The sequence below is a fragment of the Pseudomonas sp. D(2018) genome, from assembly GCF_005502555.1.
GTDB classification, from domain to species: domain Bacteria; phylum Pseudomonadota; class Gammaproteobacteria; order Pseudomonadales; family Pseudomonadaceae; genus Metapseudomonas; species Metapseudomonas resinovorans.
Genome location: NZ_SCOK01000043.1, coordinates 1 through 48,211 on the forward strand (window position 1 = coordinate 1; position 48,211 = coordinate 48,211).

General features: G+C 64.9%; 48 protein-coding genes. 25 read left to right on the forward strand and 23 right to left on the reverse strand.

Annotated features, from left to right (window positions below):
- Nucleotides 1–740 (forward strand): SDR family NAD(P)-dependent oxidoreductase (locus FFS60_RS21965; protein WP_137823143.1); only part of this gene is annotated, 740 nt, incomplete at its 5' end.
- A 3-nt stretch (nt 741–743) separates the two neighbouring features.
- Nucleotides 744–1,361, forward strand: coding sequence for an NADPH-dependent F420 reductase (locus tag FFS60_RS21970; RefSeq protein WP_371926474.1), 618 nt, complete (start codon nt 744–746; stop codon nt 1,359–1,361).
- Nucleotides 1,362–1,534: 173 nt separating this feature from the next.
- On the opposite strand, the gene FFS60_RS21975 is transcribed toward FFS60_RS21970, so the two are convergent.
- Nucleotides 1,535–2,359, reverse strand: coding sequence for an alpha/beta fold hydrolase (locus tag FFS60_RS21975; RefSeq protein ID WP_028626459.1), 825 nt, complete (start codon nt 2,357–2,359; stop codon nt 1,535–1,537).
- A gap of 89 nt (nt 2,360–2,448) precedes the next feature.
- Entirely contained in the window at nt 2,449–3,006 is a 558-nt protein-coding gene (locus tag FFS60_RS21980; protein WP_028626458.1) for a cysteine hydrolase family protein, read from the reverse strand.
- Between the two features lie 105 nt (nt 3,007–3,111).
- Here FFS60_RS21980 and FFS60_RS21985 point away from each other — a divergent pair, with 105 nt between their 5' ends.
- On the forward strand, nt 3,112–4,086 hold the full coding sequence (locus tag FFS60_RS21985; protein ID WP_028626457.1) for a GlxA family transcriptional regulator: 975 nt from the start codon (nt 3,112–3,114) through the stop codon (nt 4,084–4,086).
- On the opposite strand, the gene FFS60_RS21990 is transcribed toward FFS60_RS21985, so the two are convergent.
- The 3 genes from FFS60_RS21990 to FFS60_RS22000 form a co-directional block, all read right to left on the reverse strand.
- Nucleotides 4,083–4,418, reverse strand: coding sequence for a hypothetical protein (locus tag FFS60_RS21990; protein WP_137823145.1), 336 nt, complete (start codon nt 4,416–4,418; stop codon nt 4,083–4,085). The genes FFS60_RS21985 and FFS60_RS21990 overlap by 4 nt on opposite strands.
- A 157-nt stretch (nt 4,419–4,575) precedes the next feature.
- Complete coding sequence (locus FFS60_RS21995; RefSeq protein ID WP_028626455.1) at nt 4,576–4,896, reverse strand: DUF2025 family protein; 321 nt, start codon at nt 4,894–4,896, stop codon at nt 4,576–4,578.
- Nucleotides 4,897–5,059: 163 nt separating this feature from the next.
- On the reverse strand, nt 5,060–6,385 hold the full coding sequence (locus FFS60_RS22000) for an MFS transporter (protein ID WP_137823146.1): 1,326 nt from the start codon (nt 6,383–6,385) through the stop codon (nt 5,060–5,062).
- 174 nt (nt 6,386–6,559) lie between these two features.
- On the opposite strand from FFS60_RS22000, the gene FFS60_RS22005 reads away from it, so the two are divergent.
- From FFS60_RS22005 to FFS60_RS22025, 5 genes are all read left to right on the forward strand, one after another.
- Nucleotides 6,560–7,474, forward strand: a complete 915-nt coding sequence (locus FFS60_RS22005) for a LysR family transcriptional regulator (RefSeq protein WP_137823147.1) — start codon at nt 6,560–6,562, stop codon at nt 7,472–7,474.
- 255 nt (nt 7,475–7,729) lie between these two features.
- On the forward strand, nt 7,730–9,817 hold the full coding sequence (locus FFS60_RS22010) for an LTA synthase family protein (RefSeq protein ID WP_137823148.1): 2,088 nt from the start codon (nt 7,730–7,732) through the stop codon (nt 9,815–9,817).
- Between the two features lie 437 nt (nt 9,818–10,254).
- Complete coding sequence (gene maiA, locus FFS60_RS22015) at nt 10,255–10,887, forward strand: maleylacetoacetate isomerase (RefSeq protein ID WP_137823149.1); 633 nt, start codon at nt 10,255–10,257, stop codon at nt 10,885–10,887.
- A 142-nt stretch (nt 10,888–11,029) separates the two neighbouring features.
- Nucleotides 11,030–12,106, forward strand: coding sequence for a 4-hydroxyphenylpyruvate dioxygenase (gene hppD, locus FFS60_RS22020; RefSeq protein WP_028626450.1), 1,077 nt, complete (start codon nt 11,030–11,032; stop codon nt 12,104–12,106).
- Between the two features lie 144 nt (nt 12,107–12,250).
- Nucleotides 12,251–12,736: an adenosine-specific kinase gene (locus tag FFS60_RS22025; protein ID WP_028626449.1), complete on the forward strand. Its 486-nt coding sequence runs from the start codon at nt 12,251–12,253 to the stop codon at nt 12,734–12,736.
- A gap of 204 nt (nt 12,737–12,940) precedes the next feature.
- On the opposite strand, the gene FFS60_RS22030 is transcribed toward FFS60_RS22025, so the two are convergent.
- Complete coding sequence (locus FFS60_RS22030; RefSeq protein ID WP_028626448.1) at nt 12,941–14,326, reverse strand: MBL fold metallo-hydrolase; 1,386 nt, start codon at nt 14,324–14,326, stop codon at nt 12,941–12,943.
- Between the two features lie 192 nt (nt 14,327–14,518).
- Here FFS60_RS22030 and FFS60_RS22035 point away from each other — a divergent pair, with 192 nt between their 5' ends.
- The 8 genes from FFS60_RS22035 (at nt 14,519) to FFS60_RS22070 (ending at nt 21,862) form a co-directional block, all read left to right on the forward strand.
- On the forward strand, nt 14,519–15,418 hold the full coding sequence (locus tag FFS60_RS22035) for a diguanylate cyclase domain-containing protein (RefSeq protein ID WP_137823150.1): 900 nt from the start codon (nt 14,519–14,521) through the stop codon (nt 15,416–15,418).
- A gap of 137 nt (nt 15,419–15,555) precedes the next feature.
- Nucleotides 15,556–16,233, forward strand: a complete 678-nt coding sequence (locus tag FFS60_RS22040) for a thermostable hemolysin (RefSeq protein ID WP_028626446.1) — start codon at nt 15,556–15,558, stop codon at nt 16,231–16,233.
- Nucleotides 16,223–17,692, forward strand: coding sequence for an AMP-binding protein (locus tag FFS60_RS22045; RefSeq protein WP_137823151.1), 1,470 nt, complete (start codon nt 16,223–16,225; stop codon nt 17,690–17,692). Before FFS60_RS22040 ends, FFS60_RS22045 begins: the two co-directional genes overlap by 11 nt.
- Entirely contained in the window at nt 17,689–18,363 is a 675-nt protein-coding gene (locus tag FFS60_RS22050) for a TenA family transcriptional regulator (protein ID WP_137823152.1), read from the forward strand. Before FFS60_RS22045 ends, FFS60_RS22050 begins: the two co-directional genes overlap by 4 nt.
- The gene (locus FFS60_RS22055; RefSeq protein WP_137823153.1) at nt 18,350–19,156 is read left to right on the forward strand and encodes an SDR family oxidoreductase; all 807 of its coding nucleotides are present in this window, start codon (nt 18,350–18,352) and stop codon (nt 19,154–19,156) included. The genes FFS60_RS22050 and FFS60_RS22055 overlap by 14 nt, the downstream gene beginning before the upstream one ends.
- On the forward strand, nt 19,156–19,797 hold the full coding sequence (locus FFS60_RS22060) for a hypothetical protein (protein ID WP_028626442.1): 642 nt from the start codon (nt 19,156–19,158) through the stop codon (nt 19,795–19,797). The genes FFS60_RS22055 and FFS60_RS22060 overlap by 1 nt, the downstream gene beginning before the upstream one ends.
- Before the next feature lie 8 nt (nt 19,798–19,805).
- Nucleotides 19,806–20,468, forward strand: a complete 663-nt coding sequence (locus FFS60_RS22065) for a response regulator transcription factor (protein ID WP_028626441.1) — start codon at nt 19,806–19,808, stop codon at nt 20,466–20,468.
- Complete coding sequence (locus FFS60_RS22070) at nt 20,465–21,862, forward strand: ATP-binding protein (protein ID WP_137823154.1); 1,398 nt, start codon at nt 20,465–20,467, stop codon at nt 21,860–21,862. Before FFS60_RS22065 ends, FFS60_RS22070 begins: the two co-directional genes overlap by 4 nt.
- A gap of 47 nt (nt 21,863–21,909) precedes the next feature.
- On the opposite strand, the gene FFS60_RS22075 is transcribed toward FFS60_RS22070, so the two are convergent.
- Complete coding sequence (locus tag FFS60_RS22075; RefSeq protein WP_137823155.1) at nt 21,910–22,824, reverse strand: response regulator; 915 nt, start codon at nt 22,822–22,824, stop codon at nt 21,910–21,912.
- A 4-nt stretch (nt 22,825–22,828) separates the two neighbouring features.
- Entirely contained in the window at nt 22,829–24,133 is a 1,305-nt protein-coding gene (locus FFS60_RS22080; protein WP_256658124.1) for an ATP-binding protein, read from the reverse strand.
- Between the two features lie 149 nt (nt 24,134–24,282).
- On the opposite strand from FFS60_RS22080, the gene FFS60_RS22085 reads away from it, so the two are divergent.
- Complete coding sequence (locus tag FFS60_RS22085) at nt 24,283–25,167, forward strand: neutral zinc metallopeptidase (protein ID WP_137823156.1); 885 nt, start codon at nt 24,283–24,285, stop codon at nt 25,165–25,167.
- Nucleotides 25,168–25,272: 105 nt separating this feature from the next.
- Here FFS60_RS22085 and FFS60_RS22090 read toward each other — a convergent pair whose 3' ends face one another.
- Entirely contained in the window at nt 25,273–26,061 is a 789-nt protein-coding gene (locus FFS60_RS22090; protein WP_028626436.1) for an IclR family transcriptional regulator, read from the reverse strand.
- Nucleotides 26,062–26,163: 102 nt separating this feature from the next.
- Here FFS60_RS22090 and hmgA point away from each other — a divergent pair, with 102 nt between their 5' ends.
- Nucleotides 26,164–27,459 (forward strand): homogentisate 1,2-dioxygenase, encoded by a 1,296-nt coding sequence (hmgA, locus tag FFS60_RS22095; protein ID WP_137823157.1) that lies wholly within the window; start codon nt 26,164–26,166, stop codon nt 27,457–27,459.
- 1 nt (nt 27,460) lies between these two features.
- A complete protein-coding gene (fahA, locus tag FFS60_RS22100; RefSeq protein ID WP_028626434.1) occupies nt 27,461–28,765 on the forward strand; it encodes a fumarylacetoacetase in 1,305 nt (434 codons plus the stop codon).
- Between the two features lie 41 nt (nt 28,766–28,806).
- Here the strand turns inward: fahA and FFS60_RS22105 are convergent, their stop codons facing one another.
- Nucleotides 28,807–29,298: a hypothetical protein gene (locus FFS60_RS22105; RefSeq protein WP_137823158.1), complete on the reverse strand. Its 492-nt coding sequence runs from the start codon at nt 29,296–29,298 to the stop codon at nt 28,807–28,809.
- A gap of 233 nt (nt 29,299–29,531) precedes the next feature.
- Here FFS60_RS22105 and FFS60_RS22110 point away from each other — a divergent pair, with 233 nt between their 5' ends.
- Together FFS60_RS22110 and FFS60_RS22115 are read left to right on the forward strand one after the other, a co-directional pair.
- Entirely contained in the window at nt 29,532–29,945 is a 414-nt protein-coding gene (locus FFS60_RS22110; protein WP_028626432.1) for an anti-virulence regulator CigR family protein, read from the forward strand.
- A 580-nt stretch (nt 29,946–30,525) separates the two neighbouring features.
- Nucleotides 30,526–31,692, forward strand: a complete 1,167-nt coding sequence (locus tag FFS60_RS22115) for an HPP family protein (protein WP_137823159.1) — start codon at nt 30,526–30,528, stop codon at nt 31,690–31,692.
- A 98-nt stretch (nt 31,693–31,790) separates the two neighbouring features.
- Here FFS60_RS22115 and FFS60_RS22120 read toward each other — a convergent pair whose 3' ends face one another.
- Nucleotides 31,791–32,651 carry a LysR family transcriptional regulator gene (locus FFS60_RS22120; RefSeq protein ID WP_028626430.1) on the reverse strand — a complete coding sequence of 287 codons (861 nt, stop codon included), beginning with the start codon at nt 32,649–32,651 and terminating at the stop codon, nt 31,791–31,793.
- Nucleotides 32,652–32,800: 149 nt separating this feature from the next.
- Nucleotides 32,801–33,031, reverse strand: a complete 231-nt coding sequence (locus tag FFS60_RS22125) for a WYL domain-containing protein (protein WP_137823160.1) — start codon at nt 33,029–33,031, stop codon at nt 32,801–32,803.
- Here FFS60_RS22125 and FFS60_RS22130 point away from each other — a divergent pair.
- Entirely contained in the window at nt 33,021–33,329 is a 309-nt protein-coding gene (locus tag FFS60_RS22130; protein ID WP_137823161.1) for a hypothetical protein, read from the forward strand. The two genes, FFS60_RS22125 and FFS60_RS22130, sit on opposite strands and share 11 nt — an antisense overlap.
- 45 nt (nt 33,330–33,374) lie before the next feature.
- Here the strand turns inward: FFS60_RS22130 and FFS60_RS22135 are convergent, their stop codons facing one another.
- From FFS60_RS22135 to FFS60_RS22155, 5 genes are all read right to left on the reverse strand, one after another.
- Nucleotides 33,375–33,818: a nuclear transport factor 2 family protein gene (locus FFS60_RS22135; RefSeq protein ID WP_137823162.1), complete on the reverse strand. Its 444-nt coding sequence runs from the start codon at nt 33,816–33,818 to the stop codon at nt 33,375–33,377.
- A gap of 122 nt (nt 33,819–33,940) precedes the next feature.
- Nucleotides 33,941–35,164: an RNA polymerase sigma factor gene (locus FFS60_RS22140; RefSeq protein ID WP_028626426.1), complete on the reverse strand. Its 1,224-nt coding sequence runs from the start codon at nt 35,162–35,164 to the stop codon at nt 33,941–33,943.
- A gap of 31 nt (nt 35,165–35,195) precedes the next feature.
- Nucleotides 35,196–35,573 (reverse strand): YciI family protein, encoded by a 378-nt coding sequence (locus FFS60_RS22145; protein ID WP_028626425.1) that lies wholly within the window; start codon nt 35,571–35,573, stop codon nt 35,196–35,198.
- A gap of 190 nt (nt 35,574–35,763) precedes the next feature.
- On the reverse strand, nt 35,764–36,291 hold the full coding sequence (locus FFS60_RS22150) for an SRPBCC family protein (protein ID WP_028626424.1): 528 nt from the start codon (nt 36,289–36,291) through the stop codon (nt 35,764–35,766).
- Nucleotides 36,292–36,353: 62 nt separating this feature from the next.
- Complete coding sequence (locus FFS60_RS22155; protein ID WP_256658125.1) at nt 36,354–37,247, reverse strand: LysR family transcriptional regulator; 894 nt, start codon at nt 37,245–37,247, stop codon at nt 36,354–36,356.
- Between the two features lie 100 nt (nt 37,248–37,347).
- Between FFS60_RS22155 and FFS60_RS22160 the strand changes: the two genes are divergently transcribed.
- Both FFS60_RS22160 and FFS60_RS22165 read left to right on the forward strand, forming a co-directional pair.
- Complete coding sequence (locus FFS60_RS22160; protein WP_137823164.1) at nt 37,348–38,046, forward strand: CTP synthase; 699 nt, start codon at nt 37,348–37,350, stop codon at nt 38,044–38,046.
- Complete coding sequence (locus FFS60_RS22165; protein WP_137823165.1) at nt 38,043–38,363, forward strand: antibiotic biosynthesis monooxygenase; 321 nt, start codon at nt 38,043–38,045, stop codon at nt 38,361–38,363. Before FFS60_RS22160 ends, FFS60_RS22165 begins: the two co-directional genes overlap by 4 nt.
- Nucleotides 38,364–38,507: 144 nt before the next feature.
- Here FFS60_RS22165 and FFS60_RS22170 read toward each other — a convergent pair whose 3' ends face one another.
- The 4 genes from FFS60_RS22170 to FFS60_RS22190 all read right to left on the reverse strand — a co-directional run bounded on the left by FFS60_RS22170 (nt 38,508) and on the right by FFS60_RS22190 (nt 42,212).
- On the reverse strand, nt 38,508–39,821 hold the full coding sequence (locus FFS60_RS22170) for an OprO/OprP family phosphate-selective porin (RefSeq protein ID WP_137823166.1): 1,314 nt from the start codon (nt 39,819–39,821) through the stop codon (nt 38,508–38,510).
- Between the two features lie 431 nt (nt 39,822–40,252).
- On the reverse strand, nt 40,253–40,486 hold the full coding sequence (locus FFS60_RS22180) for a zf-HC2 domain-containing protein (protein ID WP_028626419.1): 234 nt from the start codon (nt 40,484–40,486) through the stop codon (nt 40,253–40,255).
- Nucleotides 40,480–41,091: an RNA polymerase sigma factor gene (locus FFS60_RS22185; protein WP_137823167.1), complete on the reverse strand. Its 612-nt coding sequence runs from the start codon at nt 41,089–41,091 to the stop codon at nt 40,480–40,482. Before FFS60_RS22185 ends, FFS60_RS22180 begins: the two co-directional genes overlap by 7 nt.
- The gene (locus FFS60_RS22190) at nt 41,091–42,212 is read right to left on the reverse strand and encodes a beta-ketoacyl-ACP synthase III (RefSeq protein ID WP_028626417.1); all 1,122 of its coding nucleotides are present in this window, start codon (nt 42,210–42,212) and stop codon (nt 41,091–41,093) included. The genes FFS60_RS22185 and FFS60_RS22190 overlap by 1 nt, the downstream gene beginning before the upstream one ends.
- A 592-nt stretch (nt 42,213–42,804) precedes the next feature.
- Between FFS60_RS22190 and FFS60_RS22195 the strand changes: the two genes are divergently transcribed.
- Nucleotides 42,805–43,239, forward strand: a complete 435-nt coding sequence (locus FFS60_RS22195; protein ID WP_028626416.1) for an HIT family protein — start codon at nt 42,805–42,807, stop codon at nt 43,237–43,239.
- Nucleotides 43,240–43,326: 87 nt separating this feature from the next.
- On the opposite strand, the gene FFS60_RS22200 is transcribed toward FFS60_RS22195, so the two are convergent.
- On the reverse strand, nt 43,327–43,860 hold the full coding sequence (locus FFS60_RS22200; RefSeq protein ID WP_028626415.1) for a DUF3087 domain-containing protein: 534 nt from the start codon (nt 43,858–43,860) through the stop codon (nt 43,327–43,329).
- Entirely contained in the window at nt 43,860–47,864 is a 4,005-nt protein-coding gene (gene hrpA / locus FFS60_RS22205; protein ID WP_137823168.1) for an ATP-dependent RNA helicase HrpA, read from the reverse strand. The genes FFS60_RS22200 and hrpA overlap by 1 nt, the downstream gene beginning before the upstream one ends.
- Nucleotides 47,865–48,211 lie beyond the last annotated feature (347 nt).

Here is a 48,211-nt window from a genome sequence, read left to right on the forward strand (position 1 = left end):
CCCTCCCCCTCGCCGGCAAGACCGCCCTCGTTACCGGCGGCTCCCGCTCCATCGGCGCCGCTATCGCCAAGCGCCTGGCCGCTGACGGTGCCGCCGTCGCCATCACCTACAGCGCCTCGCCGGACAAGGCCGCGGAAGTCGTGCGTGCCATCCAGGCAACCGGCGGCCGCGCCGTTGCCATCCAGGCCGACGCCGGCAATCCGGCCGCCGTGCGCGCCGCCGTCGCCGAAACCGTGGACGCCCTCGGCAGCCTGGATATCCTGGTGAACAACGCAGGCCTTGGCTTGGGCGGCCCCATCGACGAAATCCCCTTCGAAACCTACGAGCGCATGTTGGCGGTGAATGTCACCGGCGTGTTCGTGGCCACCCAGGAAGCCGTACGCCATATGTCGGCAGGTGGGCGCATCGTGCATATCGGCTCCTCCATGACCCATTACGCGGCCTTCCCCACAGCCTCGCTCTATACCCTGACCAAAGGTGCCATCGCCGGCTTCAACCGCAGCCTGGTACGAGACCTCGGACCGCGCGGCATCACAGTGAATACCGTGCATCCCGGCCCCACCGACACCGACATGAACCCGGACGGCGGCCCGGTGAGCCAGATCGTCGGCCCCGGCATCGCCATCGGCCGTTATGGCAAACCGGAAGAGATCGCCCATGTGGTGGCCTTCCTCGCCGGACCGGACGCGTCCTTCGTCACCGGCGCCGACATCATCGCCGACGGCGGCTTCACCGCCTGATCCATCCGGAGAACACGCATGAAAAGCATTGGAATCATCGGTGCAGGCGCCATCGGCGCAGCCTTTGCCAAAGCGCTGGCCCGTCAGGGTATCGAAGCGGTAATCGCCAACAGCCGCGGTCCGGAATCCCTGGCGGAACTCGTCCGCGATCTCGGTCCGACCATCAAGGCCGGCACCCGCGAGCAGGCAGCCGCGCAGGACATCGTTATGGTGGCAGTGAACTGGTCGAAGCTGCCCGCCGCCCTGGCAGGCCTGCCAGACTTCGCCGGGCGCATCGTGATCGACGCCAACAACCCTATCGAGGCGCCGCTGTTCAAGCCGGCGGAACTGCACGGCCGGCTGTCCAGCGAGGTGTTCACCGACCTGGTACCCGGCGCCCGTGTGGTGAAGGCCTTCAACCACCTGCAGCCGCAACTGATATCGGGCAATCCGGCCAGCGAGGGCGGTCGCCGCGTGCTGTTCTATTCGGGCGACGACGCTCGGGCCAAGGTTGACGTGGGTGGGCTGATCGAGCGCCTGGGGTTCTTCGGAATCGACCTCGGTGCACTGGCCATCGGCGGCCGCCTGGTGCAGTTCCCCGGCGGCCCCCTGCCAGCCCTCAACCTGGTGCGCTTCGGCTGACAATCAGCCGACGAGGTCCACCACCACTTTGCCCTGGGCGTCACCGCTGGCCACCAGCCGGTGCGCGTCCAGGGCCCTTGTGGATTTCATCGCACAGAAGCTCGCGTAGTCAGTGGCCGGATGGAGCGAGGCCCGACATTGCAGCGCCGGGCCTCACACCTTCGCCACCCTGCCTATGACTTGATGAAAGCCAGCAGATCGGCATTGACCTGTTCCTTGTGGGTGTCGGTCAGGCCATGGGGAGCGCCGGGATAGACCAGCAACTTCGCGTCCTTGACCAGCTTGGCCGACTCCAGCCCGGAGGCCTTGATCGGTACGATCTGGTCGTCGTCGCCATGCAGGATCAGCGTCGGGATGTCGAACTTCTTCAGATCTTCGCGGAAGTCGGTCTCGGAGAAGGCCTTGATGCAGTCATAGGCGCTCTTGTGGCCAGCCATCATGCCTTGCATCCAGAAGGAGTCGATCAACCCCTGCGACACCTTGGCGCCCGGGCGGTTGAACCCGAAGAAGGGGCCACTGGCGATGTCCTTGTAGAGCTGCGAGCGATCAGCCACGGAGCCGGCCCGAATGCCGTCGAAGGCTTCGATCGGCGTGCCCAGCGGGTTGTCCTCGCTCAGCACCATTTTCGGCGGCACGGCAGCGATCAGTCCGGCCTTGGCCAAGCGCCCGGTACCGTGGCGGCCGATGTAACGGGCCACTTCACCGCCACCGGTGGAAAAGCCGAAGAGGATTGCATCGCGCAGGTCCAGCGCCTCGATCAGTTCAGCCAGATCGTCTGCGTAGGTGTCCATGTCATTGCCTTCCCAGGGTTGGCTGGAGCGGCCATGACCACGGCGGTCGTGGGCGATGACGCGGTAGCCCTGGCTGGCCAGGAAGAACATCTGCGACTCCCAGCTATCGGACGTCAGCGGCCAGCCATGGCTGAAGACAATGGGCTGACCGGAGCCCCAGTCCTTGTAGTAGAGCTGCGTACCATCTCGGGTGGTGATGCTGCCCATCTTGCGCACTCCTTCGGTGTCGGGCCCCGGCCCGGGGCCCCATTGGGTGGGAAGGTTCTCGATTGCACTCGACTGCATCAGCGGCGGGCTTACTGGCCCTGCTGCGCGAGGTATTCGTCAGTGGAAATCACAGTGGCGTAGGCGAATGCCAGTGCAGCCATGAAGGCACCATGGACCTGTTCAGCGGGGACGACCTTGCCGTTGAATTCCAGGTCCCGCGAGGCGCAGGCATCGTGGACCACCGTGACCTGATAACCATAGTCGGCCGCTGCGCGGGTGATGCCATCGACGCACATGTGGCTCATGCTGCCGACGACCGTCACCTTCTCCACGCCGTTGCTGTCGAGGATGTCCTTCAGTCCGGTTTCGCGGAAGGAGTTGACGAAGTGCTTCAGGACCACCGGCTCGCCCGGTGCATTCAGCACCTTCGGATGGATGTGCGCGCCCTCCGAGCCAGGCCGGAAGAAGGGCGCATCCGGGCTGGTGAACTCGTGACGGATGTGAACCACCAGGTCGCCTGCCTCACGGGCACCGGCGATGATCCGGGCGGCCTTGTCGGCTGCGGCGTCCGCGCCGTGGAGGGTCCAGAGGCCACCGGGGAAATAGTCTTTCTGGATGTCGACTACGATAACGGCTTGCTTGCTCATGATGTTCACCTCAGGTTGTGGGGGTGGTTGCGTGGGATCTAAGGTGAACCTTTCAGCGCCGGGCGGGGATCGGCGCAACCGACAAATTCGCAGGAAGAACTGACAATGAAGACCACGCTGGAGATCGGCCTCCTGCTCTATCCCGGTGCCCAGCTCGCAGCGGCCCACGGTCTCTCCGACCTGTTCACGGTGGCCAATCGCATGGCCGCCGAGCACACCGACGCCGACCTTCCCCTGCTGCGGGTGCGCCACTGGACGGCTGGCGATGACGGCGAGTTACGCTGCACCCTCGACAGCCACCCGGACGCCGACAGCCGAGTCGCGGTGGTGGTGGCGCTGCCTTGCATCGGTTCACTGCCCTCGACCGCAACCCTGCAGCCCTTCGCCAACTGGCTCACCCGCCAGCATGCAGAGGGCGTGACCTTGAGCTCGGTGTGCGCCGGTGCATTCGTACTGGCGCAGACGGGCCTGCTCGCCGGCCGCGCCATGACCACCCACTGGAGCCTGGCCAAGGACCTGGCCGAGCGCTATCCGGACGTGAAAGTGGATGCCGACAAACTGGTGGTGGACGACGGCGACATCATCACCGCTGGCGGCGTGATGGCCTGGACCGACCTGGGCCTGACCCTGGTGGACCGCTTGCTGGGGCCAACCATTGCCGCAGACACCGCGCGCTTCCTGGCGCTCGACCTGCCCCGCCACTCCCAGCAGTACTTCCGCCGCTTCACCCCGCGCCTCAACCATGGCGACGAGGCCGTGCTCAAGGTGCAGCACTGGCTGCAGCGCCAGGACGCACGCAACGTCAGCCTGCCCGCCATGGCCGACCAGGCTGGGCTGGGCGAGCGCACCTTCCTGCGCCGCTTCCAGCAGGCCACCGGTCTGCGACCTACCGAGTACTGCCAGCAGCTTCGTGCCGCCAAGGCCCGTGAACTGCTGGAACTGACCAACCGCTCGGTGGACCAGATCGCCTGGGAAGTCGGCTACCAGGACCCGGCGGCGTTCAGGAAGGTGTTCAACAAGATGGTCGGGCTGTCGCCCACGGATTACCGGCGGCGGTTCGGGCGCAGAAGTGCGAGCTAGGGCAGCCCCTCTCCTTCCCCATCCCTGACCTCAGTATCCCGATACACACCCAGCGCCGGATCGAAGGTGCGAATCAGAACCTGCGGCTTCTCAGTGCTGACGCGAGGCAACTGCGCGTCGCGGAACTGGTGATAGTCCGGCACCACGATGAAGGTTTGCGGCGGCAGGTCGGCGAAGGGTTGGGGCGGCGGAGAGACGTAGGGTTGCAGGGGGCGGCTGGGGTAATAAGCAGTACCAAGGTAGGGACCGACCCCGTAATAGGAATCGCCATAGCCGGTCGCCCAGGCGCCCGGCACGGCCAGGACTGATAGCAGGATTCCGAGGCGTGCCATGACGGTGCCCTCCACGGTGAATCCCCCAAGGCTTTCAGTTATAGCACCAGGCACCACACGCACTGCAGGGCCTGCGATGCCTTGCCTCGTCGCCCCGCATCGAAGGGTTCGGTCCGCCATGCACCGACCCGGACGCCTTCCAGCTCCGCTTACAGCATCAGAGCCGCAAGCGCTCGGCGCTGATTTCCGGCAAGTCGGTGCGGCGCAGGTAAATCAGCAACGCATCGCCCAGGTTGAGGCGGTCGTTGATGTTCTGTTCCAGGAGGATCTGCAGGCATTCGCGGCTGAGCGTCATCACCTGACCGGATTTCGCCACCCAGACGAACTCGCAGGCCGGCGTGATGCTGTCGTCGGGCACGTCCATGCCGAACGAGTCTTCGCTGAAACGAACGATGTACTTGCCCAGCTTGCGGTTGAAGCCGACAAAACCCTGGAGGGCGTCGGCGGCGTTGCAGATGTCGGTGGAGGTGATGCTCATGCTGTACTTCCCGGCGTTGAAGGAACTGGGGTGTGCACGCATGAAAGGCAGGGTCGCTCCCACTCTGGTCGGTGGGTAGGCGGGCATTCTGCCAGCCCTGGCCATGACCGGAGGGAGACGTGTTGTCGCACCCGGGCCCGCCTGGCGGGCCCGGGTGGAACGGTCAATGCGCCGGCTGGACGATCGCGTTGCCCGGCAGTGCCGGCAGCCGTGCCAGGTGCAAGGCCACCGCCACCGCGACGACCAGCAAGGCACCGATGAACAGGCCGACACCCTGCCAGCCGTAGTGGTGCCAGAACAGGCCGCCGAGGGTGCCGGCCAGGCTGGAACCGACGTAGTAGCTGAACAGGTACAGCGACGAGGCCTGGCCCTTGGCATTCTGGGCGCGGCGGCCTATCCAGCTGCTGGCCACCGAATGCGCACCAAAGAAACCGAAGGTGAAGATCGCCATGCCGGCCAGGATCACCCCCAACGGGCTGAACAGGGTCAGCACCAGCCCCCCCAGCATCAACAGGATGGCAGCCCAGAGCACCTTGCGCCGGCCCAGCTTGTCCGCCAGGGAACCGACCCAGGCCGAGCTGTAGATACCCGACAGGTAAACCACCGAGAGCACGCCCACCACGGCCTGGGTCATCTGGTAGGGAGACGCCAGCAGTCGGTAGCCGATGTAGTTGAACAGGGTGACGAAAGCGCCCATCAGCAGGAACCCGGTAAGGAACAGCCAGGGCAGGCCCGCATCACGGAAGTGCAGGCGATAGCCTTCCACCAGGGTGGACGGTTTGAGCGGCTGAGGACGGAAGTGCTTTGACTCCGGCAACACGCGCCAGAACACCACGCCGGCCAGCAGCGCCAGGCCGCCGAGCACGGCCAGCGCCGCGTGCCAGGAGACGAAGTCCACCAGCACGCCGCTGATCAGGCGCCCGCTCATACCGCCAATGGCGTTGCCGCTGATGTAGAGGCCCATCGAGAAACCGAGGTGATGCGGGTGGATCTCCTCGCTGAGGTAGGTCATGGCCACGGCGGCCAGGCCGCTCAGCGACAACCCGACCAGGGCGCGCATCACCAGCACGCCTTCCCAGGTCGGCATGACGGCACTGGCCAGGGTGAACAGGGCGGCGGCGATCAGCGACACCACCATCACCGGCTTGCGGCCGATGGCGTCGGACAGCGGGCCGGTCACCAGCAGGCCGAGGGCGAGCATGGCGGTGGATACCGAAAGCGCCAGGCTGCTCTGGGCAGCGGTGATGGAGAAGGCCTTGGACAGCACCGGCATCATCGGTTGCATGCAGTACAGCAGGGCAAAAGTGGCGAAACCGCCGGAGAACAGCGCCAGCGACGTGCGCATGAACTGCGGCGTGCCTTTGCGAATGTAGGTGGGAAGTTCGGGGTCGTTGGCGGCGGCATCCGGCAGCTCACTGGCTGCGTCACGCACCGCCTCGCTAAACGCGGGGTCGTCTTCGGTCTTGAGTACTGCCTGGGATTTGCTCACGGGACACCTTCGGAAGATTGCGGCGAGCAGGCACAACGAGGCCGTGCCGCCTGAATCAGGGGCTGGGAATATTCGTTGTTGGGGTTATGGGACGAAGGATATCGGGCGGTTTATATTATCTCCAATATATTATTCGACACATTTAATACGCTAAACATATCAAAAGGCCGCCCCATGGAACTGAGACATCTGCGCTACTTCATCGCCGTGGCCGAGGAACTGCACTTCGGTCGAGCCGCCGAGCAACTGGGCATCTCCCAGCCTCCGCTGAGCCAGCAGATCCAGGCCCTGGAAGAAGAAATCGGCGCACGCCTGCTGGAACGCACCAACCGCCGGGTGGAACTGACCGAAGCCGGCCGGCGCTTCCTCGACGAGGCCCGACAGGTGCTGGTGCAAGTGGACAAGGCCGTGCAACTGGCGCGCCGCGCCCATCGTGGCGAGTTGGGTGAGCTGAAGGTGGGCTTCACCTCGTCCGCCCCGTTCACCTCCAGCATTCCCCGCAGCATCCACGCCTTCCGCCAGGCCTATCCGGATGTGCACCTGGAACTTACCGAGGGCAGCAGCGCGGAAACGGTCAAGGCGCTGCTGGACGACAGCCTGCAGGTGGGGGTGATCCGTCCCCTGAACCTGCCGGACAACCTGCTGGCCGTGGAGCTGTTCAGCGAGCCGCTGGTGGCCATCCTGCGCGCCGACCACCCCCTGGCCGTCGGTAGCGAGGACGGCATCCACTTCAGTGCCCTGGCGGAGGAACCCTTCGTGTTTTTCCCGCGTACCTTCGGTACCGGCCTCTACGACCAGATGCTCGAGCTCGCCCGCAATGCCGGCTTCCTGCCCCGCGTCGCCCAGGAAGCCAGCGAAGCCATGACCATCATCGGCCTGGTATCGGCTGGACTCGGGGTATCGGTGCTGCCCGCCTCATTCCGCCGCACCCGCGTCGACGGCGTGGTCTATCGCACCCTGCTGGACCCGGGCGCGACCACCGCCGTCTGGCTGGTACGCAAACGCAGTGAACGCTCGCCCCTGGCGCTGTCGTTCATCGAACTGGTGACCCGCGAGGCCGCCGCCATTCGAGAACGCCGCGAGGGTTGAGTACAGCGCTGCGCAGCTTCGGCTCCCTGGGCGGCTACTGGAGCGACGATCGGCAATCATCGCGGCTGAACACGCCCCACAACGCGACCAATCGCCGTTCATTCGACGTTTTTTTCACATTCTGTCTGGCACAGTCCGCCGGCCTCGGCGGGCTTTATTGGAACCGATGTGCCATCAGGTGGTCTTCTTGCCTCCGGCAGCAGTTCCCTAGAGATGCCGCCCCGACTTGAAGTAGACCTATGGATGCTTGATCGCATGACCGCACAGGAACCCGTTACCACCCGGCAGTCCTCGTTCAACCTGGACCGTCCCACCGTCAAGAGCCACCTCGTCTTCACCCTGCTCAGCGCCGCCGCCCTGATGGTGATGTACAGCCTGCTGCGGGTGGCGCTGCTGGTGTACAACAGCGACCAGATCGGCGACAGCCCGGCCTCGGTCTTCGTCGAAGCCTTCTACAATGGCCTGCGCTTCGACCTGCGCGTGGTGGTGTTCGCCTGCGTTCCGTTGCTGCTTTCCCTGCTCAGCGTCCGCGCCATGGCCGCCCGGGGCCTGCACCGGATCTGGCTGACACTCTTCGCCAGCCTCACCCTGTTCCTCGGCATCAGTGAGCTGGACTTCTATCGCGAGTTCCACCAGCGCCTGAACAGCCTGGTGTTCCAGTACATGCAGGAGGACCTGGGGACTGTTGCCAGCATGATCTGGAACGGCTTCCCGGTCGGTCGCTACCTGATCGCCTGGGCCCTGGCCACTGCGGTGCTCTACCTGATGTTCCGTGGCCTGGACCTGCTGAGCCGCCCACGATCCCCTGCCCTGCACGGCCGTCCGGCCGTTCACCATCACGCCCCCTGGTTCGCCCGTGTGGCTGTCTTCCTGGTCTGCCTGGTGGTCGCGACTACTGCCGCCCGCGGCCACCTGCGCCAAGGTCCGCCGCTGCGCTGGGGCGATGCCTTCACCACCGACTCGATGTTCGCCAACCAGTTGGGCCTGAATGGCACCCTGACCCTGGTGGACGCCGCCAAGAACAGTTTCTCCTCCCACCGCGACAACGCCTGGAAGGCCACCCTGCCCGAGGATGAAGCCCTGGCGGCCGTGCGTCAGATGCTCCTGACGCCCAACGACAACCTGGTTGATGCCGACAAGGCCGCCATCCGCCGTGACTTCACACCGCCAGCAGAGGGCACCCTGCCGATCCGCAACGTGGTGGTCATCCTCATGGAGAGCTTCGCTGGCCGCTACGTCGGCGCCATGGGCAGCCCGGAGGGCATTACCCCGTACTTCGACCAACTGGCCAAGGAGGGTCTGCTGTTCGACCGTTTCTTCTCCAACGGCACCCACACCCACCAGGGGATGTTCGCCACAATGGCCTGCTTCCCCAACCTGCCCAGCTTCGAGTACCTGATGCGTACCCCCGAGGGCGCACACAAGTTCTCCGGCCTGCCGCAACTGCTCAGCGCCCGCGACTACAACGATCTGTATGTCTACAACGGCAACTTCCAGTGGGATAACCAGTCCGGCTTCTTCAGCAACCAGGGCATGACCCGCTTCGTCGGCCGCGAGGATTTCGTCAATCCGGTGTTCATGGACAAGACCTGGGGCGTTTCCGACCAGGACATGTTCGACCGGGGCGCCGCCGAACTGGCGAAGATGCCCACCGACAAGCCCTTCTATGCCCTGCTGCAGACCCTCTCCAACCACACGCCCTACGCCTTGCCGACCGAACTGCCGGTGGAAAAGGTCAGCGGGCACGGCGCCCACGACGAACACCTGACCGCCATGCGCTACTCCGACTGGGCCTTGGGCCAGTTCTTCGAGAAGGCGCGCAAGGAGCCCTACTTCAAGGACACCCTGTTCGTGGTAGTCGGCGACCATGGCTTTGGCAGTGACAAGCAACTCACCGAGATGGACCTGTTCCGCTTCAACGTGCCGCTGCTGTTGATCGGCCCCGGCGTGCAGGAAAAGTTCGGCACCCTGAATCACACCGTCGGTACGCAGATCGATGTCGTGCCCACGATCATGGGCCGCCTGGGCGGCGAGGTTCGGCACCAGTGCTGGGGCCGCGACCTGCTCAACCTGCCAGCCGACGACCCGGGCATCGGCGTGATCAAGCCGTCCGGCAGCGACCAGACCGTCGCCATCGTCAGCAGTGACCGCATCCTGGTACAGCCCAAGGACTTCCCGGCGCGCCTGTACCAGTACCAGTTGGGGGCCAACGCGAAGGCCGAACGCATCCCCGGCGACAGCGACCCGCGCCTGCAGAAGTACCTGGAAGCCTTCCTACAGACCGCCACCGGCAGCCTGCTGAACAACACCGCCGGCGTGCAGGACGCCAAGCAGCACCAGTGACTGAAAAGGCCCCGCTCAATGCGGGGCCTTCTTTTTGTGCGCTCTATCGTGGGGGCGAATTCATTGGCTATGTCTGCATTGCGTGTTGCAGGCAGCTGCATTGCCCGTAGGAGCTGGCTTGCCAGCGAATGGCCCCGTTTCGCTGGCAAGCCAGCTCCTACAAGGCTCTTGGCCCGCTGGTCAATCTCTCGCAACAGCTAACGCAGGCATCGCCTATTCATTCGCCAAGCAGACCGCAGGTCTGCCCTGCGGAATTCGTCTGGGGCTGCGTTGCATCCCTTAGCGAATAAATTCCCCCCACAGCCTTTCCTGGCGCCGCTCGCTGCTTGACAGTCCCGCCCCAAGCCCGCAAATTACGCAAAGTGTAAATTGATTACGAAAATAACAATGCTGGCTTCCGGACCTCACACCGGAGCGCCTGCCGCCGAGCGATTGCCATGGACCTCTACACCTATTACCGCTCCACCTCCTCCTACCGGGTGCGCATTGCCCTGGCGCTGAAGGGGCTGGACGCCCGGAACATTCCGGTGAACCTGATCAAGGACGGCGGCCAGCAACACACCCCCGAATACAAGTCGATCAATCCCCAGGGCCGCGTGCCCAGCCTGCGCACCGACAACGGCCAGGTACTGATCCAGTCCCCTGCCATCATCGAATACCTCGAAGAGCGCTTTCCCCAACCGGCACTCCTGCCCCAGGACCTGGAAGCACGTGCGCGCCAGCGTGCGGTAGCGGCCATCATCGGCTGCGATATCCACCCGCTGCACAACGTCGCCGTGCTCAATCGCCTGCGTGGCCTGAAGGTGGAGGAAGTGGAGGTGATTAACTGGATTCGTCACTGGATCGCAGAGGGCTTCAACGCGGTCGAAGCGCTGATTGGCGACGAAGGTTTCTGCTTCGGCGAACCGGGCCTGGCCGACGTCTACCTGCTACCGCAGGTCTACGCCGCCCGCCGCTTCGAGCTGGACCTGTCACACTATCCGAAGATCGCCCGGGTCGAATGCCTTGCCCTTGAGCATCCGGCATTCACCCAGGCGCACCCCGACCAACAAGCCGACAAACCGGCCTGAGGCCACCGCTATGAAAAGCCTCGGATTCAAAGTCACCATCGGCGACTACCTCGCCCGCAGCGTACGCGGCATTTCCTGCGCGCCACCAGCTGCCACCTCGCATTGACCCATACTTCCAATCAAATGCTTGAGGTGCCAAAAAATGGCTGACATCTTCGAAAACCCCATGGGCCTGATGGGCTTTGAATTCATCGAGTTCGCCTCGCCCACCCCGAACACCCTGGAACCCATCTTCGCCATGATGGGCTTCACCAAGGTCGCCACCCACCGCTCCAAGGACGTGCACCTGTATCGCCAGGGCGAGATCAACCTGATCCTGAACAACGAGCCCAGGAGCCTGGCCGCCTATTTCGCTGCCGAGCACGGCCCGTCCGTCTGCGGCATGGCCTTCCGCGTGAAGAACGCCCACCAGGCCTACGCCCGCGCCCTGGAACTGGGCGCCCAGCCCATCGAGATCCCCACCGGACCGATGGAACTGCGCCTGCCGGCGATCAAGGGCATCGGCGGCGCGCCGCTGTACCTGATCGACCGTTTCGGCGAAGGCTCCTCGATCTACGACATCGACTTCGAATTCATCGAGGGCGTCGACCGCCACCCGAAGGGTGCCGGCCTGAAGATCATCGACCACCTGACCCACAACGTGTACCGCGGTCGCATGGCCTACTGGGCGGACTTCTACGAGAAGCTGTTCAACTTCCGCGAGATCCGCTACTTCGACATCAAGGGCGAGTACACCGGCCTGACCTCCAAGGCCATGACAGCACCGGACGGCATGATCCGCATCCCGCTCAACGAGGAATCCTCCAAGGGCGCCGGGCAGATCGAAGAGTTCCTGATGCAGTTCAACGGTGAAGGCATCCAGCACGTCGCCTTTTTCACCGACGACCTGGTCAAGACCTGGGACGAACTCAAATCCCTGGGCATGCGCTTCATGACCGCGCCACCGGCCACCTACTACGAAATGCTCCAGGGCCGCCTGCCGAACCACGGCGAGCCGGAAGGCGAGTTGCAGTCGCGCGGCATCCTACTGGACGGCACCACCGAAGACGGCAGCAAACGCCTGTTGCTGCAGATTTTCTCGGAAACCCTGATGGGCCCGGTGTTCTTCGAGTTCATCCAGCGCAAGGGTGACGACGGGTTCGGCGAGGGCAACTTCAAGGCCCTGTTCGAATCCATCGAGCGCGACCAGATCCGCCGAGGCGTGCTGAGCACCGAATAAGCGGCTATTTCCAGCAAGAAACCCGGCATCCGCCGGGTTTTTTCATACTGAGTTGGCACCCGCTGCCTTGGCTGACTGCTGGGTGACCGCGCCGCTGCCAGTCCCCTGGCTATGCTTGTTCCATGGGGGTTGGAGGCGCACCACATGCAACTCATCAGCGTCAGTATCGACAAGCCGGAGTCGATCAATTTCGTCTTCGGCCAGACCCACTTCATCAAGTCCGTCGAAGACATCCACGAAACCCTGGTGGGCGCCGTGCCCGGAATCCGCTTCGGGCTGGCCTTCTGCGAAGCCTCGGGCAAATGCCTGGTGCGCTGCTCCGGCACCGATGAGGCCATGCTCGAACTGGCCCGCACGAACGCCCTCGCCATCGGCGCCGGGCACAGCTTCATCGTCTTCCTCGGCGACGGTTTCTATCCGGTCAATGTGCTCAACAGCCTGAAGCTGGTGCCGGAGGTCTGCCGGATCTTTTGCGCCACCGCCAACCCCACCCAGGTCATCCTCGCCGAGACCGAGCAGGGCCGCGGCGTGCTAGGCGTGGTAGACGGCTTCTCGCCGAGTGGAGTCGAAGGTGCCGACGACATCGCCTGGCGCAAGGGGCTGCTGAGGCAGATCGGCTACAAGCTCTGAGCCCGATACGATCTCCGACAGTTTGCGCTTGCGCCCGGCGAACCCGGCCATGGTCATCGGCCTGGGTAAATCGCGCGCAAAAAAAAGCTGCCATCGCCGGCAGCTTGAGTTTGCACCCTGGCACGTCCTGTGCCCTTTCTGTTCCTGCATGCAGGATGCCCGTTGGAGATGACCGGTTGGTGACCGAATCACTGCAGGTCGATGTCAGTCGCCCTCCCCCGCCAGCGCATCCAGGGACACCCGCTGGCGATACTCGGCGACGGAAACCGACCAGCCCAGTTCGTGGCTTATGCGCCGGCGCAGGCAATCAGCGGCATCAGGTTCCCCGTGGACCACGAAGGTGTGTTTCGGAATCCGGGAGAACGGCCGCAGCCAGTCGAGGATCTCGCCGGCATCAGCATGGGCGGAGAGGTTCTCCAGCATCACCACCTCTGCCCGGATGGGGATGTCTTCGCCATGGATACGCACCTCGCGGGCGCCGGAAGCGATCATTGCGCCACGGGTACCGCCCGCCTGGAAGCCGGACAGCAGGATGGTGTTGCGCGCGTTAGGTGCCAGCGCCTTGAGGTGATGCAGCACCCGCCCGCCGGTCGCCATCCCGCTGCCGGCGATGATCACCGCCGGCGTACGCAATTGCTCCAGGCGCTTGGCTTCATCCACCGTCCGCACGAAGCGCGCCACCTGGCACATGCCCTCGCACTCTGCACGACTCAGGCGGTGCTCGGTCCGGAAGCGCTGGTAGAGCGTGGTCACGTCAGTGGCCATGGGGCTGTTGAGGTAGACGGGCAGGTCCGGAATCATCCCGTCCTGCTTCAGGCGATACAGCAAGTACATCAGCAATTGCGCCCGCCCCACCGCGAAGGACGGTACGACCACTATCCCCTTGCGCAGCGCCGTTCGGTTGATGACGTCGGCCAGCACCCGCTGGGTGTCTTCCGAGGGGTGCTGGCGATTGCCGTAGGTGGACTCCACCACCAGGAAATCAGCGCCCTCGACGACTTCCGGCGCCACCATCAGTGGATCGTCCGGGCGCCCGAGGTCGCCGGAAAAAAGGACGCGACGCCCCCCCGCCTCCAGTTCCACCATCGCCGCCCCCAGGATGTGCCCGGCCGGCCGCAACTGCAGGCGGACCCCCGAAGCGATCTCGTAGGAACGGTGCCAGGCGAACGGGCGCAACTGCTTCAGGGCTTGCTCCGCATCGGCTTCGGTATAGAGCGGCTTGGCCGGATGGTGGCGGGAGTAACCTCGGCGATTGGCGTACTCGGCCTCCTCCTCCTGCAAGCGCGCGCTATCGCGCAGGAGGATTTCCACGAGTTCGCACGTGGCCTCGGTGGCATAGATGGGGCCTGCGTAACCGTCCCGCACCAACGCAGGCAGGTAGCCGCTGTGGTCCAGGTGGGCGTGGGTCAGCACCACGGCATCCAGCCGGTGCGGGCGGATCGGGAAACGCTCCCAGTTGCGCAGCCGTAGCGCCTTGTAGCCCTGGAACAGGCCGCAATCCACCAGCACCCGCTGCCCTTCATGCTCCAGCAGGTACTTGCTGCCGGTCACCGTGCCAGCACCGCCAAGAAAGCTGATATGGGTACCCATCTCGATCACCGTCTCTTGCGTCGATCCATACGAATCTCTGGAGGGAAACTCTAGCTGCCAGCGAGCAGCACGCCTTGGGCAAAGGTAGGGGATGGCGGTGTGCCACAGGCCTGATGCCGATCAAGAAAACCCGTAAATCCATCACATAGAGTCTTGGCTGTGTGCGACCTCTTGCCGCGCTGGAGTACCCAATTGAACGAGTGCGACCGGCAGCTACTGGCCAGGGCTATGGAAGGCGCCGCCAATGCCATCCTGATCACCGACTGCAATGGACGCATCGAATGGGCCAACCCGGCCTTCTGCATGCTCAGCGGTTACTCGCTCGCAGAGTTGCTGGGCAAGACTCCCGCGCTGCTCAAATCCGGGGAACAGGACCCCGATTTCTATGCCCGGCTCTGGAGCACCGTGCTGAGCGGCAAGCCCTGGCAGGGCGAGTTGCTGGAGCGCGCCAGGGACGGCAGCTTCTACCGGGTCAACCAGGTCATCACACCGCTGCTCGACGACCAGGGCCGGGTCAGCCAGTTGCTGGCCATCCAGCACAGTTTCACTCAAACCGACCAGGAACGATCGCGCGTACGCTTTGAAGCCGAACACGATCCCCTGACCCGACTTCCCAACCGACGCCTGCTTTTCGAGCGTTTGCAGCAAGCGTTGCAAGAGGCTGATCAGAATGGCGTTCCGCTTGCCCTGATGTTCATCGACCTGGACAAATTCAAACCGGTCAACGATGCCTTCGGCCACGCCTATGGCGACAAACTGCTGGTCGCCGTCGCCGGTCGCCTGCTTGGGGGCGTCCGCAGGAGCGATCTGGTAGCCCGCCTGAGTGGCGATGAGTTCGTGGTAGTACTGACGACGCCCCACCAGTCTTCGGACCTGGACGCCATGGCAAAGAACCTTGTGCGACGCATTGCCCGTCCTTATCGAATCGACGGACAGACCTGCACCATCAGCGCCAGCATCGGCCTGGCGCGTTACCCCGATCACGGCCGCAATCCGGATGAGCTCCTGGCAGCAGCGGACACAGCCATGTACCAAGTGAAGGAGCGCGGCGGGAACGGCCAGAAAATGGCAGCGTGCGGCTCATCCGGCTAGCACGGTACTGCGAGAGCGGTGGCCTCACTGAATGTTCCATCGACCCACGTCGTGTGAGTTCATGTCCGCGCCTTCAGGGTCCCTTAAGACTTCCCACAGATACTGCCCTCCATACGCCAAACGCCTGGAGGGCAACGATGAACAGCGCCGAGTGGAACTCCCTGTTCCCATTCCGTTTCGGTCACAAGTCGCAGCAACAGTCCCTGTCCCTGCTGTTGGCCGGTGATTCCGGACGCAGCCAGGTGGAGGACTTCGTCCATCGCCGATTCCTCAGCGCCCATGGCGCAGACATCCGCCAATTCATGCCGGAGCTTTTGAGCATGCGCAATTACCACGGCGCGCTCAGCGCCGTGGCCGGCATTCGCCTCGCCGAGCAGGGGCCACTGTTCCTCGAGCAGTACCTGGAAGGACCGGCGGAATCGCTCATCTCCCGCCTGGCGCCCCACCCGGTGACACGCGAGCAGGTGGTGGAGGTGGGCAACCTGGCCTCGATCAATGCCGGCAATGCGCGGCTGATCATCGTCGCCGTGACCTGGCTGCTGAACCTGCGCGGCCTGGAATGGGTGGTGTTCACCGGTGCGCCGAGCCTGATCAACAGCTTCCGCCGCCTCGGCCTGGAGCCCTTGCGCCTGGGCGAGGCCGACCCCAGCCGCCTCAACGGGCAAGAGCAGGAGCAATGGGGCACCTACTACGAGCAGAAGCCCCAGGTGTTCACCGGCAGCATCCGCCACGGCTTCGAACAGTTGCAGCGCAGCGGGATCATCACGCGCCTGGGTTTTCCTGAGGCAGAAGGAGCAGCCCACCATGCAGCCTGAGGACTTGCGGGCGATCCTGCACGGCTACGCCAACCACCTGCCGCAGCCCCTGGCCCTGCGCGGCGACACCCGGCGCTACACCTATGCTCAATTGCTGGCCGAAGTGGAACAGCGCGAAGCCCTGCTGCGCGCCGAACCCGAAGGCGTGCTCGCCCTCGGCCTGGACAACGGCCCCGAGGCATTGCTTTGGGACCTGGCCGCCCTGCTCAGCGGGCGCCCCTGCCTGATCCTGCCGCCCTTCTTCAGCCCCGCCCAGCGCGCCCACTGCCTGGAGCAATGCCAGGTCGGCCTGGCGGTGGTCGACGCCAATTTCACCAACGAACTGGAAGGAGCCGGATTCCAGGCCGACGGCACCTTCTGGCGCAAGTCCCGCAGCGGCCACGCCGCCCTGCCCGCCGGCACCGCCAAGGTCACCTACACCTCCGGTACCACCGGCCAGCCCAAGGGCGTGTGCCTGGGAGCGGACACCCTGTTGCGGGTCGCCCATGAACTGCAGACGGCCAGCCGTCCCACGGCACCGGCCCATTACCTGGCGGTACTGCCATTGGCCGTGCTGCTGGAGAACCTCGGCATCTACGCCGCCCTGCTGGCGGGCGCCTGCGTGACCCTGCTGCCGCAGCGGCAGATGGGTATCCAGGGAGCCAGTGGCGTGGACTGGCAAAAACTGTTGACCAGTGTCGTCCTCAGCGGCGCACAGAGCCTGATCCTGGTACCGCAGTTGCTGCTGGGCCTGGTCACCGCCATTGAACGTGGACTCCTCAGCGCCGTGCAGTTCCGCTTCGTAGCGGTAGGCGGCGCGCGGGTATCGAAGGACCTGCTGACCCGTGCGGCCAAGGTCGGCCTGCCGGTATTCGAAGGCTACGGCCTGTCCGAATGCGCGTCTGTGGTCTGCCTGAACCGCCCCGGCGCCAACCGGCCGGGCAGTGTCGGCCGGCCCCTGCCCCACGTACGGGTGCGCCTGGCGGACGACGGTGAAGTGGAAGTCAGCGGCTCCGCCCTGCTCGGCTACCTGGGAGAACCGCCGTTCACCGGCGACTGGTGGCCCACCGGCGACCTGGGCGAGTTGGATGCCGACGGCTATCTGCACCTCAAGGGCCGCAAGAAACATCAGTTCATCACCAGCTTCGGTCGCAACGTGAACCCGGACTGGGTGGAAGCCGAGCTCACCCAGCGCGGCGTGATCGCCCAGGCGTTCGTTCATGGCGAAGGGCTGCCCGGCAACCTCGCCCTGCTCTGGCCACTGGACCCGCAATGCGATGCGCAAACCCTCGCCGATGCCGTGGCCGGTGCCAACGCCGAGTTGCCCGACTACGCACGGATCAGGGCATGGCATCGCCTGGAAACCCCCTTCAGCGCCGCCGACGGGCTGCTCACCACCAATGGCCGACTGCGCCGCGAGGCCATACTCGCGCGCTATCGCGGCACCCTGCTTGAACTCGAGAATGAGGTTAAACCATGAGTTTCTTCGACCAACTGCAAGCCGCCACCGCCCGTGAACGCGAGGCGCTGTTCAGTGTCCCGGTGATACGCGAAGCCCTGGCCGGCCAGGTCAGCCTGGAAGGCTACCGCGCCTTTCTCGGCCAGGCCTACCACCATGTGCGCCACACCGTGCCGCTGATGATGGCCTGTGGCGCCCGCCTGCCCTCGCGCCTGGAATGGCTCCGTGGCGCCGTCTGCGAGTACATCGAGGAGGAGTACGGGCACGAGCGCTGGATTCTCAATGACATCGCGGCCTGCGGCGGTGATGCCGAAGCCGTCAGCCGCAGCCGCCCCTCGCTTGCCATCGAGCTGATGGTGGCCTTCCTCTACGACCAGATCGCCCGCGGCAATCCGGTGGGACTCTTCGGCATGGTCAACGTACTGGAAGGCACCAGCATCGCCCTGGCCACCCAGGCAGCCGACACCATCCGCGAGAGCCTCGGCCTGCCGTCGGACGCCTTCAGCTACCTGTCGTCCCACGGCGTCCTCGACCAGGAGCACATGGCGACCTACCGCCGCCTGATGGACCGCCTGGAAGACGAAGAAGACAAACAGGCCGTTATCCATGCCGCCAAGGTGGTCTACCTGCTCTACGCCGAGATGTTCCGCGGCCTGCCCCGTGCCCATGAGGTGAGTCATGCGCCTCACTGATTGCCGCGTGCTCCTCACCGGCGCCAGCGGCGGCATCGGCCTGGCCCTGGCCGAACAACTCTGCGCACGAGGCGCCCAGGTATTGGCGGTGAGCCGCCACCAGGAGCCCCTGGCGGCACTGCGCAAGCGCTTTGCGCAGCAGCTCATCTGGACCGGCGCCGACCTGCGCGAGCCGCAGGGCCGCCAGCGGGTCCTCGACGACGCACGCAGCATGGGCGGCATCAATGTCCTGGTGAACGCCGCCGGGGTGAACAGCTTCGCCATGCTGGAACAGGTGGACGACAGCCAGATCGAGGGCATGCTTGCCCTCAATGTCACCGCCACCCTGCAGTTGACCCGTGCCCTGCTGCCACTGTTGCGCCAGCAGAGCCATGCCCTGGTGGTCAACGTCGGGTCCATCTACGGCTCCATCGGCTACCCCGGATACGCCGTGTACTGCGCCAGCAAGTTCGCCCTGCGTGGATTCTCCGAGGCCCTGCGCCGGGAGCTGGCGGATACCCCGGTGAATGTCCTGTACGTCGCACCGCGCGCCACCCGTACCCGCATGAACAGCCAGGCCGCCATGGCCCTCAACGCCGAACTCAAAGTGGGGGTGGACGAGCCCGAACAGGTGGCCGGGGCGGTGATCGCCGCCATCGAAAAGGACCTCAGCGAGGTCTACCTGGGCTGGCCGGAGAAGTTCTTCGTCCGCCTCAACGGCATGCTTCCGGGTGTAGTGGACCGCGCCCTGCACAAGCAACTGCCGATCATCCGCCGCTTCAGCACCGCCCACCACAGCAAGGACCACCCATGATGAACAAGCTCTTCTGCGCCTTCGGCCTGTTCCTGACCCTCAGCATCCCGGCCTGGGCCCTGGACGCCAGCGGCAGCCAGCGCCTGGCCGACATCCAGCAGCGCTGGGCACAGATCCAGTACCAGGTGCCGGAAAAGCAGCGCGCCGCCGAATTCGAGAAGCTCGCAGCCCAGAGCAGCGCCTTCACCCACAGCACCCCGCAGGCCGCCGAAGCCTGGATCTGGCACGGCATCGTCACCAGCAGCTGGGCTGGTGCCGAAGGCGGCCTGGGCGCGCTGGGCAAGGTCAAGGATGCCCGCGCGGCGCTTGAGCGTGCCATCCAGCTCGACCCGCAGGCCCTGCAGGGCTCGGCCTACACCAGCCTTGGCGCACTGTACGACCGGGTACCCGGCTGGCCCGTCAGCTTCGGTGACGAAGACAAGGCCGACCAATTGCTGCGCAAGGCCCTGCAGATCAATCCGTCGGGCATCGACAGCCTGTATTTCTGGGGCGACCACCTGTACCGCCAGGGCCACCCGGAACAGGCCCGCGAGGTTCTGCTCAAGGCCAAGGCCGCCGCCCCGCGCCCCGGGCGCGAGCTCGCCGACCAGGGCCGCCGCCAGGAAATCGATGCTTTACTGCAGGCAATCGCCAAACACTAAGGACGTCCATGCGACTGCTACTCGTCGAAGACGACAACGCCCTGGGGGCCGGCGTGCGCGCCGGCCTGCGCCAGGAGGGCTACACCATCGACTGGCTGACTGACGGCGCCAGCGCGCTGCATGCACTGCAGACCGAAGAATTCGACCTGGCGATCCTCGACCTCGGGTTGCCAAGGCTGGACGGCGTACAGGTGCTGCAACAGTTGCGGGCCAGCGGCTCCACCCTGCCGGTGCTGGTGCTCACTGCCCGCGACGCCACCGACGACCGCATCATCGGCCTGGACGCCGGAGCCGACGACTACCTCGTCAAACCCTTCGACCTCAATGAACTCAAGGCCCGCCTGCGCGCCCTGCTGCGCCGCAGCGCCGGGCGGCCGCAGGTGCTGATCGAACACGCCGGCGTGGTGCTCGACCCTGCCAGCCAGCAGGTCAGCTACCTGGGCAGCCCAGTGCCGCTGACCCCCAAGGAATACCAGTTGCTCCACGAACTGCTCTCACAGCCGGGCAAGGTGCTCACCCGTGAACGCCTGGTACAGACGCTCTACGGCTGGGACGAGGAAGCCGAAAGCAACACCCTGGAAGTGCATATCCACCACCTGCGCAAGAAGCTCTCCAGCGACCTCATCCGCACCGTGCGGGGAATCGGCTACCTGGTGGATGCACGCCCATGACCTCGTTGCGTCGACGCACCCTCTGGCTGGTGATGGTGCTCCTGCTGCTCGGCACCTTGCTCATCGTCTACCTCAACTACCGCGACAGCAGCCACGAAGTGGAAGAAATCTACGACGCCCACCTGGCGCAGAACGCTCGTCTGCTGCTCGGCGTGATGCGCATGCCGCTGGCCAGCACCGGGCGGGACGAGCTGTATCGCGCCTTCAATGACGCCCTTAGCAGTGCCGGCCCGCACAAGGTTGGCCACCCCTACGAAAGCAAGCTGGCCTTCCAGGTGTGGGGCAAGGACGGCCGCAGCCTGGTGCGATCGCCCAGTGCTCCCCCCTTCGACCATGCACCGCAACGGACCGGTTTCCACGACATCAAGCTGGACAGCTATCAGTGGCGCGGCTTCGTGTTGCCGGACAACGAACAGGGCCTGCTGATCTGGGTAGGCGAGCGCGACGATGTACGCAAGGACCTGGTACAGCGCATCGTCCGCCATACGCTCTGGCCAAACCTGATCGGCATCCTGATCCTCGCGGCCCTGGTCTGGCTCGCCATCGGCTGGGGCCTGCAGCCATTGCAGAACATGGCGCGGGTGATCCGCAGTCGCCACGCCGAGTCCCTGGCGCCACTGCAGATTGTGCCCCTGCCCAAAGAGCTGGAGCCCATGCAGGCAGCGATCAACCGCCTGCTGGCACAGATCGAGCAGATGCTCCAGCGCGAGCGGCGCTTCATTGGCGATGCCGCCCACGAGATGCGCACCCCGCTGGCGGTGCTGCGCCTGCATGCGCAGAACGCTCTGGAGGCCAGCAGCGACGAGCAACGGGTCGAAGCCTTGCGCTTTCTTACCGTGGGCGTCGACCGTCTGACCCGGGTGGTGCACCAACTGCTCACCATGGCCCGGGTGGAGCCGGAACTGGCGCGACAGAATTGGCAGCCCCTGGACCTCGGGCACCTGGTCCGCGAGCACCTGGCCGAACTGACACCCCTCTTGCTGGACAAGGGCCTCGAGCTGGCCCTGGAGGTGGCCGAGGGCAACTTCAAAATCACCAGCGACGCCGCCGCCATCGGCATCGCCCTGCAGAACCTGGTGACCAATGCCGCCAACTTCTCCCCGGACGGCGGCGAAGTGAAAGTCAGCCTGCTACCGGAGGGTCGCGACTACCTCTTGCTGCGTGTGGAGGACCAGGGGCCGGGCATCGACGAGGCCAAGCTGGAGCGCCTGTTCGAACGCTTCTACAGCCAGGACAACCCCCACGGTGCCGGCCTTGGCCTGGCCATCGTGCAGATGATCGCCCAGCGCCTGGGCGGCAGCATCACGCTGCACAACCGGGAAGGCAGCGGCTTGTGCGCCGACCTGAGATTGCCGCGTGAGGCTCGCGGCAAAGTGCAGGGAGAAGACGTGTAGCCCGGATGAAATCCAGGGAAACCCCACCGCAGCGCCGGGTTTTCATCTCAGGCGATCACCCGCTCGCGCAATCGCGCCAGCATCCCGAGGATGCTTCCAACCCGCTGGCTCTCGCCGGCTTCCTTGGGCACGTCAGCCACACGCGGCACCAGGTTCAGGGGTTGTGCGCGCCAGAGGAAAGCCTGCTCGGCGGCGGCCTTCAGCCCCTTCTCGAACAGGCCTCGGCGGATCGGCTTGGGCAGGTAGCGGAAGATCTGCGCTTCGTTGATCAGTTTCAGCAACGCCTGGGTGTCACGGAAGGGCGTCACCACTAGGCTGAGCAGGCGCGGGTGAGCCTGGGCCAGGGATTTCAGTAGCGGCGCCATGTCCTCGCTGCCCAGCTTGAGGTCGCTGACGAGCAGGTCCACCGGTTCCAGATTCAGGGTGACCAGCGCTTCGCTCAGGCTATGGGCACGCAGCAGGCGGTGGCCGCCAGCCTCGCAGAAAGCCTGGATGCAGTGCAGGGTTTCCGGGTCGTCATCCATCAGCAGCAGGTTCAGCGGCGCCGCCAGGTCACTGGTGGCGGAAGTGACCGGCGCGGCGGCCTGGCGTTCGGCGATTTCCGCCGCCTGGCGCAGGGTGAAGGCCATTTCCTGCGGGTCCCAGGGCTTGGTCAGGTAGCGGAAGATGCCGCCGCTGTTCAACGCCTCCACCGCAGCATCCAGATCGGAATAGCCGGTGAGCAGGATGCGCAGGCACTCCGGGGCGATCTCCCGCGAGCGGGCCAGCAGCTCGGCGCCGTTCATGCCCGGCATGCGCTGGTCACTGACGATGATCTGTACCGACTCTTCCTTCAGTCGTTCCAGCGCCCGCAGCGGGTCGCTTTCGGTGATCACCTCGTACTGGCGACGAAACTGCAGCGCCAGGCTGCGCAGGATGCGCTCCTCGTCATCGACGAAGAGGATGCGGACGGGTGAAGTCATGGGCTCAGGCACTCCGTTTCAGTTCGACCGCCTGACTGCGCGGCAGGCTGATGAGAAAGCGCGTTCCGCGCCCCGGTTCCGAGGCCACGCGGATGCTGCCGCCATGGTCACGAATGATTTTGTAGCTGATGGACAGTCCCAGCCCCGTGCCCTCGCCCACCGGCTTGGTGGTGAAGAAGGGGTCGAAGATGCGCTGCCTGACTTCGGGCGGCATGCCGCGACCGCTGTCCTGCACCGAGATGCAGACGTTGTCGTCGTCAGCCCAGCTCTTCACCTGGATACGCCCGGCTCCGTCCATCGCCTGGGCGGCGTTGGTGAAGAGGTTCAACAGCACCTGGTTGATCTGCGATGGCGCGCAGGTGATGCGCGGCAGCTCACCGAGGAGCTGGTACACCTCGGCCTTGTCCTTGATGTGGTTGCGGGCAATCAACAGGGCGCTGCGGATGCAGTCGTTGAGGTCCACTTCCTCGCTCATGGCGCGATCCAGGCGGGCAAAGTCCTTGAGCCCGGCAACCAGCTCGGCAATCTGGCCAAGGCCGTAGAGCGTGTCACCGAACAGTTGGCGCAGGTCTCCGGCCAGCAGATCGGGAGCTGCCGCTTCGCGACTGGCGGCCGCGCACGCCAATGCATCGGCCAGACGCTGTTCGTCACAGGACGGATCATCCAGGCAGGCCGCCAGCGCGGCCTGGCTCTCGGCCAGCGCGAAGAGCGGCGTGGTCAGCTCTTCCATCAGCTGCACGTTGTTCTTCACATAACCCAGCGGCGTATTCAGTTCGTGGGCGACACCCGCGACCATCTGGCCGAGGGACGCCATCTTTTCCGATTGCACCAGTTGCGCCTGGGATTCCTTCAGGTCCACCAGTGCCTGGCGCAACACCCGGTTGCGCTGGGCGATACGCAATTCCATGGCTTTCAGCAGGTCCAGCACCGTGCCGAGTCCCAAGTAGCGTCCCTGCTCGTCCACCAGGATGAAATCTTCGGTAATCGGGTACTGCAATTGTGCGGTGACCTGCTTGGCCGCCAACTCCAGGCCGGAGGCCAGGGCGACGGTCAGCGGTGCCGGATTCATCACATCGACCACCGGGCGGCGCCCCCAGAGATCGCGGCCGAAACGCTGCATGAAGATGTCCTGCAGCGTATAGCGGCTGACCAGGCCGAGCGGCTGTCCCTGCCCGTCCACCACCGGCAGCGAGAGGAAAGCCTTGTGCTCATGGGTCAGCAGGCGATCGGCCACATCACTGATGCTCATGTCCGGGGCCAGCGGCTCCACGGTCTTGAGCAGGCGAGCCAGACTGCTTTCGGCTGCCATGATCGATACTCCGGGCTACTGATGGGTGCCGCGCATTCAAACAGCACCAGATTGCCATCATGTGACAGGTGTCTCAGGCGAGAAACAAATGGCGAGGTTGCCTGGAAGCGACAACACTGAGTTTCGACACCCTTGCGGAGCCTATCGCCATGCCCGAAAAAACCGCCGCCCCGATGCCCCGCAAGGGACTTCTGCTCCGCCTGCTGCGCATCCTGGCCTGGCTGTTGATTGTCGTGGCACTGCTGTGCGTGTCGCTCTATCTCGCCTTCGGCCCGGCGCGCCTGATCGACCGGCTGGCGCCGCCTCCGCCGACCTTCCCGGAAAACACCATCGAGGCGCCTTCGGCCCCGGTCGCCGCAGCGCCGGTGCCGGCTCCAGTGCAGGCCCCTGCTGACTCGCGGGAGTTGGTGACACTGATGATCGACAGCATCGAAGATATCTGGGGCGAGTTCCTTGCCCGTGGCGACTACGCCTACAAGAAGCCCAAGGTGGAGGTTTTCGAAGACAGGATCGAAGACCCCTGCACGCTGACCGGTTCCTTCAGCGGGTCGTTCTACTGCCCAAAAGGCATGCGTCTGTACATCGACCTGGCCTACCTGGACGAACTGCAGAAACGCGCCCCACAGGTGGGCGACCTCGCCCGCAGCTATGCCGTGGCCCATACGGCCGCCCACCACGTCCTCAACCTCGTGGGCGCAGTTGGCTGGTTCAAGGAGTACCACGTCGACATCGACCAGGCGAAACGCAGCGAGCGCCTGCAGGAATCGCAGGAACTGGTGGCTGATTGCCTGGTCGGTAGCTGGATCAGCTATGCCCAGCACAAGTACGCCTGGATGAAACCCCAGGACCTGCCAGCGGCCGTCAAGGCCGTGATCGAACTGAGCAAGGAGCGCACGGCCATGCCGGGCAAGCCGGGCATGCTCGACCCTCTGGCGCTGGTCGACGCCGAGACGCGCATGCGCTGGCTGCAAGTAGGCATTGAAACCGGCGACCCCAGGGAGTGCAGCCAGATGCTCACGGAATCGGCGGAGTGACCCACGGCCGCGTGATGAATGCTCACTGTGCGGGCGAACTTGCGGTTCGCTTAGCGATTGGAATCGCCCCCAAAACGCTTCGCCCACGCGCAGGTGAAGATCTGCCTATGCCGGCTGCTGCCCTCCCATCCGCCGGCTGATGGCCTCGGCCGCCTGGTGCAGACGCTCGGCGGCCGAACCCTGGGTGTCGGCGCGAAATACGCTGGCGGCGCCAACGACGGTGATGACCCCGGCCAGCTTGTTACCAGTGGCGAACAGTGGTGCCGACAAGGCATTCACGCCCGGCATCAACAGACCATGAACGGGGTGCAGGCCGGTCGCGCGGATCTGCGCCATCTGCTCCTGCAGCTCTGCAGCAGCCGGCGCCCCTGGCAACGCCAGTTCCTCGTCGCGCAGGAAGGCGGTTTCGGCTTCAGGCAAGTAGGTGTTGAACACCAGGCCGGTGGACGATCCCAGCAACGGCAGCACTGAGCCCACCTGGGTCACCAGGGTCACTGCACGCAGGGCCTGCTCCACATGGACCACGGTCGGTCCCTTGTTACCCCACACGGCAAGGAAGCAGGTTTCGTTCAGCGTGTCGCGCAAGTCCACCAGGTGCGGCATGGAGACCTTCACCACGTCCAGCCGTCCAATGGCGGCCAGGCCCACCAGCAGCGCCTCGCGGCCGAGGCCATAGTGGTTGGTGGTGGCGTCCTGCTCGGCGAAACCGCTGGCGATCAGCGCCTGCAGGTAGCGGTGCACCTTGCTCGCCGGCATGCCGACGTGCTCGGCCAACTTGGAGAGCGAGGTGGCCGGCGCCAGTTCGGCGAGGCCCTTGAGGATGTCGGTGCCCACTTCCGCGGCCTGCACCTTCTGCCGCCGCGGTGCGCCCGCGCTGTCGTTCTCGCTCGTCATGTCCTGGCCTTGGTCGGTGTGGAGGGCGCTGTTATAGCTTGACCCCTTTTGGCTTTCAAATTACGTTATGCGTAATCAAATTACAAAAACAGCGAGGTCGCCATGGTCTCCCCCACGCAGCTCACTTACCAATCCGGTTTTGATAACGAATTCAGCAGCGAAGCGCTGCCCGGCGCCCTGCCCGTCGGCCAGAACTCCCCGCAGAAAACGCCCTACGGTCTCTATGCCGAATTGCTCTCCGGCACCGCCTTCACTGTCCCGCGCAGCGAAGCCCGGCGGACCTGGATGTACCGCATCAAGCCGTCGGCCAACCATCCTCGGTACCAGCGCCTGGAGCGCCAGATCGCCGGAAACCGCCTGGGGCCGGTGACGCCCAACCGCCTGCGCTGGAACCCGCAGGACATCCCCGTCGAGCGCACTGACTTCATCGACGGCCTGCTGACCATCGCCGCGACCAGCGATGCCGAGCAGGCCTCGGGCGTCAGCGTGCACCTGTTCCGCGCCAACGCCTCGATGCAGCGCGTGTTCTTCAATGCCGATGGCGAGCTGCTGATCGTTCCCGAACAGGGCCGCCTGCGCATCGCCACCGAGCTGGGCCTGTTGGACGTGGAGCCCCTGGAGATCGCGGTGATCCCGCGCGGCATGAAGTTCCGCGTCGAGCTGCTGGATGCCAGCGCCCGTGGCTACATCTGCGAGAACCACGGTGCCGCCCTGCGCCTGCCGGACCTCGGTCCTATTGGCAGCAACGGCCTGGCCAACCCGCGCGACTTCCTCGCCCCGGTGGCGCACTACGAAGACATCGACGCGCCCGTCGCGCTGGTGCAGAAATTCCTTGGCGAACTCTGGGCCACCGAGCTGGACCACTCGCCCCTGGACGTGGTCGCCTGGCACGGCAACAACGTGCCCTACAAGTACGACCTGCGCCGCTTCAACACCATCGGCACCGTGAGCTACGACCACCCGGACCCGTCCATCTTCACCGTACTCACTTCGCCCAGCGACACCTTTGGTCAGGCCAACGTCGACTTCGTGATCTTCCCGCCGCGCTGGATGGTGGCCGAGAAGACCTTCCGTCCGCCGTGGTTCCACCGCAACCTGATGAACGAATTCATGGGCCTGATCCAGGGCGCCTACGACGCCAAGGCAGAAGGCTTCGCCCCGGGCGGCGCCTCGCTGCACAACTGCATGAGCGCCCACGGCCCGGACAACGCCACCACCACCACCGCCATCGCCGCCGATCTGAAACCGCACAAGATCGACAACACCATGGCCTTCATGTTCGAGACCAGCCGTGTGCTGCGCCCCAGCCAGTTCGCGCTGGAATGCCCGCAGCTGCAGAGCGACTACGATGCATGCTGGGCCGGCATGGCCAAGACCTTCGACAAGGGCAGGATCTGACATGACCCAGACAGACAACCGCCGTAGCTGGATCGCCTCCGCCAACGGCCACCCGGACTTCCCGCTGCAGAACCTGCCGCTGGGTATCTTCAGCCCATCCAACGCCTCCCCGCGCGGCGGCGTGGCCATCGGCGACGCCATCTTCGACCTCAAGGTGGCGAGCGATGCCGGCCTGTTCAGCGGTGAAGCCGCCGAGGCCGCCCGCTCCGCCTGCAGCGACAGCCTGAACGCCTTCTTCGCCCTCGGCGCCTCTGCCCGCCGTGCCCTGCGCGCACAACTGCAGGCGTTGCTGGCCGAAGGCAGCAGCGCCCAGGCGCGCCTGGAAGCCATGGGCCAGGCCCTGCTGCCCAGCGCTTCCACCTGCCGGCTGCACCTGCCGGCCAAGGTGGGCGACTACACCGACTTCTACGTGGGCATCCACCACGCCAACAACGTCGGCCGCCTGTTCCGCCCGGACAACCCGCTGCTGCCCAACTACAAATATGTCCCGATCGGCTACCACGGCCGCGCGTCCACCGTCTGCGTCTCGGGCACTCCGGTGCGCCGTCCCATCGGCCAGACCATGCCGCCGGGCAACGAAGTCCCGAACTTCGGCCCCAGCAAGCGCCTGGACTACGAGCTGGAACTGGGCATCTGGATCGGCCAGGGCAATGAGATGGGCGAGTCCATCGCCATCGCCGACGCCCAGCAGCACATCGCCGGCTACTGCCTGCTCAACGACTGGTCCGCACGTGACGTGCAGGCTTGGGAATACCAGCCGCTCGGCCCGTTCCTGGCGAAGAACTTCGGCACCACGGTATCGCCCTGGGTGGTCACCGCCGAAGCCCTGGAACCCTTCCGCGCCGCGCAGCCGGCCCGCCCGGAAGGCGACCCGCAGCCCCTGCCCTACCTGCTGGACGAAGCGGACCAGGCCAAGGGCGCCTTCGATATCGAGCTGGAAGTGCTGATCCTCACCAAGGCCATGCGCGAGCAGGGCCTGGCGCCTCACCGCCTGGCGCTGAGCAACACCCTGAACATGTACTGGTCAGTAGCGCAGATGGTTGCCCACCACAGCGTTGGCGGCTGCAAGCTGCAACCGGGCGACCTGTTCGGCTCGGGCACCCTGTCCGGCCCGCAGCCGGAAGCGTTCGGCAGCCTGCTGGAAAGCACCGTCGGCGGCAAACAGGCGATCAGCCTGCCGAGCGGCGAGCAGCGCACCTTCCTGGAAGACGGGGATGAAGTGATCCTGCGTGCCCGTTGCCAGCGCGAGGGTTACCCCAGCATCGGCTTCGGCGAATGCCGCGGGATATTGCTGGCGGCGAAATGAAGTGAGAGTGGGGGCAACCGAGTGGTTGCCCCCAGTCGTTTCTAACGGTGGCTCTTGCCGTCGTTCTTGCTCGACGAAACGCCCGCCTTGCCCAGGCCATCGGCGTTGTGGTCGCCGGGAGTGGTATCGGCAACTGCGCGGGCATTTGCCAGGCCGCGACTGTCTTGGTCGCGGGCAACGGCAGACGTCGAGTAACCATGGCCGTTGTCATCGTTACGCACGCTGCCATAGCGGTTGCCCTTGTCTTCGCCATTACGGGTCGCCTTACCCGCGTGATCGGCGCTCTTGCCGTAGCCGTGGCCCTTGCCGTCGTGGCTACCGGCATGACCGCCGCCAACGCCACCACCGAATCCGCCGCCATGGCCACCACCATGCCCGCCACCGTTGCCACCGCCGTTCCCGCCACCGTTGCCGCCGCCATTGCCTCGGGCATAGGCGGAGTCGACCAGGGATGCACCGCCTGGCAGGACGGTACCCGCCGCAAGGACCATCACACAGGTGGCCGCGGCCAACAGGGTTTTCTTATTGATCAATTTGGAACCTCCACAGGCGCTTCTTCACGATACACGGTGAGACTCCGGGACCATGCGCCGGTTCAACGCCGAACGACGAGTGGAGGCGCCCATCGGAGCCGGGTTTCCGGGCTTTGAACCGGTTCATGTTTCGGCCAACTCGCAGCAGCGGAATTTCTGCAATAGTTGCGGCACTCGCCCCTGCTTTCGCAGTCCATCAGCAAAGGGAACAGTCCCTCATGGAGATCACGGACATGACCAGAACCCGGACGCTCACCGCAGCACTCGCCAGCCTTGCCCTCATCGCCGGATCGCCCGCCCTGCTGGCCGAGCCCGGCAAAGGCAAGGGACATGACAAGGGCCATTCCAGTTCTCAAGGCAGCAACTGGTCCGGCGGCCCGCAGGTGGATATCGGCGGTATCCGCATCATCCTCGACGATAACCGTGACTACTGGGGTCCGGCCCAGTCTCTTCCGCCGGGCATCCAGAAGAACCTGGCACGCGGCAAACCGCTGCCGCCGGGGATCGCCAAGAAGCTCGACGGCCGACTGGTGAGCCGCCTGCCCCACTACGAAGGCTATGACTGGGTCCGCGCGGGCACCGACCTGATCCTGGTGGCCGTGGCCACCGGGATCATCTACGAAGTGCTGCAGGATGTGATGGACTGACCTCCTGCCCCCTATCGGCTGTTGCGAAGCCTACCTGGGCCGATATCGGACTTGCCTGCCAGCAATCGCCCCGCCCGGATACGCAGGATGGCTATCCCCCCATCCTGCAGCTCCAGTCATTACTTCAGGTCGCTTGTTCAACAAGCCACGCCAACCTGTCCCCGCCGCGTATCAGTACCAGCAGAATAATCAGGCCAGGCCTTCTGGCACGAACAGATAACACCGGCACCCTGGGGCACGTTGTTGCTGCGGCGACAGGCAGGCCAGTGTCATTTGATGCAATTTTTCTGATCTTAAACCCCAATAACATTCATTAGCCCGCTATCCAGCCATCGCTTAGGATTCCCGCCATCCCCGACGCCCGGCCCGGAGTGGCCTGCACAAGCAGACCTCCCGAGGAACCGTGCGCGAGAAGAAAACATTTCCATATCCAAGGATGGAACCCCCACCCCAGTGGGATTGAGGGACCCAGGGCCCGTACGAAAGGTCACCGAGCGACGCGTCAGGCGCGAAACCCGTTGGCAGTTTTCGTACAGAGCCTTGCGGTCTCTCCTTTTATCAACTGCCAAGTGTCGTACCCATGCCCCAGAACCCCCTGCGTCTCTGGCTGCAACGCCTGCTGCCGGACGCCAGCACCGCCCCGCCGCGGGAGTGGCTGCGTGCCGCCGTTGGCGGCTGCATCGCCGTGGCCCTGGCCACCCTGGCGTGCATCCATTTTTTCGACACCGACCTCGGACTGCGCCTTGCTGCGCCGTTCGCCGCCTCTTCCGTGCTGCTCTTCGCTGTGACCTCCAGCCCCGTGGCCCAGCCCTGGCCGGTAGTGGCCGGCAATGTGCTGGCGGCTGCCATCGGCCTTCTGGTCGCCCACTGGGGCCTGCCGCTGCTGACAAGCGCTGCGCTGGCCTTCGGCATGACCCTGGTGACCATGCAAGCCTTGCGTTGCCTGCATCCACCGAGCTGCGCAATCGCTGTTGGCGCTGCGCTTGGCGGACCTGCCCTCGCTGCCCAAGGCTGGCACCTGTTGCTGCCGGTACTGGTTGGGTCCCTGCTGCTGGTGGGTACAGCGTTGCTGTTCAACAACCTCTGCGGCTCCACCTACCCGCGCAAAGTCGCTCATCCTGCCAGTGGCCCGCACCTGACCGCTGACCCGCGACCAGGCGAGCGTAATGGCATAGCCGACAAAGACCTGGACCGCGCACTGGCCGAGTTCGGAAGCTTCGTCGACGTGACCCGCGACGATCTCCAGCGCCTGCTGCAACTTGCAGAGAAACACGCGCTGCGGCGCAGCATGGGCGATCTGCGGGCGGCGAGAATCATGTCCCGCGATCTGCGCTGCATCAGCCCTCATGCGCCGGTCAGCGAGGCGTGGCAGTTGCTCGACCAGCATCACCTGAAAGCCCTACCGGTACTGGATGACAAGCAGCATCTGGTGGGCATCCTGACCCTCTCCGACCTGCTCGGTCATGCCGCCAGCGCAGCCCCCCGCAACCTCGCCGAACGTTTCCGTGCCCGCCGCGAAGCGCCGGTTTCACGCCTGATGAGCCGCCCGGTGCGCTGCGTGACCGTGGACACACCGGTGGTGGAGTTGGTGTCGCTGCTGTCGGACCAGGGTCTGCATTGCTTGCCGGTGCTGGATGACAGCGGTCGTGTGGCAGGGATCGTCAGCCAGAGCGACCTGATCGCCGCGCTGTACCGCAATTGGTTGCAGGACCTGCACCAACCGCCGGCATTGCAATTGGCGAGCTGAGTCGAGTAGCCCGAATGCAATCCGGAAAGCACCGTGCGAAGCATCCCCGGATTTCATCCGGGCTACGGTTTGCTCTGGGCGGTGGCTGAAACCCGCCCTCAGATCGGGTCCCAGCGCCGGGACCAGTCGATATCCTCGGCCACCACCTCGCGCAATATGTCGATAGCCTGGCGCAACGCCGGAGAATCCTTCTCGCGGGAATAGACCAGGTAAGTGGGATTGGTGAACTCCGGCGCCCTTTCCACGCGCTCCAGTTCACCGCTTTCCAGATGCCCCTGCACCACGCGCGCCCGGAAATAGCCGGAGCCGCCGCACTGCAGGATGTAGTGCAGGGCCAACGGGCCGAGGTTAGTGGCCAGCACGGCGCTGGCCTTCTCCGGCAGCGCGGCATCATGGCGCTGGCGGAATTCCGGCCCCCAATCGTTGTAGATGTACGGCTCAGGGTTACTCGCCGAACGCACCTGGATCAGCTTTTCCTCAAGCAGCAACTCAACCTGCAAGCCCGGCCAGTAATCAGGGCGATAGACCAGAGCGGCATCGAGCAGGCCGCTCTGCAACTGCTGCTGCAGGTGGCCAGCCTCCCCCACTTCCGCACGGACTGCATGGGACGGCATGCGCTGGCGCAGACGGATCACCCAGTTGAGCACCAGCGGGCTGCACAGGCTCGTTTCGCCCCCCAGGTTGAGCACGTCGCGATAGCCCTCAGGCAAGGGCAGGTCACGCCGGGCCGCTTCCCACGTCTGCACCAGTTGGTTGGCATAGGCGACGAACACCTCGCCATCGGCGGTCAACCTCGCGCCGGCTCGATTGCGCACGAAAAGCCGGCAATCCAGTTGCTGCTCCAGGTTCTGCACCCGCGCCGTGATGGTGGTCTGGGTGACATGCAGGCGCTCGGCGGCGGCGACGAAGCTGCCGCTGCGGACGATCTCCAGGAAGGTACGCGCCAGGTCGATATCCATGGGCTTGCTCGGGTACTGTAGGGACGGCCGAGTTTAACGGCTGAAAGGCCGGGGTGGATTGCCTGCGGGGGGATTTCATTGGCGAAATCGAGCCGGCCTGGCGCTTCCCTCACCCTCGACCCCTTTCCCAAAGGGAGCGGGGAGACCGGCTACGGACCCACCCATTTCAACAACCGCTCCGCGCAAGTGCGGATCTCCTCGCGCAGCGCTTCCGGCTCGCGCACCTGGAATTCGAAGGGCAGCTTCACCAGTTGGCGGGCGAACCAGCCCATGCTGTCGGTTCGGGTGCGCAGCAAAACGCCTTCCTCTAGCGGCTCCAGCAGGCCGATGCCGCTATCCAGCTCTTCGGCGGCCCGGGCCAGGTCGCACTTGAGCAGCACCTCCACCGCCGTCGAGCGTGGCAGCTGGGAGGCCTACGAGATGGCCGACGGCGCTGACTCCACCAAGGCCGTGTTGCGCAAGAAAGGGGCCGAGGATGTTCGGGGGCAATGCGCCAACCTGGACCGCCTGTGGCGGGGGCCGGCCTTCCCGCACCTGCAGCGCTACTTGCTGAAGCTGAAGGCCGACCCGGCCATTACCTTCGCCCGCGCCATCGAGGACGGCGAGCCGGCGTTGAGCCGTGGCGGCTTCAAGGGGCATGTGACGCTGGCGGAGCTGGCTGCGCGCCTCGCGGCGTAAGCCCATCCCCCCTGCGACGGGGCATGATGCCCCGTCGCGTCCGGGTCAGGGCTGGAGGTCGAACAGCGCTTTGCCGCTTTCCATGTCGAAGGGCGCGGAGAAATGCTCGTGGACGATCTTCCAGTGCCCGCCGCGTTTGACGTAGCACTGGGTACCGCGCATCCAGCTGGTCTTCACCTCGCCGTCCTGCTCGCCGCCGCAGCGGACCAGGCAATGCAGGAAGGCGACGCTGGTGTCGGCATGGATAGTCGGATCGGCCGGTTCGAAGATTCCGTCGCCGCCGCACATCTCCGTGCAAAAACGCCAATGCTGCCCGTAGGCCTGGAGGCCCTTGAATTGCAGCTTGAGGATGGCATCGAAGGCGATCACGTCATCGGCATAGCAGGCCAGGATGGCAACCACATCCTTTGCGCGGGCCGCCTTCAGCCACTGGTTGAAGACTTCGTGCACTTCCAGTTCGGCGGTAGCCTTGAGGGTTTCGCTGCTCATGGTGCATCTCCTCGGGTTCCGGTAAGGGGTTCCGCCGAGCGCGCTGCCGGCGGACTCTCGCTTAGTCGTGGGCCGCTGCCCTGCTTCGACACCACTCCGGTCAAGGCCGACGAGCGGTGCCCTCAACGCTCCAGTTCACGCAGGCGCTTCTCGATGAAGCGTCGCTCGGGTTCCTGGCGCGCCAGCGCCAGGGCACTGCGATAGGCCGCCTGCGCGTCGGCCTTGCGCCCGAGGCGGCGACAGAGGTCAGCACGGGCGGCATGGGCCAGGTGGTAGTCATTCAGCTCGCCAGCCTCAAGCAGCGCATCCACCTCAACCAAGCCCGCTTCGGGGCCATCACGCATGGCGATGGCCACGGCTCGGTTGAGTGCCACCACGGGCGACTGCACCAGGCGCTGCAGCACGTCGTAGAGGCCCACGATCTGCCCCCAGTCGGTGCGCGCGGCATCCGCAGCCTGGGCATGTACGGCGGCGATGGCAGCCTGAAGGGCATAGACACCGACGCGCCGGCTGGCCAGGGCCTGGGTCACCAGGGCAAGTCCCTCGGCGATCTGCGCCCGATCCCACAGGCTGCGGTCCTGGTCGTCCAGCAGTATCAGCTCGCCATCCTCGGTCGCGCGGGCGGCGCGGCGCGAGTCGTGCAGCAGCATGAGCGCGAGCAGGCCCATGACTTCCGGGTCCGGCAGCAGTTCGAGAAGCAGCCGCGCCAGGCGAATGGCTTCGGCGGACAGGTCGGTACGGATCAGCGAATCGCCGGAGGACGCCGAATAGCCCTCGTTGAAGACCAGGTAGATGACCCGCAGGACGTTTTCCAGCCGCTCCGGCAACTCGGCGAGGGCCGGCACCTGATAGGGAATGCGCGCGTCGCGGATTTTCGCCTTGGCGCGGACAATGCGCTGGGCAATGGTGGACGGGCTGCTGAGGAAGGCGCGGGCGATTTCCTCGGTCTTCAGGTCGCAGACCTCGCGCAGGGTCAGCGGCACCTGGGCGTCAGCCGGCAGTGCCGGGTGACAGCAGGTGAAGATCAGCCGCAGGCGGTCGTCCTCCACATCCTCACCCTCTTCGAAGGCGCTGGCGGCCTCCTCCAGCTCATCCACCAGGTGGCGCTTCGAGGCATCGAAACGGGCGCGTCGGCGCAGGCTGTCGATGGCCTTGAAGCGCCCCGCCGACACCAGCCAGGCGCGCGGGTTGGCCGGCATGCCATCCCGGGGCCACTGCTGCACGGCGGCGATGAAGGCGTCGTGCAGGGCTTCCTCGGCCAGGTCGAAATCCCCCAGCAGGCGAATCAGGGTGGCCAGCACGCGACGCGAGTCGCTGCGGTAGATCGCCTCGACCCGCTGGCGCAGTTCAGCCTCGTCCATCAGGCCCTCCGTGTCTTCACGAGGCGGCACCCAGCGTGGGTCGCACCTCAGGCTCGCGTACCGGACGCACCTCGATGCAGCCCAGGCGTCCCGGCGGAATCCTGGAGGCAATCTGCAGGGCTTCGTTGAGGTCACGCGCCTCGATCAGATAGAAGCCGCCGAGTTGCTCCTTGGTTTCAGCGAAGGGGCCGTCGGTCATGGATACGCGCCCGCCCTGCATGCGCAGGGTGGTGGCGGTGCGCACCGACTCCAGGGCATTGGACGCCAGGTAGTGGCCGCTGGCGGTGAGCTGCTCGGTGTAGTCGATGCATTCGCCGGCGATGGCCTGGTAATCGGCATCGGTCAGGGTGGCGAGCTTGGCTTCCTCGATATAGATCAGGCACAGGTATTTCATGGTGGGTTCCTCGGGTGGCTGCAGGGTACTGACACCCATTGGTCGTTCGGCCGCGACGGGAATCGACAAGGCCGATGGAAATTTCCGTTCTTCGTCAGAATGGACCGCTACAGGTTTTCGTCGCCGAAAGAGGAAGGATAGCCGCGAGAATCCGCCCGGCCCGCCCAGGGGCCGAGCGGTTCGTAGCAGACTATTTCTCGGCGGCGGCCTTGAGGTTGATCAGGCCCTGATCGAACTTGCTGCCGACCATGTCATCCATGTCGAAGAACACCTGCATCAGCCGGTGCGTATAGGGCGAAGGCCCGTACATGGCCCAGGTGACCTGGGTGCTGCCATTCTGTGGCTGCAAGGTGAATTCGGCCGTGTTGTGGGCCTCGAAGGGCATCTGGAAGTCCAGCTTGATCTCCACCTTCGATGCCGGCTCACTCCGGGTGATCTCCATGCTACCGGTGCCCACCTCGTTATTGCCCTGCCAGGCATAGACCGCGCCCACACCCTCCTTCGGGCCGCTGTAACTGCGCTTGAGCGCCGGATCGATCTTCTCCCAGGGTGACCAGGCCTTCCACTGGTGCAGGTCGTTGATCAGGGGGAAGACCTTTTCCGGCGGCGCGGCAATGGTGGTCGTGCGTTCGATGCGGAAGCGATCCGGGCTGATCGCGGCGTACCCCAGCACGCCGACTATCGCGACAACGATGATGGCAACGATGGCTTTGAACATGGCGCCCTCCAGGGGCTTGCAGACGGGTGGGCTGGCACTTGGGCAGTACAGCTTGAACAAGGTTAGCCGCTCTGCGCGGCGGTGCCCGCTAGCGTGATATGGCGCGCCAGTTCCTCGAACAGGGTGGTAACCGAACGCAGGGCTCGGCAGTCCGGCCGGGTCAGCAGCCAGAGCGCGCTGGCGCAGCCAGACAGGTCGGTTTCCAGGACCTGCAGGCCCGGCTCGCCACGTACCAGGAATTCCGGCAGCGCCGCCACGCCGAGGCCGGCGCGCACCAGTTGCGCCACCGACAGCATGCTGTTGCAACGGTAGGCTGGCTGCACCTCGGGGTGACGCTGGCGGCGCCAGACCAGGCTGGGGTGGTTGGGCAGGAAATCGTCCGGGGCAATCCAGCTCATTCGCGCCGGGTCGCGCTCCGGCAAGCGCGCCAGGTAACTGTCCGCCGCGCAGAGTACGTAAGGCACAGGGCCCAGGCAGCGGCCCACCAGATGACCGGGCGGCGCGGTGGTCAGACGCAGGGCGACATCGGCGTCGCGGCGGCTGAGGTTGGCGAAATCGTTGGAGGTGGTCAGCTCCAGTTCCAGTGCGGGATAGGCCGGCATGAAACGGGCCAGGGCGGGCAGCAGCAGACCATGGAGCACGGCATCCGTGCAGGTCAGGCGCAGGGTGCCGCTGACAGCCTCGCGCCCCTGCTCCAGCCCCAGACGCGCGGCCTCGAGCGCCCGCTCCGCCAACTCGGCCTGCTGCGCCAGCAGTTGTGCCGCCGCATTGGGCAGGTAGCCGGCGCGGCTCTTCTCGAACAGCACGCTGCCCAATGCCTGCTCCAGGCGACGCAGGGAACGGAACACGGTGGAGACATCCACCTTGAGCTGCTCGGCGGCCCGCGCCAGGGTGCCGCCGCGAACCAGCGCCAAGACCAAAGCCAGGTCGGCGTGGTCGATGCTGTATTGCGTCACTGCAATCCCACCTTGCCAATTCGCCAATATTGATTGCTTAGACGCAACTATATAGTTCGCCTGAACGGGTGCAAGCCGTGCCCGGCATGGGAGGACAGAGATGAAGCAACTGCGCATCGGCCTGATCGGCGACAGGGACGACGGCATCACCGCACACCGCGCCATTCCACGCGCCCTGGAGCTCGCCGCGCAGGCCACAGGCCGCGCGCTGGACGGTGTCTGGCTGGCCACCGAGCGCCTCGGCGAAGCCCGCCTGGACGAGTACCACGGCCTTTGGTGCGTCCCGGGCAGCCCCTACCGCGACACCGAGGGCGTACTGCAGGCCATCGCCCATACGCGGCGCAATGCCCAGCCCTTTCTCGGTACCTGTGGTGGCTTCCAGCACGCACTGTTGGAGCATGCGCGCCATGTGCTGGGCTGGACCGACGCGGAACACGCCGAAAACTCGCCCGATGCACCGCGCGCGGTGATCAGTCCCCTGCCCTGCGCCTTGCGCGAAACCCTGGAACGGGTGCAGTTGCTGCCCGGCTCGAAACTGGCCCAAGCCTATGGCGCGCATGAAGCGTTCGAGGGCTACTTCTGTGGCTACGGCCTCAATCCCGACTTCCGCGAAGCACTCACCCAGGGGCCACTGAAGGTTGCCGCCACCGATGCCCTTGGCGCCGTGAGGGCGGTGGAGCTGGACGGCCATCCCTTCTTCGTGGCCACGCTGTTCCAACCGGAGCGCGCCGCACTGATCGGCCGCCTGCCGCCGCTGGTACGCGCCTTCGTCAACGCCTGCCAGGAGAACGCCCGATGATTGTCCGCACACCCGAGCCACCCTACTACGCAGTGATCTTCACCTCCCTGCGCAGCGAGACGGAACAGGATTACGCCGCCACTGCCGAGCGCATGCTGGAGCTGGCCCGCGACCAGCCAGGCTTCCTGGGCGTGGAATCCGCGCGGGGCAGCGATGGGCTGGGGATCACGGTGTCCTACTGGCGTAGCGAAGAGGAAATTCGCACCTGGCGGACCCAGGCGGAACACCGTGAAGCGCAGCGGCGTGGCCGCGAACAGTGGTACCGGGCGTTTCGCACGCGGGTGGCGTATGTCGAGCGGGAATACGGGAAGGATTGAGGTCGAGGGGTAGTCGGGGACGAGATATTTAGACTGGATTGGCAATTGAGTAGCGGCCAATGCCCTCCCCGACAATCTGCAAAGCTCATAAAAAAACCCCGCCAGATGGCGGGGTTCAATCAAAGGAGCAAAACCCGTGTCTTCTTAGAACACGTATTGAGCACGGAAGACCATGCCGTCGCCGTCGTCGTCGCCAACCGAGTTGGTGGCGTTGTCCACTTTGCTCGTGACGTAGTAGCCGCTGAGCTTGACGGCTTCGTTGGCGTACCAGTTCACACCCATGTTGTGCACCTTGGCTTCGACGTCGTCGATGGTGGCGAAGGCGCCGTTGTCGTCTTCAGCGCTGATGTTGTCGTAGCGGTAGAACACTTCCCAGGCGCCGATCTGCTTGTTGGACGGCTTGATCTTGTCGAACTTGCCGAGTTTGTAGTCGCGGGCTTCGCCGGTCAGGGTGTAAGCAACCTGCACGTAGTAACCGTCGGCGTCGATGTCTTCACGGTTGGCAGCCTTGGCTTCAACTTCGCGCTTGAGGTATTCGCTCTGGATGGAGAACGGACCCGCGGCGAAGGCGGCTTCCAGGCCAACGGTGCTGTCGTTGTCGTAAGCACCGACCGGGGTGTTGTTGGCACCGGCCAGAACCAGACGGTTGCCGTTGGTGCCGGCGTCCTGACCACCTTCGGTGCTCACGCCGCGGATGCCCAGACGGCTGCGGATACGACCATCGAAGGAAGTGTCTTGCAGGTCGCGGGTCGCGTAGTTCACGCCGAAGTGCAGGACTTTGCCGGCTTCGTGCATGGGGGCGAATACACCGCGCAGGTTGAACTGCTTGACGCTGTCACCGTCTTCGTCACGGTTGGTGGCGTCGTTGGCCATGAGGCCGGCGGAACCGTAGACGGAAGCACCGAAGGTGCCGGAAACCTGTACGCCCATGCCACCGTTGTGGTTGTTCACGTAGTCGGCCAGGTCATACGCAGAGGTACGTTCCTGGGCGGTGACCCACTTGGAGCTGGTGGCCTTTTCCAGGCCGAAGTCGGGGTCGAAGCGGCCCATTTTGATCACGACCGGCTGGAAGCCGATGTAGGCGATGGAGGCTTCGTCGAAGTAGCCGTCGTCGCCCTTGGCATCACCACCGGCGTTGTGGGAGAAGTCGTAGTTGATCTGGTAGGCCCAGTCGGAGAAGGCGACACCGCCCAGTTCCAGGAAGGCGCGGCGGAAGTAACCGGCGTCGGCGGTGTCGCCGTTCACGGTGTAGAAACCGTCGAAGCGGCTGTAGTCAGCCTGCAGACGACCACCCAGTTTGAAGCTGAAAGCCTTGTCGGTGGTGCCGACTTCCAGGCCGCCTTTGGTCTTGACGACGATATCGGCGCCGTCGGTAGTAACGGTACCGGCGAAAGCCTGGGCGGAAATGGCCAGGGCCATGGCGCTGGCGGCAAAACCGGCGAAGTGCTTACGGATCATCGAAGGGTTCCCCTATTGGTCTTTAGCGTTAGAAAACACGAGAGCATCTGGGCTCGTCGGTGCTGGAGGGGAATCTTGGCGGCGGGTTATTTCAGCTCAGTTGCTTCTATATAAATATTTTGTGACAACGGAACTTTTTTACTTCGAATTTTCATAAGCAACGAGACGCTCTGGAACGGGCCTTTCAGCCAATTTCAGTGGTTTCTTTGCAGTAGATGACGCTGAAAACAGCGGGTTGCGGAAATCGCGATTCGCGACTACCCGCTCTGATCGAACGATCGAAAGGCCTAGGTTTTGTAGGAAAAGTCGTCGAGCGAAGGTCAGGCAAGGCGAAGTCGGCCGAAGAAGCGCAGTTTACGTGTTGTAAATGAGCATTCTGAGGCTGACTTCAACGCAGCATCACCGATGCGCAGGCACTTTTCGTGCAAAGCCTAGAGGGAGTCGCGGCGTTTCTGCGCCAGGTGCACGGCCAGGTCATCCACTTCGGCACCCTGGCTTTCGGGCATAAGGCGGACAACGGCCTGGGTCAGCTTCATCTGCTTGATGAAGCGCCGGCAATTGCGGCAGAGCATCAGGTGACGGCGCACGGCCATGCGCTCACGGAAGTTCAACTCGCCATCGAGCAGGCCGCTGGAGCGGGCAACCAGTTCCTTGCACGTCAGCATTGGCCTGTCTCCTCGAAATGTTCCAGCGTGGCGAACAGCTTCAGGCGTCCGCGATGTAGCAGCACCCGGACATTGGAGAGCGATAGCTCCAATAAATTACAGATCTCTTCCAACTCGAGCCCCTGACGCTCACGCAGCAGCACCACACTGCGCTGCATCTCCGACAGGCCGAGCAGGGTCTTTTCCAGGCACTCGCGCAGTTCCTCTTCGGTCAACAGGGCCTCGGGCGAGTCTTGATGCCAGGCGGGAACCGTGGCGGCCCAGTGGCCGTCCTCGGAAAATCGCGCTTCATCCACCGTCCCGTGGGGTGCGGGCAGGTCGTCGAGCAGGACTTCACGTCGGCTTTGCCTGAGCCGGCTGCGGGCGGTGTTGGCGACGATGGTCAGCAGCCAGGTCTTGAGGCTGGAGCGCTGCTGGAAGCCGTCCAGGTTGCGCACCACGGCCAACCAGGCGTCCTGCACGACTTCGTCGGCGAGACGCGAGCCAACGATGGCGTAGGCGACCGCGCGCATGGCGCCCTGATAGGCGCCAATCAGCTCGCGATAGGCGCCCTGCTCCCCGGCAAGCAGCCGGGGCAGCAGGTCAGCGTCGGCCGGGTGGTTCATCAGTGCTTGCGCAGGATCACGCTACCGATGGAGTAACCGGCACCGAAGGAGCTGAGCACACCGAGCGCGCCGCTGGGCAGGTCGTCCTGGTGCTTGTGGAAGGCGATCACCGAGCCGGCGGAGCTGGTGTTGGCATAGGTGTCGAGGATCACCGGCGCTTCGCTCGGCTCGGCATCACGGCCCAGCAGCTTGCGGGCGATCAGCAGGTTCATGTTGAGGTTGGCCTGGTGCAACCAGAAACGCTTCACGTCGCCGACATTGAGTTTGTTCTCGCCCAGGTGGGCGGCGATCAGCTCGGCGACCATCGGGCAGACGTCCTTGAATACCTTGCGGCCTTCCTGGACGAACAGCTTGTCGCGGGTACCCACACCCTCTTCGGCGGCGCGGTTGAGGAAGCCGAAGTTGTTGCGGATGTTGTTGGAGAACTGGGTCAGCAGCTTGGTGCCGACTACGTCGAACTGGTGCCTGGAGGTGGCCTGGTCGGCACGTTCGATGATCACGGCGGTCGCGGCATCACCGAAGATGAAGTGGCTGTCGCGATCGCGGAAATTCAGGTGGCCGGTGCAGATTTCCGGGTTGACCATCAGGATGGCGCGAGCCTGGCCGGTCTGTACGGCGTTGGTAGCGGCCTGGATGCCGAACGTCGCCGAGGAGCAGGCGACGTTCATGTCGTAGCCGAAACCATTGATGCCCAGGGCGGCCTGCACTTCGATGGCCACGGCCGGATAGGCGCGCTGCAGGTTGGAGCAGGCGACGATCACACCATCGATATCGGCTGGCGTCTTGCCGGCGCGTTCCAAGGCCTGCTTGGCCGCGGCCACGGACATCTCGCACAGGATGCCCCACTCGTCGTTGGAGCGCTCAGGGATGCGCGGCACCATGCGCTTGGGATCGAGGATACCGTCCTTGTCCACCACGAAACGGCTCTTGATGCCGGACGCCTTCTCGATGAAAGCCACGCTGGATTCGGCCAGGGGCTCCATCTCGCCACGCTCGATGGCGGCGGCGTTTTCGGCATTGAACGCCTGCACGTAGGCATTGAAGGACTCCACCAGCTCTTCATTGGAGATGCTGTTGGGTGGGGTGTACAGGCCGGTGCCACTGATCACGACGTTGTGCACGGTCGATCCTCTCGATACTGGGCCGCTCGCGCGAACGGCCGGTTCAGGCAGTCAGCCACCGGCCCAGGCGGCCGGCAGCGGAAAATGGTCGTCCCGCAACGCGGGAAGGAACAGCAAACAGGGTGGAGGCCACAACACGAACATCCTTTGCCGTGCCCCGCCGACGCCCTTGGCGCCAGTCAGCGATCTCGCCGGAATTCTCTTGGCGGGTGCCCCACTTTCTTATCCAGATGCGAAGGGTAACGCCAGAAACGACGGCTGGCGACGGGGACTTTCGCCAAATCATCGGCGAAGTGACGAGAATAATCGGTCAGTTTGCGACCTTGAGGTGGCAAAGCGTAGCAACGCCTTGCCCGGCGAGGAGGGACGCCGTGACCAGGGCTCGCTCGGACTGGCTGCTGACATTGAGCGGGCAACTCTCCTGCGCCCCTGCCTGCGGGTCCTGGATGCTCGGGGGCGCGTAGCTGCTGGCCGAGAAAGACACAGCCCGGACGCGGGCCGGCCGGAGTTCGAACCGGGTTGGTGGGGTTTTCTGCCGCCGCTGCGAAGGGTAAGGTGCACGGCTCTCGCAACCGGCAAATGGAGCGCCTCGATGAGCTTGCACGGCACCTATGACCCGCAGAACGTCTTCGCCCAGATCATTCGCGGCGAAGCCCCCTGCTACAAACTCTTTGAGGACGACGACGTGCTCGCCTTCCTCGACATCTTCCCGCAGTCCTTCGGCCACACCCTGGTCATTCCCAAGCGCTCCGCTGCGCGCAACATCCTGGATATCGAGACCGATGCCCTGGCCAAGGTCATGGCCGTGGTGCAACGGTTGACCCATGTGCTGGTGAAGGAACTGGAACCCGCCGGCGTTCAGGTGGCGCAGTTCAACGGTGCGCCCGCGGGCCAGACCGTTTTCCATATCCACATGCACATCGTGCCGCGCTTCGAAGGTGAGTCGCTGGGCATCCACGCCAGCAAGAAGGCTGACCCGGCGGAGCTGGAAGCGCTGCAGGCACGCCTGCTGAAACATCTGCAGTAATCACCTGCGGAGCCATTGCAGCCCTGCATGGGTGGATCGGTGAAGCGTGATCCGCCCATGCAGGAACTTACTCCGAGCAGGCCGTATTCAGTTGCCGTATCCCTTCACCGCCTCCAGCCAGGCTGGTTCGAGGCGGTTCTGCTCGACCTCCAGCCCTTGCGCTTCCATCGCTTCGCGGTGCTGGTCGATCTCGCGTACATGGTGGTTGAGGTCGGCGCTGTTGCCGTCCAGTTGGTGCATCTGGGTCAGGCCCAGGTGATAGAAGCGCAGCAGCTTCATCGCCGCGGGATCACCGGCCGCCACGCCCGCCTTGACCTTGTGCATGACATTGGTAACGCGCATCAGGCTGCGCTTGAGCTGCCAGCCGTAGACCGCCGGCGCCATCCAGGGCCGCGGCCACAACTGGATGCGCACCACGCCGACGGTGAGCGCCAGCCCGGCCAGCACGCCGATCAGGTTCCAGCGGAAATTGTCACCGCCGGGCGTACCGAACGCCTTCACGCAGAAGGTGGAAAGCAGCAGCGCCAGGGCAATGAACAGGCCGGCGACCACCAGGGTGATGCGACGGGTCTGCTGGCGGTAGAGCTCAGGGCTCATGGGGCGGATCTCGAAGGGGCTCATCAGGCTTCTACCTGGCTCCATTGTTTGTTGAGACGTTTGTCGGAAACCGGCATGCGCGTTCCGAGTTGCTGGGCGAACAGCGAGACGCGGTATTCCTCCAGCATCCAGCGGTAGAGCACCAGCTCGGGGTCACGCTTGCCTTCCTGGGCATGCTTGGCCAGGCGCGCCCGGTATTGCTCCCAGTAGCCGGCGATCTCGCCCGACCAGACGCGGTCACGCTGCAACTGCGCGGCGATCTTGTCGAAGCGCTGTTCGATGGCCTTGAGGTAACGCGGCAGCTCCTTCAGCCATTCCGCCGGCGTTTCCCGGACGAACCCCGGATAGACCAGGTTGGCCAGCTGCGCCTTGATGTCGTTCAGCGCCACTGCCTGGGCCAGGTCGATGCGGCCCTTGAAGCGTTTCTGCAGGCCATGCCAGAGCTTGAGGATTTCCAGGGTCAACCGCGCCAGGCGCTCGGCATGTTCGGCCCAGGCGCCTCGCTTCTTCTCGGCCAGTGAGGCCAGGGCCGCGCCGTCACGGGGCAGGCTGGCTTCGCCGTCAAGGATGCAGCTGTCCAGGCTGGCCAGGAGGATGTCCTCTACCAGCGCATCCACACGCCCCATGTCGCGGTACAGCAGGCCCAGGTCAGTGAGGCCGGGCAGCTTGCCGCGAAGGAACTTGGCGGTTTCCGCCAGTTGCTGCAGCAGCAAGCGTTGCAGGGCACGGCGGTGCTGCCATTCGGCTTCGGCCTGGGTCGGGAAGCGGCTTTCCTTGACGCTGCCGCCCTCCTCCACCAACGCCGGGTACACAGTCATGGAAAGGCCGGCGACCTTCTGCTGGGTCTTTTCCGCGACCTGGGCAAAGCCCTTGGCTTCCACCGGCTTCTGCTCTTTCTGCGCCTGCGGGATGGCGAGCGCCGCCTGACTGGCTTCGGCAAAACGGGCGGTGATCTCGACCAGATCGCGGCCTTCGCCGAGGAACTTGCCGCGGGCGTCCACCACTTCCAGGTTCATCTTCAGGTGGCTTTCCAGTTGGGCAGCGGCCTCGACCCAGGCTTCCTCGGGCACGCGGGCCCCAGTCATGCGCTGCAGCTCGCGGCCGAGGGACTCGGGCAGCGAGCCCTGTGCGAACACCAGCTTGGCCAATGCTGCCTTGACGAAATCCGGCACCGGCACGAAGTTCTTGCGGATGGCCTTGGGCAGGTTGCGCACCAGGGCCACGCACTTGGCTTCCAGCAGGCCCGGCACCAGCCATTCCAGGCGCTCCGGCGGCAGTTGCGGCAACAGCGGCGCCGGCACTCGCAGGGTCACGCCATCGCGTGGGTGGCCCGGTTCGAAGTGATAGGACAGCGGCAGCTCCAGCTCACCCAGGTGCAGCGTGTCCGGGTACTGCGCGGCGGTGACTTCGCTGGCTTCGCGGGCCAGCACGTCTTCCTCGCGCATGATCAGCAGGTCGGGCGTGTTCGTCCGCTCCCGCTCATACCACTTCTCGAAGGTCGCGGTCTGGTAGATATCCGCCGGCAGGCGCGCTGCATAGTAGGCGAAGAGGGTTTCCTCATCGGCCAGGATGTCGCGACGGCGCGCCTTGGCTTCCAGTTCGTCGAGCCTCTCCAGAAGTTGGCGATTAGCGGAAAGGCATTTCGCCCGGCTTTGGATTTCGCCACGCACCAACCCCTCGCGGATGAACAGCTCGCGGGAGACCTCCGGGTCCACCGGGCCGTAATGCACGGCGCGACGACCGACGATGATCAGGCCATAGAGGGTGATCTGTTCATAGGCCACTACCTGCCCGCGGCGCTTCTCCCAGTGGGGCTCCAGGTGGTTCTTCTTGACCAGGTGGCCGGCCAGGGGCTCCAGCCAGTCCGGTTCGATCTTCGCCACCATGCGCGCGAACAGCTTGGTGGTTTCCACCAGTTCGGCGGCCATGATCCATTGCGGGCGCTTCTTCGCGATGGCGGTGCCGGGGTGAATCCAGAAGCGCCGTTGGCGCGCACCCAGGTAGTCGCCGTCTTCGGTTTTCTGGCCGATCTGGCTCAGCAGGCCGCAGAGGATGGCCTTGTGCACCTTGGCGTAATCGATGCTGCGCTCGGCCGCCTCGCCGCTCTTGTGGGAGCCAGCCTGCTGGCGAACGCCCGGCGCGTTCTGCCGTTCGCCAGCAAGCTGGCTCCTACCTTTACCGGATTCCGGGAAGAGCTTCAGCTCGCGGCAGATCAGCACCAGTTGGCGGTGGGCGTCACGCCATTCGCGCAGGCGCAGGTAGTTGAGGAAGTTCTTCCGGCACCAGGAACGCAAGGCATTGGAGCCCAATGCCTGGCGCTGTTCCTCGAAGCCGCGCCAGAGGTTGATCAGCGCCGCGAAGTCGGAGTCCACGTCCTTCCACTGCGCATGGGCCTGGTCGGCTGCCTGTTGGCGCTCGATCGGACGCTCGCGCGGGTCCTGCACCGACAGCGCAGCGGCCACGATCAGGACTTCGTCGAGGCTGCCCTGGCGCGCGCCTTCCAGCACCATCCGGCCCAGGCGCGGGTCGATGGGCAGGCGCGCAAGCTGGCGACCGATGGGGGTGAGCTGGCTCTCGCGATTGACTGCCGAAAGCTCCTGCAGCAGCGTGAAACCGTCCTTGATCGCCTTGCCGTCTGGCGGCTCGATGAAGGGGAAGGCCTCGATATCGCCCAGGCGCAGGTGCAGCATCTGCAGGATCACCGCCGCCAGGTTGGTGCGCAGGATCTCCGGATCGGTGAAGGTCGGGCGGGAGAGGAAGTCGTCCTCGCTATAGAGGCGCACACAGATGCCCGGCTCGACCCGGCCGCAACGGCCCTTGCGCTGGTTGGCGCTGGCCTGGGATACCGCTTCCACCGGCAGGCGCTGGACTTTCGCGCGGTAGCTGTAGCGGCTGATGCGCGCCGTACCGCTGTCGATCACGTAGCGAATGCCCGGCACCGTCAGGGAGGTTTCCGCGACGTTGGTGGAAAGAACGATCTTGCGGCCCGCCATGGGCTGGAAGATTTTCTGCTGCTCGGCCGGAGTCAGCCGCGCGTACAGCGGCAGTACCTCGGTGTGGCGCAGGTTGGCCTTGCGCAGCACGTCGGCGCAGTCGCGGATTTCCCGCTCGCCGGGGAGGAATACCAGCACGTCGCCGGGACGCTTGCTCACTTCACGTTCGTGAGCGGCGATCTCGTCCAGGGCTCGGAGGATGCCCTGGTCCACGGAAAGGTCATCGAACAGTGCTTCACCATCCTCGTCCACCTCGGCGGCCAGCGGCCGGTACCAGGTGTCCACCGGGTAGGTCCGGCCGGAGACTTCAATAATGGGCGCGTCGTTGAAGTGCTTGGAAAAGCGCTCGAGGTCGATGGTCGCGGAGGTGATGATCAGCTTGAGGTCGGGCCTGCGCGGCAACAGCGTCTTGAGGTAGCCGAGGAGGAAGTCGATGTTCAGGCTGCGCTCGTGGGCCTCGTCGACGATGATCGTGTCGTAGCGTTCGAGGAAGCGGTCGTGCTGGGTTTCCGCCAGTAGGATACCGTCGGTCATCAGTTTGATCAGGCTGCGCTCGTTGGACTGGTCCTCGAAGCGCACCTGGTAGCCCACCAGTTCGCCCAGCGGGCTGCCGATTTCCTCCGCCACCCGGGTCGCCACGCTGCGTGCCGCCAGCCGACGCGGCTGGGTGTGGCCGATCAGACCGTGGGTACCGCGGCCGATTTCCAGGCAGATCTTCGGCAGCTGGGTGGTCTTGCCCGAGCCGGTCTCGCCAGCAATCACCAGCACCTGGTGCTTTTCCAGCGCCGCCTTGATCTCGTCGCGCTTGGCGGCGATGGGCAGGGCGTCGTCGTAACGCATCACCGGCACGCTGGCGCGCCTGGCCTCGACTCGCGCGATGGACGCCTGGAAGCGCTCGACCCACTGCGCCAACTTGGCGTCATCCGGGTGCTTGCGCAGCTCATGGAGCTGTCGGCGCAGGCGATGCCGGTCGGCACCCATGGCCTGTTCAAGGCGTTTGAGGAGTTGTTCGGGGCTGGGGGATTGCTCGCTCATCGGGTCCGCTGATTCTGCTGTCGTTTTCGGCAAGGGCGGAATTGTCGCAGATTTCCGGCGAGAGCCTGTAGGGCGCCATGCAGTGCGTAGGATGGGTCGGGCGGCGTTCCGCGAGCTTGCGATACCCATCAACCGTGGTCCGCATGGGTTTCGTGCCTCAACCCATCCTACGGCTCTTTCGCGAATGATTTCGCTCACACACTTTTCCGGCCTGAAATGACAAGGCCCCGCGAGTCAGACTGTGTGAAAACCTAGCCGTCTGAGTCGAAGCTGAAGACAATGCCCGTATCGATCGATACGGGCATTGTCGTTTATGGGCTACATCCAGGGAGAGGCGCGCGGTCAGG

Coding starts and splice junctions, on each gene's coding strand:
- FFS60_RS22060 (WP_028626442.1), top strand. CDS start 19,156: ATGAACAAGCTCTTCTGCGCCTTCGGCCTGTTCCTGACCCTCAGCATC.
- FFS60_RS21990 (WP_137823145.1), bottom strand. CDS start 4,418: ATGGCACGCCTCGGAATCCTGCTATCAGTCCTGGCCGTGCCGGGCGCC.
- hppD (WP_028626450.1), top strand. CDS start 11,030: ATGGCTGACATCTTCGAAAACCCCATGGGCCTGATGGGCTTTGAATTC.
- FFS60_RS22185 (WP_137823167.1), bottom strand. CDS start 41,091: ATGAACCACCCGGCCGACGCTGACCTGCTGCCCCGGCTGCTTGCCGGG.
- FFS60_RS22070 (WP_137823154.1), top strand. CDS start 20,465: ATGACCTCGTTGCGTCGACGCACCCTCTGGCTGGTGATGGTGCTCCTG.
- FFS60_RS22055 (WP_137823153.1), top strand. CDS start 18,350: ATGCGCCTCACTGATTGCCGCGTGCTCCTCACCGGCGCCAGCGGCGGC.
- hrpA (WP_137823168.1), bottom strand. CDS start 47,864: ATGAGCGAGCAATCCCCCAGCCCCGAACAACTCCTCAAACGCCTTGAA.
- FFS60_RS21975 (WP_028626459.1), bottom strand. CDS start 2,359: ATGGGCAGCATCACCACCCGAGATGGTACGCAGCTCTACTACAAGGAC.
- FFS60_RS22195 (WP_028626416.1), top strand. CDS start 42,805: ATGAGCTTGCACGGCACCTATGACCCGCAGAACGTCTTCGCCCAGATC.
- FFS60_RS22005 (WP_137823147.1), top strand. CDS start 6,560: ATGGAACTGAGACATCTGCGCTACTTCATCGCCGTGGCCGAGGAACTG.
- FFS60_RS22075 (WP_137823155.1), bottom strand. CDS start 22,824: ATGACTTCACCCGTCCGCATCCTCTTCGTCGATGACGAGGAGCGCATC.
- FFS60_RS21985 (WP_028626457.1), top strand. CDS start 3,112: ATGAAGACCACGCTGGAGATCGGCCTCCTGCTCTATCCCGGTGCCCAG.
- FFS60_RS22170 (WP_137823166.1), bottom strand. CDS start 39,821: ATGATCCGTAAGCACTTCGCCGGTTTTGCCGCCAGCGCCATGGCCCTG.
- FFS60_RS21980 (WP_028626458.1), bottom strand. CDS start 3,006: ATGAGCAAGCAAGCCGTTATCGTAGTCGACATCCAGAAAGACTATTTC.
- fahA (WP_028626434.1), top strand. CDS start 27,461: ATGACCCAGACAGACAACCGCCGTAGCTGGATCGCCTCCGCCAACGGC.
- FFS60_RS22080 (WP_256658124.1), bottom strand. CDS start 24,133: ATGGCAGCCGAAAGCAGTCTGGCTCGCCTGCTCAAGACCGTGGAGCCG.
- FFS60_RS22040 (WP_028626446.1), top strand. CDS start 15,556: ATGAACAGCGCCGAGTGGAACTCCCTGTTCCCATTCCGTTTCGGTCAC.
- FFS60_RS22160 (WP_137823164.1), top strand. CDS start 37,348: ATGAAGCAACTGCGCATCGGCCTGATCGGCGACAGGGACGACGGCATC.
- FFS60_RS22085 (WP_137823156.1), top strand. CDS start 24,283: ATGCCCGAAAAAACCGCCGCCCCGATGCCCCGCAAGGGACTTCTGCTC.
- FFS60_RS22010 (WP_137823148.1), top strand. CDS start 7,730: ATGACCGCACAGGAACCCGTTACCACCCGGCAGTCCTCGTTCAACCTG.
- FFS60_RS22145 (WP_028626425.1), bottom strand. CDS start 35,573: ATGAAATACCTGTGCCTGATCTATATCGAGGAAGCCAAGCTCGCCACC.
- FFS60_RS22180 (WP_028626419.1), bottom strand. CDS start 40,486: ATGCTGACGTGCAAGGAACTGGTTGCCCGCTCCAGCGGCCTGCTCGAT.
- FFS60_RS22030 (WP_028626448.1), bottom strand. CDS start 14,326: ATGGGTACCCATATCAGCTTTCTTGGCGGTGCTGGCACGGTGACCGGC.
- FFS60_RS22045 (WP_137823151.1), top strand. CDS start 16,223: ATGCAGCCTGAGGACTTGCGGGCGATCCTGCACGGCTACGCCAACCAC.
- FFS60_RS22025 (WP_028626449.1), top strand. CDS start 12,251: ATGCAACTCATCAGCGTCAGTATCGACAAGCCGGAGTCGATCAATTTC.
- hmgA (WP_137823157.1), top strand. CDS start 26,164: ATGGTCTCCCCCACGCAGCTCACTTACCAATCCGGTTTTGATAACGAA.
- FFS60_RS22135 (WP_137823162.1), bottom strand. CDS start 33,818: ATGAGCAGCGAAACCCTCAAGGCTACCGCCGAACTGGAAGTGCACGAA.
- FFS60_RS22120 (WP_028626430.1), bottom strand. CDS start 32,651: ATGGATATCGACCTGGCGCGTACCTTCCTGGAGATCGTCCGCAGCGGC.
- FFS60_RS22050 (WP_137823152.1), top strand. CDS start 17,689: ATGAGTTTCTTCGACCAACTGCAAGCCGCCACCGCCCGTGAACGCGAG.
- FFS60_RS22110 (WP_028626432.1), top strand. CDS start 29,532: ATGACCAGAACCCGGACGCTCACCGCAGCACTCGCCAGCCTTGCCCTC.
- maiA (WP_137823149.1), top strand. CDS start 10,255: ATGGACCTCTACACCTATTACCGCTCCACCTCCTCCTACCGGGTGCGC.
- FFS60_RS21995 (WP_028626455.1), bottom strand. CDS start 4,896: ATGAGCATCACCTCCACCGACATCTGCAACGCCGCCGACGCCCTCCAG.
- FFS60_RS22200 (WP_028626415.1), bottom strand. CDS start 43,860: ATGAGCCCCTTCGAGATCCGCCCCATGAGCCCTGAGCTCTACCGCCAG.
- FFS60_RS22115 (WP_137823159.1), top strand. CDS start 30,526: ATGCCCCAGAACCCCCTGCGTCTCTGGCTGCAACGCCTGCTGCCGGAC.
- FFS60_RS22150 (WP_028626424.1), bottom strand. CDS start 36,291: ATGTTCAAAGCCATCGTTGCCATCATCGTTGTCGCGATAGTCGGCGTG.
- FFS60_RS22165 (WP_137823165.1), top strand. CDS start 38,043: ATGATTGTCCGCACACCCGAGCCACCCTACTACGCAGTGATCTTCACC.
- FFS60_RS22065 (WP_028626441.1), top strand. CDS start 19,806: ATGCGACTGCTACTCGTCGAAGACGACAACGCCCTGGGGGCCGGCGTG.
- FFS60_RS22090 (WP_028626436.1), bottom strand. CDS start 26,061: ATGACGAGCGAGAACGACAGCGCGGGCGCACCGCGGCGGCAGAAGGTG.